A 57,671-nucleotide genomic window follows, 5' to 3' on the forward strand; every position below is an offset into this window, starting at 1 on the left:
AGGTTTTTTTTCATAATTGCTATATTCTACTTTCCAGTATCACACTTGTCAATACCCACCACCTGAATCCTTACGTTTACTTGAACCACTTATTGAGCAAGCCCTAGTTAGTTAAGTATATTTGTCCATCATACCATAAATGTGCAACGCCCAACGCCCAAGTTCTAGGATGTGCCGATTACTCCATGATTCATGGCATCATTCATCAACGCCGCATTTCTTTCTCGAAATCGCAGTGTGAAAATGCTACCCGTACCCAATTTACTTTGCACAGTCAGGCTACCGCCATGTGCTAAGGCTATAGCTTGCGCTATCGCCAATCCCAATCCCGAGCCGCCAGTAACGCGATCGCGTGAACTGTTAACTCGATAGAAACGATCAAAAATTTGCTTTTGATCTTCTGCTGCAATCCCACACCCTGTATCTTGAACATGAATCACAACTAAATGGTCATTTTTTTCTAAAATAACCGTTACTTTGCCACCAGGTGAAGTGTATTGAATGGCATTGACAATTAAATTAAAAACTAAGCGATAAAGCTGGTTAGAATCACCAATAATAGTCAATGGCTGATGCACCGGCAATTCCGATGTTAGCGCTACCTCTCTGGCGATCGCCATTGCTGCCAATTCCTCGACTAAATCGCTAACCAAGTCATTTAAACAACACAATTGAGGGCGATCGGGTATCGGTTGATTATCCATCCGCGCCAACAGCAACAAATCAGCCACTAACTGAGTCAATCTGCGGTTTTGGCGCTCTACAGTTCGCAAAATTTCCCGCGCTTCTTTTTCATCCAATTCAGACATCAACAGCCCGGATTCTACTGTCGCTTGAGAGGCGGCTAAAGGCGTTCGTAGTTCGTGAGCGGCATCCGCTGTAAACTGTTGAATTTGTCGGTAGGAAGCATAAATTGGTTTCATTGCCAATCCTGCCAGCCACCAACTAGAAAAGCCTACCAAGATTAACGCAGTAGGCAATCCCAACTTTAAAACTAATTTGACTGTACTGAGATAATCGTTGAAGTCTTGCAAGCTCCGCCCCACTTGAAAGTATCCCCAATTTTTCTGATTTTGAGTATGCAGTGATACAGAAATTTGGTGATAAATATTGCCTTTGCTGTCAGTAATGGTTTGCCAGTGTTGTGAGTTAAAAGTCCCTAGCAATTCTTTGGGATAAGCGCCTGCTGTAGCAATCAAATTTCCTGACTTATCAAATAAACGGATATAGTAATAGCTTTGGTTGATAGCGCTTAAAGTATGGCGGCTTGGCAACTGTTCTTTAATGCCGTTAACTCCAATTACGCGGAGGTTGGGCAAAAGTTCATTGACTATTGGTTCCAGGCGTCCGGGCTGCTGCAATTTGATTTCTAGGCTGTCATGTAGCGTTCCCGCTACCGATTCTAATTCCCGGTCTAGGGCTACCCAGTGAGCGTGGGCGATCGCCCTATATACACCAAATCCCAACAAGCTTAAAATCAAACCCATTACTGCTGCATAGGAAATGGCTAATTTCCAGCGAGTCCGATTAAATAGTTTATTTTGATTCATCTTTCCTAATAGGTAATTGGTAAGTGTTAAAGTGTTAATAGGTAATTGGTCAGGACATAACTCTCATTTATTGCAGTAAATTGTTTCAAAAATTGAGCAACAAAAGATAGCACTCTTCCGACTTTTTCAGCTTTTAGCCTTTAAGTAATAGCAAATTTTAAATTGCAATTTTCTCGAATTTATTCAAGTTAATTGCAATTTAAAATCCCTAACTGCCAGCTACCTTTAGTAGGTTTGAATTAAAACTGTACCGAGTGGTACTTCTGCGTTTATTCCCGCCATTTTACCAGAGATAGCGTACATCCAACTCCGACTGTAACCAGGAGTGTGAATGCCCCGCATATCAATCGATATGGTGGTATCAGGAGAAACAGGTTGGGAGAAAACCACTGTCGCTTTTCGGTTATTAACAGAAACTTGAGACTCGATTTTTTGACCAGATTGATTTGTTACGTCAATTCCGCTACGCATTTTCACATCATCCGGTAAATCAATTGTAAGTGCCGAAAGAGGTTTTCCCTGAACGTGAACTTCAAAATGATGAGTAGCACCCTGAAAGCGAGCGCTATTGGGATGGGCTCCGCTGTGAATCAGGTGAGAAATATTAGCATTTCGCATCGCTCCTCCCGCAACAGTAGCGGGGGCATTATATGACAACAAGAAGGTGAATGCAGTGGCGTAAACTAACTTTTTCATGGCGATGCTCCTCAAATAATTAACTCAATGGACTCGGCATTAATGGGTCTAAAAGCCCTGAAATAAATCCAGGTAAGATGTCAGTCGCTTAGGAAATTAACCTCCAAAAGCATTTACCACCGTGGGAGAGTTTGAATATTGGCCGTACCAACTTTACTGTCTGAACTCTGACCCACTTTCTTGGCATAAACGCGGTATATATAATTACGCGGGTAGATGGAAGCCTCAACCTCAAGCATAGAAATTGTCAGCACAGTCCCGGCAACTACAGGTTTGGAGAAAACTACCATTGCTTTTCCACCTTTAACAGAAGTTGTTGCCTCAATCTTTTCACCGGATTGCCTGCTTACTTCAATACCCTTGATTCGCAGTGAGGGCAACTGAATTGATAGTTCTGAAATGGCTTCTCCCTCAACGTGAACGTCAAAATCGTGGAAGGCTCTCCAAGTTGGGTAGTCAGGATAGGAACGGCCTCCGACAATGTGAGGTGATTGGGAATCTCCCGGTATTCCTGTTGCTTTTGCTGCGGAGATAGAAGAGGCAATAATTAGGGCAAATGCTGCACTAATGCTAATTAATTTTTTCACGACTGCACTCCTTGAAAACTAACGTTTGGCTTATTTCTTAGTTTGATACGTATGGATGAAACCAGGATGAAAGATCGGCCGTAACACCTGATTTTTTTATTGATAGCTGCGAACCCGTGCTATACCGAGGAGAATGTCTGTATTGTCGCCAACTAATGTAGCAGTAAGTTGGTACATCCAAGCGTTAGAAACTCCAGAAATTATTACTTTATTCATGGTAATTTTGATTGTGTTTTCGGGAGAAAGAGGTTGGGAGAAGGTTAGTATAACTTGATTGCTGTTGACAGAAACCTTAGTGTCAATTTTTTGACCTGAATCGTCAGATATACTGATATCATCCCTGACAGTTAACCCCGCAGGAACGCTAATTTTTAATTGAGAAATAGCCCTAGTTCCTTGAGGAATGTGTAGCCGGAAAGTATGCCTGACGATTCTTGCCTTAGTTTCCGGAAATTGTACTGAACTATCAATGTGAGGAAAATTCTCGGCGCCTGTTCTGGTGCTCGCATGGACAGCAGGAACTAAAACTGCGGCTGACAGAGCAAATACAGCACCGTAAATGAGTGTTCTCATAGTTTTGACTCTCTAGGAAATTAAGTACAGTACGCCAACCTACTTCAACATTCATATTTGAAGAGTTAGCTTCTTATTAACTAGATTGACAGCTAATTATGAAATCAAGATGAAATATGAACCAGTGAGAGGTGAATTTTAATAGCAAACAAGCGCTTTACTCTCTTACTTGGAAATGAAATGAACCCAGAAATTTCCATCTGCCATACAAACGCGACGGATTAAATCATAGGAATAGTGAAGATAAGCTCCATTGGCATTGTTGTTATACCCGCTAGCAAACCATTCTCCATAAGGATCGTGAACAATCAAGCCAGTTTCGTCATATCCAACTACGGGCAGAATATGACCGAAAGAAGTAAAATAGCCATGTATGACAGTTGGGTTTCCATCTACTAACCAATCTTTAACTTCCTCAAAGGTCGCATTCTCTTTAAAGGTATCTTGAGCACCATACTCTCTGACAATTTTTGCCAAGTCGTAGGGGTTCCAGCGACTGTAACCTTTGTTGAGTGCATATGCGTAGAGTTCGTCCTCAAATTGACCGATCGTGTCCCGGCGCGGTTTGTTGAGGAACTGCAAGCACATTGCCATTGATGTGACATTGCAAGCACCAGTCGGATTATAGTAATTATCCAGTTGGTATTTGTAAGGAAAATTAGCAAGTTGAAAGCTCTTAGGCTTAGTTTTTGGATAAATTACCTTTCCTTCTTGTAAAATTTGGACGTGCGACCTATAGACATACCAGATTTGAGAATTTTTAAAGGAATCTTTTCGCAAAGCTACTCGGATGTGATCGCGAACCATTTCATAAGAGACAAGCTCCAATACTTTCCCCGTTTCAATTTTTTGTTTCTCTGCATCTGATAAATTTAACGCATAGATAGGTCTAGCCTTGAGAACTGTCTCATTAACTATCTTGAGGACAGGAGGTGGAAATTTGAGATCCGATGGCTTGGCTTCAATAAGTTTCTCGGCTGTTTTTGCTCCGATAAATCCTGGTTCATCAGTGCACTGAATCAGCTTGTGAAATCGATTGAGAGCCGCAGTAGAGACTGGACTAAAGATGCCGTTGGCTGGAGGGTCTAGCAAACCTAAGTCGATGAGACGAATTTGGATTTGGCGAGTTAGCTCTTTATCGGCAGCGATCGCCTTTACATCCACTTTCTTATTGGTTCCTACAATGTTTTGGAGTTTCATAATTAATTTATTGAATATTGGAACTAAATGTTAAACCCATTTCCCCATTTTCGATCGCCTCGCCCCCACGGATGTTGCGTAAATCCAGATTAAATTCCCAGAATGTACTGACTGTAATTCTTGGGTAAAAGTTTTTGCAACAGGTAAATAATCCCAAAACAAACTAGCAAATCTACCGTCACTAAAACTCCGAGCTTGAGCAGTGGCTCGGCAGAATACATAAATTTATAAGACGCTAAATTAACATAGTTTACTACCATCACATCTAGCAGGTATATAGGAAAGGAGTAAGCCGCCAATATTTTGACTAATTTCGATAGTTTACTGGGAAGTATGATGCTTTGAGAAAATGCCAATATCGACAGTACGAACCAAATTGCGTATCCTTGAGTAGATAGTTTAAAAAACGATCGGGCAAACCAGGCATCCGAATTCACTTCACTGAGTAGGTAAAATTCCCAAATACTCGCTAGATAGAACAAGATAGTTGCTGCTAAAATAAGCATTCTTTGGCGCTGAAGGTATCCTTGAATGTTGTCATAGCAACTGCCAAGAACTAAACCAGTGGAAAACGGCAAAATCCAACTAAAAATCCAGCGCTCTATCAGCGGTATAGGTATGGAAGGTAAGTATTTGAAAGCAACTAAGTAAAAGACTATGGTAAAAGCTATTTGAATGGTGAAACCCAAAGCCAAAACTTTTCGGGGCTCAAAAAATTTTAATTTAACTAGAATCCACCACCACAAATAGCATTGAACAATCACAACTATAAAGTAATAGGGGGGCAGCACAGAACCTGTCAGCACATCTCTAACTAATCCAAGTAAATCAAATCGTTTGAGGTTGCCCAAATTATTTAAAATGTAGAAGGCTACTGACCAAAAAAGATAGGGCGGTATAATTCTCGACAGCCTTTTCTTTAATATCAGCGTCGGGTTATTTTGATTTTCAAGCTTGTTGGTAAGAAAAAAACCGCTGATCAGTAAAAATGCAGGTACGCAGAAAAGCTGGAGTGTATCGATCGAAATAAATAGAATTCTGCGATCGGGTAATGACAAAAAACCAGCATGAATAATCACAACACTGACGATCGCCAAAGCTCTGATTAAATCGAATTCAGCAAACCTAGTAGATGCTTTTTGCATTGTAAAAACAGGGGTAGTGATGGTAGCCACACTCGGCTGCAAACGATATTTGTCAAGGGTTTCAGTCTTAAGTTGACACCTGCGGGCAGTGACGTATCCCTACTACTTGGCGGGTGCAACACCAGAAACGTTACATTCTGATTAGACAGCGTTTAACCGCGCTCAACTTAAGGTTTACATTCCTAAATGAAATCAGGATGAAAATTTTAATATTGATGCGACTTATAGTGCAGGTAAATAGCTCATCTCTGACAGCAATCCGGTATGCTATCATAAAATTGCCGAATTACCCTACTGTGAAAATGACAGAATGAAACTTATAAAAATGAGCGAGCAAAAATTAAAAAACCCAATTCTCCTATGGATGGGTATGGGGATAGCAATGCTGGCGTGTTGCCTTGTGCCTATGGCTGCTTTCTTCTTTCTAAACGGAAGTTGGCGGGCATTAGTTGGTCACGACAACAAACAGCCCGCCAGCAACCCGTCAACCAGTCAACCGCAGATTCAACCTACTAAAAAGTCTACCGAGTGAAGGTGAATCGACCGTCTACCTTTTGACCGTTAATATCAGCAGTAATCTTCATCTGATACTGACCTACAACTTTTCCAGGCAGGAAAGCTGTATAGTGCTGGTCTTTCTGGTCATAAGTGAAGGTAACAGTCTTTTGAGTGCGATCGGGCATCTGAATTTGACCGGTTATCTTCGCATTAGGTATTGTCTGGTGGTTGTCGCCTCTTTGCAAATAGAAATCCAGGTGAGTTTGAGTGGCTTCTTTCTCGACCACCAACTCTAAATGATAAGGCCCTGATTCAACGACTTGACCGCCTTTGTTTTGAGCGGCGGCTATCTCTGTTCTTGTAATGGGTTTTGAAGACGAGACGGCAGAACTGTTGGCTGAAGTAGCAGCTTGGCTGTTGTTACTTCCAACTCCCAAAAATATTAGCCCCACAGTACCCAGAATAATTAAACCTGACTTTACTGTTTTCATGGTCTTTCCTCGTTTGATTAGGGATTTTGTACTCTTATAAATTTCCGAGCATTGACTTTCATTAATGCTAGAGCATCTAAATGATTATTCCTTCTATTCCTCGCTCAACCGGATAATCTTGGTAATTTAGACTATTCATTTTGCGAGAAAGCTGTGCTGCTTATCCTGTGTTTAAATCATTTTAGGGGATTTCCGATCAATTGTAAGAAAACTTGCATTCTATTGATTGAAGCTAAAACGACCGTCAACTTTTTCTCCGTTAATATCCGCAGTCACTTTCACGGGATAACTTCCTGCATCTTTGCCTGGAAATACAACGGCGTAATGTTTGCCATCAGCATCGTATTTGAAGTCCAGCGTTTGCTGCTCTCCATTCGGAGACTGCACTTGTGCCGTCACTTTTGCATTAGGAATCGGTTCGTGGGTATCGCCTTTTTGCAAATAAAGATCTAAGTGAGTTCCGCTATCCTCTTTCAGAGTTAAAAGTTCTAGGTGGTAAGGTCCAGACTCGACAACTTGACCTCCTTTAGATGGTTTGGGAGGTTCTGTTTTAGCAGATGCTGCAGGAGAAGCGGCCGAACTGGAAGTATTAGGTTGAGAGGCAACAGGAGCGGATGTTGGGCTGCTGTTTGGGCCGGTTCCTTGGTCGCTTTTGCTGCAAGCTCCCAAAAACAGCAATCCGACACTGCCTAGAATAACTAAGCTTGACTTGAGCGCTTTCATTCGATTTATTTTTTGGGTACAATAATTAGAATATGACACCCAAAAATGAAATCTGGATGAAATCTTCAGACTTTCATACAGGTATTCGGATCGTGACCTCGGAAATTCAATATTTTTATCATTTTTAATCTTTCCCCCCCTTGACTCTATAGCCGACTTGAGGGTTTATGCTATATATAGTTTCCCAAAGAAACTTTTCGATCCTAGATTCCCCGGTAAAAATTCATGATTAAAGCAACTCAGACTAAACGCTTCACTCTTGCAGCTTTGACGGCAGTTCTCCTGACAGCAGGTACAGCCGCGGTTGTCTTTGCCGCCGGCCCCTGTACTACTCCTACTCCTGACTGCCCTCAAGCTAATTGCGATAAATAATCCTTATTTTCCCCGGTGTGTAGATTACCTCACGGATTTTTAACAGGGATAAGCAAGAGAATATCCGACAGCAGCACGATCTCAATTTTGAGTGACTGCTGCTTTTTTTTTCAATATTATTTTGGACAAGATAGAGTATTTTATCGAAAAATTGGATGACTATAACCACTACACAAAACTGAAAGTGGCTATCACTATAATGATTGGGTTCAAACTTGCCTAAAACTGCTATGAAAAAATTTGGAACAGAATCCTTAGAACAGCAGCTACTAAAAAGTCGTTCAACAATTATACTTACTCACATCAAATCTGGTAGCTAGTTTTCTAATTGCTCTTTTACCCTGCTTCTCGAATAGTGCGATCTTGCTTGTGTGCACACTACATATAGTGTGCACACAAGTAAGTGCTGAGATAGTATAACACCCTGGCGGGGTGACAACCCCGCCAACTGTAATCGACAATTAAAGGGACGGCGATGGAGAAACTAATGATGATGCCAAGAAGTAAATACTGATTAGCGATCTCTCAAAATTTTGATGGTTTACTCCATGCGATCGAGGATGTCTTACGCCTTGCGTCCGGCGCAGCCTTGGCGGTTGCTATAATTGTTTGCGTAAATTGAACGCGAGACAGGATACTTCTATTGTTAAAGAAATAATCATCGCGCTCGCAGCCGCAATTGCACCCGATGCCCCAAGCTGAACTGCACCGAACGCAACTAAAAGCAATATAGTCGTGCCAATCCAAGTTGCATAATTCAGACCTTTGGTTTGACCTGCCCCGACCAAAAAACCTTGAGTAGCATTTTGCACCGCCACCAGAAGGGGTACAAACGCGCACAACAGCAATACGGGACGGATACTCTCAACCAGGGCTTCATCGTTGCCGATAAAACTTTGCACAACCTGCAACCCAAATGGCGTTGTACTACCTAAAAACAACAGTAGCGAACAAAATCCACCCACACTGAGAGCAAATGCAATTAATTGGCGATCGCTCACTCGATCTCGATTTTTGATAATCACCTGTTGCACCATGCGAGTCGCATTGGCAATCACCAAAACCAATCCCCAAGCCGCAGGCCAAGCCGCCAATGCAATATTAGCGTCTTGGGCGCGGGCAATAATTCCCACCAGGACAGCACGTCCACCCCAGACTACTAACATTGAAGAGCCTAAAGGCCAGTAGAAATTCCACACACTTTTGAGATTGGTGGGTAGCTTTAACTCAGAATCAATGGGTCGAGGCAGACGAGTGGCTCCTAGCCGGTGCGCCGCAATGGTTACAACCAGCGCCTCTGAGAGAACCCCCGCGATCAAAGCAGTCCCCGCCAGCACTGCGCCTGACATTTTCAACACAAATCCGCCCCATAACGTTAGGGCTACAATTAACAAACGAACCATGCTAGCTTTGGCAACCGCCTGAGAATGACCTGTGTGGATGAGCAATCCTTGAAAATAACGCCGCCACGCGATCGCCAAAGGCCAGAGAAACATTAACGTCAACACAGTCTGCACCGTCTGCCGCAATTGGGGTGGAATTCCTAACAGCGTCCCCCCCAGCGTGGCGAAAATAAACGGCAGCGTCAGCAGCAACAGTAACGCACTCAGTCCGCCGCCTGCTAAAAGCGTAAATCGCCACAAGGCGCGACGCGATCGCCCATTCGGTGCAAGGGCATTCGAGGCGTGCAGAATCATAATAATCGGACTTTCAAAAAAGACCGCGAGGGCTTTGGCAATGCCCACGGCTGCCAAATTCACCCGTGCATCGGGTAAATGAGCTAGGGCAGCCGTCATCATCGGATCGCCAAAAGCCATTGCCACATCGCTGAGGGAGAGGGGAATAAATTGCCGCCATAAATCTAGCAGACCGATTTTAGACGGACTTGGAGAAGCCTTTAAGGTCATTGTTTATACAGGTTGTTGCTGTCGCACGAGGGTAAGAGGGACGCTTTGAAGGGCGTTAATTGTAGCGGTGAGGGCTTTTTGTTCCAAGATTTCAATCCCTTGCTCGGACAGCCATTCTGGATTGTAGACTGTTTCGAGATAGCGATCGCCCCGATCCGGGTTCAACAGTACCATGCGTTGAGAATGGCGATGCTGCTGGCTGTAAGCTAGGGCAGCGGCAACGATAGCGCCTGTGGATGCTCCTAACAACAAGCCTTCTCGACGTGCCAGGGCATGACAAACAGAAAAGGCAATGCGATCGTTCACAGAATACGCTGCATCCAGTGCCATTGGATCAAAATTGGGCGGTACAAAAGATAACCCCAATCCTGTCATTTTATAGGGGTGAGACGGCGTGCCAAAAATAGCCGAACCTGCCACATCTACGCCGACAATTCGAGTTTGGGGATGACGCTGTTTAAAATATCGGCTAATTCCCGCCAATTGTCCCGCCGTACTAACGCCAATAACGATAACATCTGGTGCTACGGGAAAAGCCTGTTCGATTTCGCGAGCAGTAAATTGCTCGTGGGCAGTTGGGTTTTCGGGATTGCGGTGCTGGCAAGGATACCAGGCACCAGGAATGGTTTCGGCGAGTTCTTTGGCTTTTTTCATCCTCGCAACTTGCATCGATCCATTGGCATCTGCCGCACTCAGGGGGACATCTACCAATTCTGCTCCATAGGCAGCCAGCATTCGCCGAATCGGGGGCGGTGTTTTACCATCGATGACAATCATCACGCGATAGCCTCGCGCTGCACCAATCATTGCTAAACCAATGCCGAAATTACCCGAACTAGATTCAACAATTGTGCCGCCGGGGGCGAGTAACCTGGTACGTTCTGCGTGTTGAACCAGACATACAGCATTTTTCTCTTTAATGCTGCCACCGGGATTACAGGATTCTAATTTGAGATAAAATTCGTGATGCTGACAGAGTTCGCTCACGCGATTGAGACGAACAATGGGAACCTTTCCAATTGCCTGGGTGATATCGCCAGCTAGGGATGATTTCAGCGCTGTTTGTAGAAGTTGAATCATTGATTTAGATCCTTCAAAATACACGGTAGTTAGTCCTGGTCATCTATCTTGCTTGCCTGCGGAAAACTTTAGTATCCGAGCGCGAGATCATGCTTATCAATAAGCCAGAAGCCCTCTTTGCCTAATTACAAGCTTGCAACGCCACAATCAGGGTAAACGCATCTAATTTCTAAATTCCCATGTATAGCTTCTGAGTAGAGACAAAAGCGCTATAGGTGGAAAATTAGATCCTTCAAAATACACGGTAGTTAGTCATGGTCATCTATCTTCCTTGCCTGCGAGAAATTTCAGCATTTGAGCGCGAGATTATGCTCATCAATTAGCCAGAGGGCATCTTTGCCTAATTACAAGCTTGCAACGCCAGAATGAAATTGGGGTGAAATAAGTCAGGTTCATTGATTTAAAAAATTATAGGAAAGAGCGCAGGTATAAGTGGTTTTTATATTTCAGGGATAAGCAAGAGAATATCCGACAGCAGCAGTAACTCAAAACAGAGTTACTGCTGCTTTTTGAGTCACTAGAATTATGGACAAAATAAAATATTTTATCCGCCCAAATTGGGTAAGTATAAACAGCACAAAAAAGTGAAACTGGCTATCGCTATAATGATAGGGTTCCAATTTACCTAGAACTGCTATGACAAAATTTGAAACAGAATGCCTAGAACAGCACCTACTAAAAATAGGAAAACTAGCAAAGCAAACTGGTGTTACTGTAGGCACCCTGCGATACTATGAAAGCCTAGGGTTACTGGAACCTGCCTTACGCAACAGTAGCGGTTATCGTTACTACACAGCCGATGCTGCCAGACAAGTGCAATTTATCAAGAAAGCTCAAAGACTCAACTTTTCTCTTCAAGAAATTCAGCAAATTTTGGCCTCTCGCCGTCAAGGAATAACAGCTTGTCCGCTAGTGCAAGACTTATTAAGTCGCAAAATAGATTTCTTTGAGGAGGAAATTCAGCGCATGAGTGCGTTCAAAGCTGAGTTGGAAGCTTATAAAAAACTTTGGACAAATCGAACTTCAGACAATCCCGATAGCGAGGAACTTTGCACTTTGATTGAGGGAGTTAAGTAGGATTGATCAGTTCGCTATTTCAGCTTTAATTACCTTCCCGTCTTCAATAACTGGCTGAGGTTGTTGAGGTCGTAAAATTTTACCAAATTTAGCATACAAAGCTGGCAAAACTAACAGAGTCAAGGCAGTAGAAGTAAACAATCCTCCTAAAACTACTACTGACAAAGGTTGCAAAATTTCCTTTCCGGGGCCGCCTTCTAAGACTAAAGGTGCTAAACCTAAAGCTGAAGTTGAAGCCGTCATCAAAATAGCATTGAGCCGTTCCATCGAGCCTTTAATAATTGCTTCCTTAAAAGGCATTCCCTCGGCAAATTTAGTGTTGTAGTTGTCTACTAATAACAAGCCATTGCGGGTGGCAACGCCAAATAAAGTGACAAAACCCACTAAAGAAGCTACAGAGATGATGCCGCCAGTCAAAGCTACAGAAATTACTCCTCCCACTAATCCGAGCGGTAAATTAATCATAATCATCGCAGTTGAAGGAATTGACTTGACGGACAAGTACATCAATACTGTAATTACAAGAAAAGAGATCGCACTAAATATCATAATATTTTGGGAAGCTCTTTGTTCTGCTTCAAATTGACCGCCGTACTGGATAAAATAGCCAAAAGGCAACTGTACCTCTCGTTTGACTTTAGCTTGAATTTCATTCACAACCGATCGCAAATCTCGACCTTTAGCATTAGCCGCTGCCACAATCAACCGAGAAACATTCTCGCGGTTAATCGTATTTGGGCCAGTACCGTATTTTACAGTAGCAACTTGGGCGAGGGGAATCTTGTTGCCACTTGGAGTATCAACCAACAAATTCTGAATAGTTTCTAAGTTATTTCGGGCTTCAGGCTGCAACCAAACAACTAAGTCAAAAGTTTGCTGCACCTCCAAAACTTGAGAAACAACTTTGCCGTTTAAAGCTGTCTCAATTAATTCAGAAAGCTCTCCAATTTTTAAACCGTATCTACCCGCAGCTTGACGGTTAAAATTAATTTGAATTTGTTGCACTGGCACCTGGGGTTCGAGTTGCAAGTCTACAATTCCTTCAACAGTTTTCATTTGCTCTTCAACTTTGGCACCGATGCTGCGAAGCTGATCCAAATCCGGGCCAAAGATTTTGACAGCAATCTGACTTCTGACACCAGATAAAACCTCATCCATCCGGTGAGAAATAAAACCGCCGATATTTGGTGCAACTCCCGGCAATTTAGCAAATTCCTGCCGCAACGCCTCCAAAGTTTTCGGCCTGTGTTCCATGCCCTCCTCGCTCAAACCGATATCAATGTGAGCTAAATTGACTCCCGCAGCATCAGCATCTCCCGGAGCTCTGCCCGATCGCACTTGCACGTATTCAAACCTGGTATCATCCTTAAGTGCATCTTCGATCGCAAAAGCCGCGCTATCTGTTGTTTCCAAAGACACCCCCGGATAAAGCAGAATAGTATTTACCAAAGTTTGCTCCTGAAACTCGGGTAAAAACACCCGTCCAAAAGATGGCAAAATAATTAATGCAGCCACCATACTAGCAGCAGCTAAAGCTAAAATTATCGCCGAATAGCGCATTGACAATTCTATAAAAAAATGATAGATACGCTTGCAAAATCTCGGCAGCCAAGGTTCCTCGGAACTCATGCGTTTGGCAGGCAACAAGATAGCACAAAGGGCTGGAGATATTAACAGCGATTCCAGACTAGAAATCACCACAACTACCAAATAAGTAATCCCCATCGGCGTAAAAATTCGACCTTCTACACCGGGCAAAGTAAAAATAGGAGAAAACACAACAATCCCAATAACAGTCGCTCCAATTAACGAATCGCGCACCTCTTGACTGCCGTCAAAAATCACATCCATTACCGGACGCGGATTAAGAGAAGACCTATTTTCTCTCAAGTTGCGGTAGGTATTTTCGGCATAGACGATCGCATCGTCGATCGCAGTGCCGATCGCCACCGACAAACCCCCTAAAGTCATCGTATTCAGCCCCAGCCCCAGCCAATACATCGCCAGCAGCGCGAACAGCCAAGTCAGAAAGAAATCCAGCAAAACAACCGCGAGAGTGCGCCAATTCATCAAAAACGGGATCAGGATGATGGTAACAATGATGCTGCCTTCAACTAAAGCCGATCGCACATTCTCCACCGAGGAATTAATATATTCTTCCTGGCGAAAAGTCACAGTAACTTTAATATCTTTTGGCAGAGCTTGCTGCACCTCAGCCATTGCTGCCTCAACCGCTTTAGTTACCGTCGGAGTATCAGCAACGGGCTGTCTGTTTACCATCACAATCACAGCTTTTTTGCCGTTAAAACTGCCATCTCCCCGCTTGATTGCAGCACCAATCTTGACATCAGCGACATCAGCAATTCTGACGGGTGTTCCGTTGCGAGAGGCGATCGCAGATTGCTGCAAATCTTCCACAGACGCAATCCGCCCCACCCCCCGGATTAAAGTTTCTCGATCCGGCGTAATTAAATACCCCCCCGGCGCGTTAACATTCGCAGCCGCTGTCGCTTCGGCAACTTCCTGCAACGACACATTAAAAGCTTTCAACTTTGCAGGTTCTACTAATACTTGATACTGCCTCTGATCGCCGCCGTAAGCCACCACTTGAGCAACGCCAGTCACAGCTAGAAGGCGATTTGTGACTTGCCAATCCACCAGACGGCGCACTTCCATCAAAGGAGTAGTTTCCGAGGTAAAAGCATAGGTAATAACAAGGCCTACCGGTGAAGTTGTCGGAGAAATTTGTGGTGCTTCTACTCCTGCGGGAAGCTTGCTTTGAGCTTGCTGCAACCTTTCTGTTATCAACTGGCGGGCTTGGTAAATTTCAGTTCCCCAATCAAAGATTACCTTAACGGCAGAAAGACCTACAGCGGAAGACGATCGCACTGCTGTCACCCCAGGAGTTCCGTTAATTGCACTTTCGATCGGCAGTGTTACTAAAGACTCGATTTCTTCCGGCGCCAGCCCCGGTGCTTCCGTCTGAATTTCGACTTGCGGGGGTGCAAAAGGAGGAAAGACATCAAGGGACATTTGGGGGATGATATACAATGTCCAAAGACTAACAATAATGGTAGCGATAACAACTAGCCAGCGGCGGTTAATTACCCATCTGAGAATAGTGCTGAACATTTTATTATTTTGGAGTTAATATAGCGGTTCTCAAGCGTGGTGAGGTATGGGGGCGAGTCTTATGCCTATGCCCTATGCCCTATGAGCACCTCATTTTACTGAGAAAGGCTATAGATAGATACTTCTGCAAACTAAATTGCTATATTCACGCAATTGTTTACTTCAAACTCTTGACTTCTTTCTCTTGAGCTTTAACGTGATGGTTGTTATTGTGTAACAGCAGTTCATTGTGCAACGGCGATGCAGAGTCGGAAAAACTATTGTTTCCGGCATTGTTTCCAGAATCCGCTGCTAATGCTGGCAATTTGCGCCGATTTCCCAACAACACGCCGGCTGTGAAAGTCAGGGATGTGATCGCAACTGCTCCCCCTATTCCCGTCCACCAGAAAGAGACGGGTAAATTATTAAAATTAACCTCTGCTACCTTTGGAATTGCCTCTTTCTTTTCCTCGTCTTTTGAGGGCTTGCTGCCGCCCCGCAAAGATTGTGCGTAAAGTTGAGGTGCTCGCTGCGTTACTATCAAATCTCCCTCAAATAAACCACTCTTAACTTCAACTAAATCTCCGGCCGTTTGACCCAGTTCAATTTCAACAGCTTGATAAGCATTGCCATTTTGGACGTAAACAGTTTTTTTACCGCTAACATCCACTACCGCAGCACTCGGAATTGCTAAAATATTTGTGGCAGTTTTGTCTGTTAAAATCTCCAACTCAGCAAACAGTCCTGGCTTTAATTCGCCGTTAATATTATCTATTTCTGCTTTCACCGGCACAACCCGCGTTTCTCCTTCGACGGATGACCCAATGAAGGCGATTTTTCCATTGAAAATGCGATCGGGTAAATTAGCGACTTTTACCCTGACTACCTGACCCTGTTTTACTTTATTCAGGTCTTTTTCGTAAATATTGGCTGTGGCAAAAACGCGGCTGTCATTTAACAGACTCATCAACGGTTTTTCAGCGTTTACTGACTCTCCTAGAGTGATTTCGCGATCGGCTACCGTCCCGGAAATCGGAGCAACTACGGTAACGAGTCCTCGATCGTTGGCAGCAGTTCCTAATTGTTGCAGCCGCGCTTGATAGGGTGCGTCAGCCAAACGAATGCGCGACTGAGCAACTTGGACGGCAGTTTTGCCGCGTTTAACTTGGTTCTCGGCTTCTAGGACTTCCCGGCGGCTCTGAGCTCTGGTAAGTTGAGCTTTTGCTTCTGCAACCATGCCTTGAGATTCCCGCAATTCCCGCATTGGGAGGTCTACTTCGGCTTGTTTAATTTCGGTTTGAGCTTGGATAACTTCAGGACGGCTTTTTGCCTTAGCAACAGTGGCTTGTGCTTCGGCGAAGTGCGCTTGCGATTCCAGCATTGTGCGCCGCGCGATCGCCCCTGATGCCGCTAATTCTTTGTCGCGCTCAAACTGTTCTTTAGCAACAGTTAATTCTGTTTCTGCCCGCGCTATTTCGGCTTGCGCTATTTCAACTTGGCGCTGATAGTTTTCTTTAGCGGCTTGCACAACTGAACGCTTGTTTACTAATTCTTGTTCTTGCTGGTACTGCTTAGTTGCCGCCGTCAATTGGGTTTTGGCTTGGGCGATTTCTGCTGCGGATATTTGAAGTTGGCGATCGTAATTTTCTCGTGCTAGTTTTAAATCTCCTTGTGCTTGCTGCAAATCTGCCTCAGCTTCGGCACGTTTCGAGAGAGATTCAACCCGCAATTGTCCTAATTCTGAACTCGATAAAACCGCAACCAGTTGACCTTTTGATACTTTGTCCCCAGGCTTAACCAGCAACTCTACTACTTTGCCAGCAACCGGAGCCGTAACTTCTACTTTTTCGTTGGGTAAAGTTTCAATTTGTCCTGTGGTTTTGATGCCGATATCTAGTCGCTGGCGAGCGGCAGGGGAGACTTTAATTCCTAATCGTTTTGCTGTTTCGGCATCGACAGAAATAGCAGTAGGAGTTTCAGTTGTTTCGCCACTGTGCTTAAATTCATCTCCGTGTCCCGCGTGGGCAAAAACGGGGGTGGACTCGATGAATAACAAAAGAGTCAGGAGTATTCCCGAAAAGTGAACTATGGGTGCTGAGGAGCGGACACGGCGGTAGTATTGCATGATTGAGTAGGGGAGAATCTGAACTCAAAGATCAGTTTTGCAGATCAAAATGAAATCCGGGTGAAATATGGTGTTACTGTTTGTACCAAGCTTGTCGCCACTCTTTCATTTGCTCTATTTCTTGCTTTTGCGAAGTTACAATCTCTTGGGACAATTTGTTTATTTCCGGCCGCTTCGACTTCTTCAAAGCATCTTGGGCCATCACTAAAGCTCCTTCGTGGTGGGGAATCATCGCATTGAGAAATCGCAAGTCAAATTGGTCATCAGCGGCCCCTAAATCCATGCTCATCATCATGCTTTGCATTTGTTCGGGAGTCATTGCCATCGTGTGACTCATTGCAGCGTGATAAGCCATTGGCGTACTGCTGGCTTTGGCATACCAAGCTTTTCGCCACTCTTTCATTTGATTGATTTCGCGGTTCTGAGCGGCAATCATCTCATTTGCTATTTTTTTCATTTCCGGGCGTTTGGATTTATTGAGTACCTCTTTTGCCATGTTTACTGCACCTTGATGGTGCAGTGTCATGCCATCAATAAATCGCAAATCGTACTCGGCATCAGCCGGGCCTAAATCCATTGACATATTGTGATCCATGCCATGATTCATGCCACCCATGCCACCTTGTGCCGCGTCTGGCTTGTTGTTCACTTCGGTTGCAGCCGTAACGTTTGGGGCTTGAGTTTGGCTTGTAGGAGCTTTTGAACAAGCTGCGAGCACTCCGCTGGTTAGGGCGGCTGTGGCGATCAATGTCAGCCCTGCAAAGCCGGTTTTTAATGAAATTGGTTTCATACATTTTATATGCTTAAAACGACTATTTATCTTCAGCTTTCCACATATAAATGAAATTAGGATGAAATTTTCGACTGGGAATTGTAAAAAATTATTGCTGTGCTGTCGATCGAACTCAAATTTAAGATTTACAGGACTCATAACCTAATTATGTAGGGTGCACAGTGCGCGCCTTACCCTATGGGTAGGGTGTCAAACCACTTTTTCCATAATTCCTGATTAATTTCGCAATCCCCCTTGACACTCCAGTGGACTAGAGAAGTCCAAGCAGTTGACTCAGCCGCCGTTGTTTAAGCCGATCTCAAGACGAAGTTGGTGACAATTCAAACTGTGAAACCGGAAAATGAAGTTAGGGAAGCGATCGCATCTGTTGGCTATCCAGGCGCTTGAAGACAGAAGTCAGAATATTACCCATCCCAATTTCACAGTGCATATATGGATCATCTGACAGTCAAACTCCAAGGCATGAGTTGAGTCGATCGCCCTTCTGCTGGTATCCAGCGCGTTTTTGCTGAAGTTGGACTAGACCCAAAAGCAGCTCAAATCTAAACACTGCAAGCACCAGGGAAAATTGTAGCGATACTGGGAGATGGGATTAACGATGCTCCGGCTTGGGCAATAGCGGATGTGGGAACTGCGACGCTGCTCATATAAGGGTATAAATAAGCTTTCAGGTGTTGACATATCATTAGTTGCTGATATGATGATACAAAAGAGCTTTGTATTGGAACTAAGCATATGATTGTCTCTGCTCAATCCCAGTCCACTCGCTTGAAAGCAAAACTCTTTCGTGGGTTTTCCGATCCATCACGATTGGCGATTTTGGACGTGCTGCGATCGCGTGCAATGACCGTGAGTGAAATTGTTGAAGCAACCGGGCTATCGCAATCTAACACCTCAAACCACTTGAGCTGTCTCCGTGATTGCGGTCTGGTAAACACCGTACAGCAAGGACGGTACACGAGCTATCAACTCGCCGATGCACGAGTTGCTGAGATTTTGGAAATGGTTGAAGAGTTACTGGCTGATGTAGCAAAAGGAGTTTATGAGTGTACCCGCTACAACTGCTCAAAGAACGAATAAAAACAAGCTAATTAGGAGGCACGATGTCAGACTGTGGATGTCACATGGAAGCCAAGAACGCAGCCGAGCGTAAAACGCTGCGAATTCTGTTACTTATCAATGGCACAATGTTTGTCGTCGGAATTGTGGCAGGAGTTTTAGCGGATTCAACTGCCTTAGTTGCAGACTCATTAGATATGTTTGCAGATGCTTCGGTTTACACGATGTCGCTGTATGCAGTTGGCAAATCGGCGCATCATAAGAATCGTGCAGCGACTCTAAGTGGTATTTTTCAGATCACGTTAGCCGTGATGGTTGTCGTCGATGTGATTCGACGGTTTGTTTGGGGGAGTTCACCGGAATCGGGTTGGATGATGGCAATGGCTTTTTTGGCCCTAATTGCTAACAGTTATGGTTTGTACCTTCTCTCAAAGCATCGTAAGGGTGAGGTACATATGCGGGCAAGTTGGATATTTACGCAGAATGATGTAATTGCAAATTTCAGTGTGATCGTCGCAGGTTTCCTAGTGACTCTATTTAATTCTCGATTTCCCGATTTAATTGTTGGATTTGGAATCGCAAGCCTAGTCGTTTGGGGTGGAATCAGTATTATTCGAGATGCACAACGCGACAGAATGAAGCAACAGGGGCTGTAGCAATATCGCTTAACAAGTTTGGCACCAACGATTTGAAGGTTTCTCGCTTCGTTCAATTGAGACATACATTCATTTTGAGGTCAAAAATACTATGCGTCGTCAACGTTCTCAGCCTTGGATTCACCGCTATTCTCGTCCCATCACGGCAGGAATTGCCTCGATAGGGGCTGCGACTACTGCTTATCTAACAGTGGTCAAGTTATCCAACGGAACGGCAGTTTGTCCGATCGAAGGCTGCGATATCGTGCTTTCGAGTCCCTATGCCTATGTCTTTGGTTTGCCTCTTTCTTTGTTCGGTTTTTTGGGCTACTTGAGCATGATAGTTTTTGCCGTAGCTCCCCTACTTGTTAATCCAGCAGAACAGAAGAGTCTCCGCTCTAAGTTAGAGTCTTGGACGGGCTTATTTCTGTTTGCTGGTAGCACAGCTATGACGATTTTCAGCGGCTATCTGATGTATGTACTGGCTGTTGATATTAAAGCAGCTTGTATTTACTGTATTGCTTCTGCTTTGTTTGCAACTAGCTTGTTTGTCTTAGCATTAATCGGTCGCGAATGGGATGATATCGGGCAACTATTTTTTATAGGGATTCTGGTGTCTATGTTAGTGCTGATTTCCTCTCTGGCTCTTTATGCCGATGTCAATAATCTCGGTACGGCTAAAGAAACAAGTATGAACACTACAACATCTTCTGGTACTTCAGAAATTGCTTTAGCGCAACATTTAAAAAGAGTGGGAGCTAAAATGTACGGCTCTTTTACCTGCGATCACTGTCAGATGCAGAAGGAAAGTTTTGGCAAAGAAGCGGCTCGCATTATCAATTATATCGAGTGCAATCCGCAAGGGAAGAATGCTCGCCGCGATCTTTGTGAAGCTGCCAAGATTCAGGGTACTCCTACTTGGGAAATTAATGGTAAGTTTTACTCAGGGCAAAAATCTTTGCAGGAGTTAGCTGATTTATCAGGTTATCAGGGAACTCGCGAATTTAGAAACCTCTCAAATCAGCAACGTTGACAAGAGTGATTTTTGGCGATCGACCTCATCATAGTCGATCGCACGCATCTCGGTTTAAGGTATGAAAAAATACCCAATTTTATATTTATGGTAATCGTGCGGTTGTAGCTAATGGGCGATCGATTATAGTTTGTTACTTTCTCAGGAACAGAAACTGTTGATTGTTTCTGTTCCTGAGAGAAACTAAAGTCGGATGAGACGAATACGATTTTCGGGCATTCGTTGGAGATTGGCAGCAACTCTGAGGCTTTTATCGTCGCAAACTGTCGATGTTGGCACAAAAGACGGGGCGCAAGAAAGTGAACCAGAGTGCGGATGCTGTTGGAGGATGGGTTAAAAGAAGAGGTATAGGGCTAAGGATTCTCTTGATATTGTGCGATCGCTGTACTTGGAGCGTGGCGATCGCTTTTTCATGCTAGCGGGACTTAAACAACAAGTTTTAAAACTAAACATCGTCGCCCCAATCTAGGATACACCGACTTTGAAAACACGCCCTAGGGATTCAAGAGACAGCGGAGCGTGGTGTCCAGGGTGTTGGTTTCTCCTTTTTAGAGCTTCTCAAAAATTTCTTTTCATTCCCCCTTGACACTCCAGTAGGCTGGATAGTTTAAGTTAGGATTAACCCCTCAAAGGAAAGGAGAAATACAACCATGACACTACAGCTAAAAGTCCCTAACATGGCGTGTTCAGCTTGTGGCGAAACCATTACCAAAGCCATCAAGACAGTAGATGCCGCCGCAAATGTCCAGGCAGATCCCAAAACCAAACTGGTCAATATCCAAACTCAAGCATCTGAAGCCGCTATTACAGATGCCATTACAGCGGCAGGTTATCCCGTTACGTGTCACTAAAGATTTCTCAGACCCATATTAAGGATGAAAATAAGGAGGTTTTGTATGGAAAACGCCACTATGAAACTGCGAGGCATGAGTTGTGCCTCTTGTGCAAGTAACATCGAAGAGGCAATCCGCTCAGTTCCGGGAGTTGAGACGTGCAATGTTAATTTTGGAGCTGAACAAGCCAGCGTTACATATAATCCCAGCCAAACTGATGTAGCAGCGATTCAGGATGCCGTGGATGCGGCTGGATATTCTGCTCTGCCGATGCAAGATGATGTACTTGCTCCAGAAGATGATGCAGAACGGCAGGCGCGGCAAAGTGAAAATCAGGACTTGACCCGTAAGGTGTGGGTTAGCGGTATTATCAGCGCCGTTATCGTGATTGGCTCGCTGCCTGCGATGACGGGATTGCCTATTCCCTTGATTCCCATGTGGCTGCACCATCCCTTGCTACAACTTGTACTCACTACTCCAGTCTTGTTTTGGGCGGGTAGGTCTTTCTACATCAATGCCTGGAAAGCCTTGAAGCGTCATACGGCGACAATGGATACGCTAGTAGCGATCGGGACAGGGGCAGCTTACCTCTATTCTCTATTTCCCACCTTCTCTCCCCAGTGGTTTATCAGTCAGGGTCTTAAACCAGATGTGTACTTTGAAGCGGCATCTGTAATTATTGCATTGCTCTTGCTAGGACGACTGTTGGAAAACCGCGCTAAGGGACAAACCTCAGAAGCAATTCGTTCTCTTATGGGTTTGCAGGCAAAAACGGCGCGGGTAATTCGTAATGGACGAGAGGTGGACATTCCCATCGCTGAGGTAGTGTTGGGAGATGTCATTCTAGTTCGTCCGGGTGAAAAGATTCCCGTGGATGGCGAGATTATTGATGGCTCCTCAACGATTGATGAGGCAATGGTGACGGGTGAAAGTGTACCCGTGAAAAAGCAGCCTGGTGATGAAGTGATTGGAGCGACTATCAACAAGACTGGAAGCTTCAAATTTCGAGCCACACGAGTGGGTAAAGATACGTTTTTGGCGCAAATCGTTAAACTGGTGCAGCAAGCGCAAGGCTCCAAGGCACCGATTCAGCGATTAGCCGATCGCGTTACGGGATGGTTTGTCCCTGTTGTGATTGCCATTGCGATCGCTACCTTCATCATCTGGTACAACATCATGGGCAACGTCACAATGGCATTGATTACCACCGTGGGCGTGCTGATTATTGCTTGTCCCTGTGCGCTTGGCTTAGCCACGCCAACCTCGATCATGGTGGGTACAGGTAAAGGGGCAGAAAACGGAATTTTGATTAAAGGTGCAGATAGTTTAGAACTGGCGCACAAACTGCAAACTGTTGTTTTAGACAAAACAGGCACGATTACCCAAGGTAAACCCACTGTAACGGACTTTATAACGGTTAATGGTACCGCCAATGGTAACGAGCTAAAACTTCTGCGCCTCGCTGCATCCGTCGAACGGAATTCAGAACATCCTCTGGCAGAAGCGGTGGTGCAATATGCCCAATCTCAAGGAGTGGAGCTGACGGATTCACGGGAGTTCGAGGCTCACGCAGGCAGTGGTGTGCAAGGGTATGTATCCAATCAGTGGGTGCAAATTGGAACTCATCGTTGGATGAATGAATTGGGAATTGATACCAGTAGTTTGCAGCAACCGTGGGATCAATTGGAATATCTCGGAAAGACGGTTATCTGGATTGCCGTAAATGGCAAAGTAGAAGGAATTATGGGCATTGCCGATGCCGTGAAACCATCTTCTGTTGTCGCAATTCGCACTTTACAAAAGATGGGATTAGAAGTGGTAATGCTAACAGGTGATAACCGTCGCACGGCGGAAGTCATAGCGCGGGAAGTCGGCATCACACGAGTTATTGCAGAAGTTCGTCCCGATCAAAAAGTCGCTCAAATCGAAAATCTTCAGGCAGAGGGAAAAATTGTCGCAATGGTGGGGGATGGAATCAATGATGCACCTGCACTTGCTCAAGCTGACGTAGGCATGGCAATTGGCACAGGAACAGATGTCGCGATCGCAGCTAGCGATATCACTCTAATTTCTGGTGACTTACAAGGCATTGTTACTGCCATCCAACTGTCTCGCGCTACGATCCAAAACATCAAACAAAATCTGTTTTTTGCCTTTGTCTACAATGTGGCAGGCATTCCGATCGCCGCCGGAATTCTTTTCCCGATTTTTGGATGGCTCCTCAATCCAATTATTGCCGGGGCAGCAATGGCATTTAGTTCCGTTTCTGTAGTAACAAATGCGTTGCGTCTCCGTAACTTTCGACCCAAAAATGTTGGCTAATTTGATTCGTGCTTAAGAGGGACTAATGATGAACAAGCAACTTACATTTCTAGGAACATTAGCAGGATTTGGCTTTCTGCTTGGGGTAATTTCCGGTTCAATTTTTGGAGTGTTAACGTAGCCTATTTTTGCACTCTGATGAATGAAACATCGAACGATAGCACGGGTTTTGTCAATCACGAAGGAAATTTACTAAATACCTTTGTTCAAAACCCGCTCTTACTCCCATAATCTTGTTTATTTTTTAGGAGGTTTTCAAATGAGCGGCAAAACAACAATTATCGGTACTATTGCTAGTCTCGGGGTTGTACTAGGAATGTTATCTGGTGAAGGAATAGCGCAAAATACCCATGAAACACACCCAACTCAAACACAGCAAAGAAGTCAGTTTCATCGCATTGAACAACCCTTAAGTAACAAGATTTTAGTTACTCTGGCTGGAATGGGATTAATTAGTTTAGAACTTTGGTGGTTTCTCCTTAGCAAACCCAAATCTCAGAAAGCAGTTACAGCCAGTGGAGGAATTCAAGAAGTAACCGTCACCGTTGATGGTGGCTATGAACCCAGCCGCATTGTTGTGCAAGCTGGACAACCAGTGCGTCTTAACTTTCACCGCCAAGATCCTAGCAGTTGTTTGGAACAAGTCTTAATTCCAGATTTTCATATTGCAGCAGATTTGCATCTGAATCAAGTAACCTCTGTTGAATTCACACCTAAAAAAGCTGGCAGTTATGTCTTTAGCTGTGGCATGAATATGTTTCGAGGCGAAATTATCGCCACCGAAGACCAACAACTTGAATCAACGGGGTTCGAGGAACCTCAAACACTAACAGAATCCCAGTTCAATTCATCCATGTCAACACATCAGCCTGAAACAATAATTGACGCTGAAGCTATGCAAATCAATCCAACTGTTGACCAGGGCATCCAGAAAGTGACTATCATGGTTAACAAAGGCTACACGCCTAATCATCTGGTAGTTAAAGCAGGTAAACCCGTTCAACTCAACTTTTTACGCGAAAATCCCAGTGGTTGTTTAGCGAAAGTGCTGATTCCAGATTTTGGCATTGCTACCGATTTGTCTTTGAATCAAGTAACAACCATTGAATTCACTCCCGAAGACGTAGGAAACCACACTTTTAGTTGTGGCATGAATATGTTTCGCGGTACCATAGAAGTGCAAGCCGCTAACGTCTCTGACCCAGATGAAATGGCTGCTCAGGCCTTAAATAACTGACCGTCAACCAAGTGCGATCGCTCGAATGGTTTGTCCAGACGCCTACTGCTACCCAAAGTTGCGACATTCAGGCGATCGCCACTCTGTCATTCAAAAAAATGTCTAGCCCCTCTTGACTCTCCACTCGACTGGATAGTTTATCATAAGCTTAGAGTTGGATTCAGTAGAGGAAATGAGTATGTTAGTTCAAGAAAAGCAAAAACTCATTGGTTTAGTTGCGAAAGAAAGCGGTGTACCGATCAAAACCATTCGCTACTATGAGGAACTCGGTTTAATCAAGGCATCAGGCAGAACCGAGGGGAAATATAGATTATTTAATTCTGATATTTTGAATCGGCTAAGGTTTATTAAACGCGCCCAAACTTTGGGATTAAGTTTAGCCGAGATTCAAGAATTATTGACGGTTCACGATGGGGGAGAGTTGCCTTGTGAACACATCAAAGTCCAGTTGCAAGATAAACTGCTCGCTATCGATCTACAAATTCAGCAACTATTTATCCTCAAACTAGAGTTGGAAGGATTACTTTCAGGTTCGCCCACCTTACTAGAAAAGGTTGATTCCATCATTTGTCCTCTGATTCAAAAAAAGTAAATTTTTCTATAACTTAATTGTTTCGATCGGTATGTCAACGGAGGTTATAGAAGTTAACACACTGGTTTCTTATCAAAAAATAATATCGCTCAACACAACTGCCCCATACACTGATTAAGGCAAGTTCAACACTTATGGTCAAAGTCGGAAAATCAGGGTTTATATATCTTCTTGGTGCCTAAATATTAGAGTTGCAACACATTAAAAAAGATCAATTAGCAGGTCAAATACTTGACAATGAGCTAGAGCTTGCCTACACCGTAATTCAGGGAGTAAGTAGTCGGACATAAATAAACAATGCTATGTTAAGAAAGATTAAATAGGCAAGAAGAAAACACTTCCTAATAGTTCAAAAACCTAACTATTCGGAATGGAAACGATATCTTTGTACTTCATAACCAGATTGCGTCGCTCTGGCTTCAACTGCTTCCATGACGGCAATTGCTAATTCATATTCATCCGCAAACATTCGTCCCGCCAATTCATCTTCCTTTAGTCTTTGCCATTCATTTTCAATCCGATTCATTTCCGAACAATAGGAGGGTAGGTTAAACAAATATAAACCTTGACTCTCCCAATAGGCATGACGTTCTTTAACAACTTTGCTAGTATGAATAGAACCCCTATCTTGAACAATAACAGTAATAACTCCTGATTTTACCAGCTTTACTTGTGCTTTCTGTGCCTGCCAATCCATCAATTTAATATAGGACTTGCTGTTGAAGTTTTTAACAGCTAAACCGTATTCAAAACTGTTGTCTATTTCTAATAAACCACAGATATTAAGTCGTCTTCCTTTCTTTTTTGTTTGCTCAATTCGTTTTTGTTCCCCTTTTTTTGCCCAGGTATAACACACTTGCGCCCACAGACTAAAGCCGGATTCATCTAAGTATTTTAAGTGAATATCCCCCGCTGCTGCTGCCCATTCCAGCATATCTAGGTCCGCTTGACCAGTTTTTCTTTGGGTGGGATTTTGTTTGGATTTATGAGAAGTCCGTGTTCTTTTCCACAATAAGTTTTTTTTTGAGGATTCTTCTCAGTTGGCGTTCACTTAAACTCACTTGACGTTCCGTTGCTAAGAACTGACACAATTGCTTACTATTGTAAGTCCTTTGTTCTATTTCTAATTTTTCTTCTACGGCGGCGATGTCTGATGGGAGCCATTTTTTGTTCCTACCTGGACGCGGGGCATCCCACAATCCTTCTAATCCTTTTTCTTTCCATCTGTGTAAGGTTGAACGTACTGTGTTTGGCGAACATTTCAAATAGTGGCTAATTTTTTCAACTCGCCAGCCTTGCGCTGATAATCGGACAGTTTCGGCTCGCTCTTTGGTTCTAGCAGGAATATTTTTGACTTTTCTTAATTCCCAAAGTGTCTGCTCTTCTTCACAATTGAGAAAAACTCTTAATGGTGGTGATGACATCGCTTGATACTGATATAATTTAAGCATTATAACTGAATTTTTACGGCAATTTCTGAGAAGCTGTTTGTTTAGCATTTGCTTTCATCACAGTCGATCGCTCATCGCAGTCGATCGCTCATCACAGTCGATCGCTCATCACAGTCGATCGCTCATCACAGTCGATCGCTTAATATTTCTTTATACCACACTGTTTATTTATGTCCTACTACTTAGAAGTTAGATAGAGGAGAAAGAAAAAACTACCGTACCCCAACGTGTTAAATTTAAATCCAATCACCACACTTAATCTTTTGTTACATAAAGATAATTTTTCCTGCCTACCTACTTATGTCGGTTTATTCTGAAAAAATTTGTTAAGTTTTTTTCGCTACCCCTTGACTCTCCAGTCGAATAGAGAATTTAAGCTGTTATTAGGTTGAGTAAATTCACGATTGATTTACTCAACCAACTTCACCCATTAATCACCATCGATTAGAAATTGAAGGCTATGGTACTGCAACTAACTGTTCCTAAACTGGCTTGTTCTGCTTGCGTGAATGCTATCACCAAAGTTATTCAAACGCTTGATTCTACTGCCTCGGTTCAAGCCAATCCAAAAACCAAACTTGTCAGCATAGAAACTCAAGCCTCCGAAACAGCAATCAAAGAAGCAATAGCTGCGGCTGGCTATCCATCCGTGTAAACCTTTTAGTTTTTTTTCCTGCCAGCGGTTAGCTTTTGGCTAGCCGCCAATCCTAAATATTCATCTTAACTGTGGAGTTTATCAGTAGTTTTTAGGATTCATTTACAAGAATGCCCTTAACTAAAAACTCCAAACGAGAATAGCAAAATCTGAACCCCTGATAAATCGACAACCTCAAGTTTACTAACTGGAGAAAACAATGAACCCATTTTTAACTGCAATTGCTATTACTTCAACTCTCATCCTAACTCAAGGTTGCTTCTCACCCTCAAGCACAAAATTTGGCAAAACATCAAGTTCTTCTGCCTCACAAGTGGCAAATACAAGTTCTCATGAGGGTCATGTAATGGATAATGTCCAAAAATCAGGAGCTAATAAAAATCCTCATGAGGGTCATAATATGGAGGATTCCAAAACCCATGACGCGGGAGAACAACATCATGATGGTGGTCATTCAGGGCATTCCGATGCCGAACCTGCAAATGCTATTGCTAAGCTGACAGTTCCCTCCTATATCGCGCCCACAACTCCCGTACCTTTGGTAATTGAAGTCCAAAACAAAGAGGGAAAGTCTATTGCTGATTTTGATAAATTTCAAGAACAATTAATGCACCTGATTGTCGTTAGCGATAATCTCCAATATTTCAATCATATTCACCCCACCTATAAAGGAAATGGACACTTTGAAGTTCAAACTGATTTTCCCGGCTCTGGTGGTTACACGCTGTTCAGTGATTACAAACCAGCAAAAAATGCAGAACAAGTTTCTGTCTTAAAAATGCAAGTTCCTGGTCAAGCTTTAGCTCGGTCAAAAGTTGACATGGCTACCACAAAAACTTTGGGAAATACTAAGGCTAACCTCACGTTTTCTCAACCTCAAATAAAAGCAGGACAAGGAGTTAACTTAATTTTCAATTTGCAAGATGCTAGTAGCAACCAACCGCTGAAGGATTTACAGCCCTATTTAGGGGAAAGAGGACACTTAGTTATCCTCAAGCAGTCATTACCGTTGACAAAAGCCGACTATATTCATGCTCATGCCTTGAAAGATACTCCAGCAGGAGAGGTTCACTTTATGACCAGTTTCCCCCAACCAGGAAAATATAAGCTTTGGGGGCAGTTCAATCGTAATGGTCAAATTGTCACGGCTGATTTTTGGGTAAACGTGGAATAGTTATACTCGCATTTTTCGTTTCTGAAGCAGAGAAACAGATTTTTGTTTCAAATGCTTGATTTCTCAACATTTTGCTATCAGCTAACTACTGGTGGCTGATAGCAAAACTCCTTGGCGATAAATCATGAGTAAACTATGGAATCATCGGAATTACAACCTTCTTCAAACACCAATCTACAAATCCATTCAGAGTCCGCTTCTTGTCGGCGATCGTCCCCTTCGTTATTGCTCGTGTTGCTCCTTGTGGGCGGTGGAGGGATTGGACTGTGGCGCGTTTTTGCTCCGACTCAGGAAAAGTGGCATGGTGGGGGTGAACTTGGACGTACACTTTTTTAGACTGCACTACTAAAAATCCCGTGTTTGTTACTTTTAGCAACGGCGGTGATTCTCCATACCGACTTGGGCGATCGCCGGCTATCTTGGATTTTAAACATTCAAGAGCGAGGAAAACTGCCACTCCCCGCGTTCCTCAGCACAAAAAGCCAGGTTTCACTGCAATCACAATTGGGCTTCAGGTGAGATTATGTGTAACGCCCCAGGTTTTACTGCTGTGCCTCATGCAGCAGCCCGTGTAGAAACTTCTTTAAGAATAGAAAATAATTCATCTAGCAGTTTAAAAGGATGCAGGGGTGCGATGGCGTTCCGCCCCGCAAGCTACGGCATCAGTTACGCTTGCTGTCAGAATGTCCTAACTGTGAGGCTAGGTTTAAAGTTCCGGCGCAGTGGGTAGATGGGTGGTGTCAGGGGTGTTTTCTGAGTTTTGTGGATATGGAAAAATATCAGAAGCCGATTAACTTACTAAATAGAAGGCAAAAAAGGTAAAGTTTCAATTCGCAAACAAAATGTAGAACTTTTTGTAGAGCAAAATAAGCTATATAGTTTAGTTTGTAGTTAGTAGTAGCTTCCCTTGTATTACCCCTATACTGGGAAAATAATCCGAAATACTTTAGCTTTTTAGACTGATTGCTGAATTTGTATTTTCTCCTGCAATTTAACTTCAGTACCTGCTTTCACCTCAGCTTCAACAAACGAGCCATATACATCGATACTTGAATTTACTGCTTCAAAACTAACAGCCAGAGCAAAAGGTACGTCAGCATTGCTATTTTGGTTCCATCCTGTATGTCCAACTACAGCAATACAGAAGCTTTTGGGTAGCTCATAAGACTTTACAGTCGCCCAATCTTTCTGAACAGTTCCTCTCCTTCGAGACAGTTCCTTTACTATGCCATCAATGCCATTTGCTCGTGTTTGGCCTTTGCCTAACTGTCTTTTTCCCAATGTCCATTGGAATAGCTCGTTATCTTTCTCGGTTTCTTCTGGTGCATCATAGTCTTCGAGAACTTGAGCTAGAAAACGCTTGGGATCTTCTTCCCGTTTGCTACAAGTCCAATCTAACCAAGTTGATAGATATTTCCTACAGTTACGTCGGGTACGACGAGGTTCAGCCACATAAGAAAGGGTAATTTCAATCAGAATGTCAAATCCTTCCCCTTGAGGTAGGAAATTTTCTGGCACTTTTACTTGATAAACCTTGGCTTGTCGAGCTTTAATGCGTTCTGTCCCTCTAGTTGTCAGCGTTACACGATTTAGGGAATTGCCAAGGGCGCGATAGATATCTGGAATTCCATAACCCATAGTCCGAATGGCATGATATAAATTAGTCTCCGAATTATTCGTCCAAGCTGGTAACCGTGCTGATTGAACGATGAGTGCGCGGTAAAGCAGTGTGCTTTCTTGAGGTAATGCTGCTGCTAATGCGGCAGCGATATGTGTAACTTTAGGAGCAGCAAATGATGTCCCTACGGCATCGGCACTAACAGCTTTACCACTATCACGGGTTGAACGAATTAATTCTGGACTAACTGATTCTGGTGTAGTGAAATTTGGTGAAGTTGGTGAGTCAATCACATAGTCCCCACCATATTCAACCACTTCTGGTTTAATAGTATCCCAAATGCCTGGGCCAGAACAGGAGAAAGAAGAAGGATAATTCTCTTCTGCTATCGACCTTAGAGGCGGCTTATTGTAGGTACAATGAGCAACAGAGCCAACAGTTAGAGCTTGAAAACTCTGTGCTGGGTTAGCGACCCGTGCAGAGGGTTGCAGCAGATATTGTGGATAGTTACGACCAGCTTGTATGTGAGCGTAAATTGAAGGGCGCGTCACATAGTTGGACTTTGCTTCAATATTGCCCGCCGCAACAATGAAGAGAACATCATTTTCCCAACTTAGTTTATCGATAGCTGCTGCCCAAGGAGTCATTGATTGGGTGCGACATGGGGAAATTGCAGCTACTGAGTGGTTATAAATTCGTGTTCTAGTTTGGCGATAATAAATCTCCACAATTTCTTCTAAAACGTTAGGCGGGAAAAACCCTTTAGGTAGTTCGTTTTCCGCATTGAGAATTCTAGCATTTTGAAGCCAACACACTGCCTGCTGACGACCTGTTTGAGGAATGCCTCGTGGATATAAAACTGCTCCTGCAACTCTAGTGCCATGTCCACCATATTTACAATAATCAGCAGTCATATTCGTTTCTCCAGGTACCCAAGATGTAGAGAGATTAGAGTCAATCGCAACTTTCAGTTTAGGGTGAATTTCTTGAATACCACTGTCTATAATACAAACTTTGGGTGCGTTTGGATCAGGTGCTTGTAATTCAAACTGTTCCCGATCTGATTCAGAGTTATTAGGTGTAACGGATGGAGCGATAAATTCATCGATTTCACTGACATCGAATATATATGGAAAGTTGAGGACAAGATCCTTCAGACCTTTACCAAGTATGCGAATTCGGCAGGAAAAGCTATCGGGTAGGCGTGAAATACCCATTTCATTACCTGGACTGGACTTCAAAATTTTTCCACGATATAGTGGATCTTGAATAAATTTTTGAAATTGCTGTTCTCTTACCCAATAAAGATCATCCCATTCTTCAGATGTGAGATTATGTTTATCTAACCATTTATTAATGCTTTTCAGATACTTGTCATCGTTATGAAAACGTTCCCGCTTGGGGCATCTCGAATATTGTTCTTGAATGTTGATGCAAGAAATACCTACATCTACAATATATTCTTGATGATCTAAAATCTGACCCCACTGTTCTTTAAGGCTAGGGGAAAGGATATATTCTGGTCGTTGAGTCCCCTCCAAAATTTCCCATATTTCTGGAACTTTGCCGCCCCCATGCTCAGACTCAATAAATTGCTGAATCTTTTTTCTGAGTTCCGAGAGTTTTATATCTGCTGAAGCTCCAATAATGTAGCCCTCCTCTAGATCAGCAACTATTTCAATCCCGAAACTTTTCAGGGCATCTGCATCAAATAAATTAGGATCTACTTGTAAAATGAATGAAATTGCATCTGGCAGATTAGGCTTACAATCTTCCTCGCGTTTTTCGCGTTCTTTCTCCCAATTTGAGACAATAGATGAAATAGAAGAATTTAACTTGCTACTATGTCCACCTACATCACCTTTATTAGCCAGCGTTGTTGTAGAGGTTTTTTTCGCACCTCCGGGAGATGGCGTAGCAGTTCCTTCATTAGTCAAACGTAGAGGTAAATGAGAAAATTGATTTAATTGTTCAGACATGGGAAATTATAACGTCTTGAATAGATGCCTCTAAGTGTTCTTGGATGACAAGCTCTTCTCGATCAAGGATGGCGCGTTTAGCCGCATCTTGAGCAACTCGAACAATTTGTGCTGCTGAAAGCTTGTCTAATTTCAGCACAATATTTCTCCAGTCGATTATACCCAACTCTACAGAAGAAAGTGTCTGTTTCAAAATAGCCTCAATTTCTGCGGGTGTTGGTTTTGGCACTTCGATGACATCATCAAATCGTCGCCATACAGCTTCATCCAGAAATTTAGTTAAATTTGTGGCTGCAACAAGTAATCCATTTGAGGCTTCATATTCATCAAGTAGTTGTAAAAAAGTATTAACCACTCGCTTGATTTCTCCTACTTCCTGAACGTCTTCTCGTGATTTAGCGATCGCATCACATTCATCAATAAATAACAAACAAGGAGTTTGAGAGGCTGTTTCAAATACTTCGCGCAAATTGGTTGCAGTTTCCCCTAAAAAGGAAGAAACCATTGCATCAAAACGTACTTTTACGAGAGTAAGTCCTGTATTCCAAGCTAGACGTTCGGCTCCCATAGTTTTACCGCACCCCGGAGTACCATAGAGTAGTATTTTTTGGCGGTAGCGTAAACCATGATGAGCTAGTCGGTCACGTGCAACATATTCTTTTTCTATACGACGAAAACGATCTTCCACAGCATCTGAAAGAATCATATGGTGTCGTAAACGCTCTCTAGGAACCGTAACAATAAAGGGATGGTTAAAACGTTGCTTGCTCGATAGCAAGGTTAGGGAGTGAGTATCATGTGTCTTTGAAAGAACACCGCTAGAAGGTGCAGAAGAAATTGCATCACGAGAGAGCTTAGGTGAAAGTGCTGGAATCTCAGGAGGGATACGAGAAGATTGAGAATTACTTTTGTGGGTAATATTTTGGAGTTGTTCAGCTAGGAGGGTGTGTCCTTTTTTACGTTCTTCCTCAACGACTACAGATAGCATACTTTGGATCGCCGTTTTATCTTCACTGGCGATCGCTCTAAATAGCCGTTTAAGCACGTCTCCTTTCATTTTGCTGATTTGCTACTATATAGTACCATTGTACTATTTCAACCAATCAAAGTCCACCAGTTCGAGCGATCGCACTTTACCCCTCCACTCTCTCACGCAACCGCCCATAAATCACATCTCACATCTAACCACACCGGTACTACAAACTTACCCTCAGCCCAAGCTGCTACTACTTTTCCCACATCGAACTCTACCAGCTTAGAATCTCCTGCCTGCGACTCCTTGACAAAAATTAACCGGTTTGGCTCCCGATCGCTCAAAAGCCCCGGATACTTCTCCTGGAGAGTTTTTAGAACTTCTCTAGCCACCTCAAACGTAAAACCACTGACAGCCAATACTCTATCGTCGCCAATGCCGCAAAATCTAGGACTTGCTCGCAGGCAAAAACAAGCTCTAATCAACGAATTACTGATCCAAGCCAGTAAAAACATTCAAAACATAGAGGCAAGCATTTAGGTAACGGCTTGTTGGTCGCAGCCGCCGTTGTTTCGTCTCAAAGCATTACCCCACAGCAGCCGAAGCAAAGCATAATCGTGCTTACCAGACCAAGTAGTGCGATCGCGCTGTATGACGGTCAGCGAAGGAACGGGCTAATTTTGTCCAGTCCCGTCTTGAACCAAGTAGCGGATTAGAGCATGAATTGCCCGCTGTGCCGTTAGCGAGAGAGCAACTCTCACAATACCTATCAGCCTCGGACTGAAGAAATTCCCGATTGGTGACGAGCAATTTTAGATTAGACCTCTTGCAAAATAATTTTGTGCTATTATGGAAAGTTTAGCCAATTTTATAATCTAGCAGGCTGGGCAAGTTTAAGGAGAGGCCAATCAACCCAATAATTCAAAGTTTGACCTAAACTTGAGCAAACTTTTAAGTATAACACATATTTTTTTTGCAAGAGGTCTATTTTAGATTTTAGATTTTAGATTTTGGTGGATGCAAGGATTAAAGTCACGCATCAACAGCATCGAGTGCTGATCGCTTTACTCACGCCCGCCAGAAGTTCTCACCCCTGGATTTGTTACAATTCTCGATCGTGTGGAGCAGGTGCATCTACGAAAACCTGCTTTTAGGAGAACTTTTGACTATGTGGCTTAAATTTGGTGTTGCTCCCAGCGGAGAACTGGCGAGCATTGATGAGGTTGTGCGCGGAAAAACTAACCTCGCTTGCCTCTACTGCGGAGGCTCCCTCACAGCGAAAAAGGGTTCCGTGAAAGAACATCACTTCGCGCACACCGGGGAAACTTGCAAGCCCGTTTCGCAGCGGATTAAAACCAAAGCGTTTCCATCGCTTCCCCTCTACGATAACTTCAACGTGCGATTCGTTTAACCTAAAAGGGTAGTAAAACCCTGGGGACGGTTAGCTTAAGTCTTACCCAGTAAGGCTTCTGACAACTGATTATACAAGTAGGTGCGAAACCTACCCCGCAGATGCAGCGGTGAAAGCATATTCCCTAGTTTATTGGGTAGCAACTAATCGATTAAAGCGGGAATAAAAGGCAGAACTACTAGGAGCCGAACCCGGTAACTGTCGAGTAAGAATCCATGCGTAGCATAAGCAAAGATATGTTTGAACCATCGTTATGTCGAATGGTGTAACGGCTTTCATCAAGTATAAACCCGTTGAGAAACACGGTAAAGACTGATTAACACCAAGCCAAAAGGTAAGGATAGGGTATAGGCGATTGTTGAATCGACCTATAAGCATTACCCAGAAACCCGGTGGATAGTATCACGCTAAAGATTCAAGAGTGTGTAATCGGAACGAAGTAATCCTTTTAAATCTCTGGAGAGGTCGAAATCCAGTAAGTAGCTAATGAATGATTTAAAGGGGCGGGATTGTATCAGAAGCGAAGGCTTTACCGTAATGGTAGAGATATGCTGACAGATACACGGTAATTCCAAAGATGGAGATTTTAGTAGCAATGAATATGTCTAAAACGCTGAATAATCAGACGGTGGAATGGAAAGACCTTAACTGGCGCCAGCTAGAAAGGGTAACTTTTAAGTTGCAAAAGAGAATCTATCAAGCGAGTGAACGTGGCGATGCTAAAGCAGTTCGCAAACTTCAAAAGACTTTGATTAGGTCCTGGTCAGCAAAGTGTCTCGCGGTACGTCGGGTAACACAAGACAATCAAGGTAAAAATACGGCTGGTGTGGATGGTGTGAAAACATTGACCTCAAAACAACGTACAACCTTAGTTAGTAGTTTGAAACTTACTGAAAAGGCAAAACCCACTAGAAGGGTAATGATACCTAAACCTGGAAGTAATGAAAAACGACCATTAGGAATACCCACAATAGACGACCGTGCATTGCAAGCGCTTGTAAAAATAGCGTTAGAGCCTGAATGGGAGGCAAAATTTGAGCCTAACTCATACGGCTTTAGACCAGGGCGTTCTTGTCACGATGCGATAGGAGCAATATACAACAGTATCAGACAGAAAACCAAATATGTGCTTGACGCTGATATTGCCAAATGCTTCGACCGCATAGACCATAAAGCACTTTTAGACAAGGTAAAAACATACCCCACCCTGAGACGGCAACTGAAAGCATGGCTCAAGGCAGGAGTGATGATAAACGGCAATTTCTCCAATACTAATGAGGGTACACCACAGGGAGGCATCATATCGCCACTGTTGGCTAATATTGCCTTACATGGTATGGAGGAACGGGTTAAGCAATATGCGGAAACGCTAAAAGCAAAAAGAGGGGATAAGGTGAAAAACCGTAAATCCCTTAATTTAATCCGATACGCCGACGATTTCGTGATAATGCACGAAGATTTAGAAGTAGTACAAACCTGTCAAAAGATAATTGCACATTGGTTAAGTGACATAGGACTGGAGTTAAAACCAAGTAAGACAAGACTAACTCACACCCTCAACGAAATAAATGGAAATGTTGGGTTTGAGTTTCTAGGGTTCCATGTTCAACAGTACAAAGTAGGTAGCTACAGATGTGCCAAAAACGGACACGGAACCAAGCTAGGATTTAACACACTAATCACCCCCTCCAAACCGAAAGTCAAAGCCCACCTAACCAAGATAGCCGAGGTAATAGATTCCCATAAAACCGCCCCACAAGCTGCTTTAATTAGCAAGCTGAACCCAATCATTAGGGGTTGGTCAAACTATTATTCCGCACAAGTTAGCAAGGCAACCTTCTCAAAGGTAGATATGCTAACCTATCAGAAATTAAGAGCCTGGGCAAGAAGCAGGGGGAAAGGTAACATCAACAAGGACAAATACTGGCGAACAGTAGGCAACCGAAATTGGTGTTTCAGAACCGAAGATGGACTAGAATTAAACCGACACTCAGACACGCCAATTGTAAGGCACGTCAAAGTCAAGGGTAATTTTACTCCGTACAATGGAGACTGGATTTATTGGAGTAAGCGAAGAGGAGAATACCCAGAAACACCTACCAGGGTGTCAAAACTAATCAAGCAGCAAAAGGGTATTTGTCCTCACTGTGATTTGTACTTTACGAGTATAGATATTGTAGAACTCGACCACATTAAACCAACATCATTAGGTGGAAAAGATACCTATGATAACCTTCAAATTCTACACAAGCATTGTCACGACACAAAGACGGCATCAGATGGTTCCCTCCACAAGAACCATGACGATAAACCGTTTTAAATCGTATCCATAACAAGGATGGAATTATTGAGGAGCGGAATGAAGCGAAAGTTTCACGTTCCGTTCTGAAGGAGAGATAGGGGTAGCAATGCCCTTATCGACTCTAACGTGCGACTTAAAGGTGAGGAATTAGAGCAATTGAAAGTGCTGTGGAAAGAGTACGGCGCACAAAATTACGCCATTCCCAAAGACTTGGTAAACTTTCGGTGGGAACTCAAAGGATTGGTGGAGTCGTCGGGCGATCGCACTTATCACTTTACCGACTTGGGTAAAATCCCCGTTGGCGCGCTTCCCCTGGCGCTGTTCAACAAAGTCCAGGAACCTTTGCTGCTGTCGGAGCTGGCTTCGTTGGAAGGCTCTGTAGAGATTGCTGAAGCTGCGGGTTTATCTTGTTTGGATGAACGGCGGGCTGATTTGCTGATTTATCGAGCACAGCTTCGTCGGATTCTGGTGAACTCGCTCTACTTCCTTGAGGTAAAAGCTGACGAAAGCTGCTTCTATAAAATTGGGGTAACAACTCGATCGATCGAGGAACGCATCGCCGAAGTGCAGCGGGATGTGAAAGCGCATTACTCGGATGTGACCGTCAATTTGCTGGGACTGTGGGAACACCGGGGGAATGTGGAGCTGTACTTCAAGCACCGGTACAAAGCTTTTAATTATCGCATTGGCAAGCTGACAGAGTATTTTGCGTTTCCGAACGTCAAGGCGGTGCTGAATGATTTGTACGGGATGGAAGCAAAAGTGTTGAGTGATGTTGAGTCGGATGCGATCGGTCTGAACTGGAGCCACACGCCTCGAATTGGCCTGAAGTCCTGACTCAACTTCAACTTTCTGGAAAAAAGAAACTTTTTAATCCGGCGTTGCTGATTTACGGTATGAAAGGCTAAATATGCAAATCATAGAAACCAGTATCACAAAGCTTCTCGATTTTAAAGTTATTTTTTCATACCCTGATTAAGCAAGGCCATCTCTCGATATGCCCAATCGAGCGAGCCATAAAGATCAACATTTAGATCGAGCGCATTTTGAGCCGCCGCAAGGTAACTCGTTAGGCGACAATAATGCGCGATCGCGTCTAGCTCTGCCTGATGAGCCGCCCGGACTTGTGCGATCGAAAGTTCAGAATTGGCAGGAGTCGGCAGAATTGAGAAACGCATAGTTACTCACTTCAATAAAAATTTAGTTCCTTGTTTTGGGTCAAGGAGCTGACTCAAGGCTTGACCCAATCAGTTGAGCGACTCGAAAGGCAGAAGCGATCGCTCCTTCATGCAAGCCATCGCCAAGGTAGGCTCCCGCATGGTAGGTATTGTTCTCGCCATTGGTGGCAACTACTTCATCCCGATAGCGGAACGACTCAGTGGTGTAGAGTGGGGTGTGATGTTCCTGAGTGTGAATGATGCGATCGGGTGCAATCAACTCCTCTAGTTGGAACGATAAAAAATTATGCTGTGGCGACGAGATACCGCAAAGCTGATTTAGGCAGGCCTTATAGCCCCAGCGACTGTCTGGCTTTTGGAAGAAATCAAATTCTGAGGGTTGTGTAACGCCATGTCGGGCGTACATGGAAATATCTCTATGAACTAAGGTCGTTGCATAGTGGGCTTTCCAGCCGGAAAACTGTTTAGTTTCAGCGTCGGTCGGGTCAGCTAACAGCGCCATCACCTGGTCAGGGGGCGTAGCAAACACGACTTTATCAAACTCCTGAATTTCACCCGTCGAGCGCACAATTTTCACAGCATCCGAGCTTCTGGAAATACGGTCAATCTCTACATTCAGCAAAATCTCACCCTTAAAGCGTTCCAGGATTTTTTCAATGTAAGCATACACGCCGCCCTTAACCCTGACCCAGTTGACTGCGAGATAGTCGCGTAACATCGGAATCGCCAACTCTGCTGGAAAATCATCAATCAGTTCAAATGGGATTGAATAGCTATACATAACCAACAACTTTAGCCAGGTATCGCGGCTACCGGAGCCTGGCAAATATTCCGACAGCGGACGATTGGACAAATTTTGCAAGTTAGCAAATTTCGTTCTCAGCCATAATCCCGCAGAACGGGCATAGATGGTATCGAGGCGTAACTGTTCGATCAGCCCGTGGACACCTACAAAGTTCTTCTCGATCGTGACTGCCGATAGAAAGTGGCTGCCATCTTTAAGAAACATGGCTGAACCAATATCGACGGGTTCTAGTTCTACCCCTAGTTCTTGCATCAGCGCGATGAAGTTGTAAAAGACAGTCGGGAATTCGAGCACTCCACTTTCCAAAATTTCATCGCAATCGGACTGGTTCGGCTGCACGTTCTTGTTCAATGTCCGAATGTGCCCTCCTAACATGGGCTGCCGCTCAAACACGGTGACATGATGCCCTTCTTTATCAAGCAGGTAGGCTGTAGCCATGCCGCTAGCTCCGCCACCAATAACAGCGATTCTCATAATTGACCTCTAAGTTTATGAAATGGATAATGCGCGTAGGCGTAGTTCGTCGTAGACATCATCTGTTTAGTCGTCTAAAAGCACGTCGCCCGATAATCGTTGATAGAGCAATGCTCCCGTCCAAACTGTGCCAGCAAAGCCTGGATAGCCAGATGAGGCATTACAGAAATAGAACTGCTTGAGTGAGGTTTCATGATTCAGTCGCCCTAGACCCACATTGCGCGGTGTCAGAATGGAGCCGTAAGAATTCCCACTGGGACACCAGCAAAAGCGTTCATTGGTGGTCGGGCTGCCCGTAATATGGAAGACCATGTGCTTTCTAAAGTTCGGCACATAGTGTTTTTCCACAACATCCAGGATGGAATCCAAGATTTCTTGCTTCTTCTGGTTGTAAGCTTTGCGATCGCTCTCCCGCAATTGCTTGAAATAGCCGTAATTGGCAACTGTGAGAAATTCCACAATTTGGCAATCTTCTGGGCAATCTCGACTCGCTTCCGTCAGTAAAGTAGGCGTTGTGATCGCAAAACTAGGATTAGAAAAGTCATGGCGATCGTACATCTGTGCGAAGGATTCATTCAGGTCTTGATGCCCGCTATGGGCGAGGTTCCACTTGCCAAATCCATAGTCTCGCAGGTCGATATCCTTGACGACGCAATACGCCATGTAGTTAGATGCCGAATATTCATAGTTAAGTTTTCGACGCACAGTTTTGGAGAACTTTTCCTCACCGATCATCTTGGCGGCTCTTTGAGGGTCAATATTGCAAATCACCGTATCACCCGTAAATTCGGAGGTTTGATTATTGGTGAGATCCATTGCCTGAACTCCCGTAACCGTTCTGTCTGTGACTCTAAAATTCGTGATTTCATGGTTTAGCAACACCTCTCCCCCATGTGATTCAATCACCTTGACTAAGGAATTAATCACATCCTCAAAATGCTGGGTTGGGTAAAATGCACCTGCTTGATAGCCTCGGAACAATGCCACCCAAGCATAAAACGAGAGTTGATTTGGAGGTAATAAAAAATCAAGCCATTGCAGAGCCAATAGGGTTTGAGCGGCTTGGGGTAGCTGAAACTTGTCAAATACATCTTGAAGTGTGCTGTTGAGATGCTGGAAAGCACATAATGCTTCACTTGGGTGTTTGAGTAATTTAATCGGCTTAATTGGAGGAGCAATTATTTTCAAGCCTACGCCAGTCTTTTCTACTTCGTTAACGAATTGGCGAATGCGATCGCCATGTGCCGGAAATAGAGCCGATAATCGCTGGATCAGTTCTTCTGGCTCTGACGGAATATCAATCGCATACCCTGGCATTCGCATATGGTCAAAGCCGTCCGGGTCATAACGTTCAAAAGTTACTTCCTTATCCAAGCCCAGTTTTTTGAGCACTTGATTGACAGTTTGCCCTTCACCACAGTTCCAGACGTAGTGAAATTGAGCATTGAATGTATACTTTTTAGCCATTGTAAACGTATGCCCAAATCCCCCTGGATGCTCGTGAGCTTCGAGGATTTGCACAGTCTTGCCGGAGTTTGCCATCAAAGCACCAAAGGTCAATGCTGATAAACCACTGCCGATAATCAGGTAATCCGGTTTCATAAGAGAGTCCCTCGAACAATAAACATCTTTACAAGATCGCTGTAGCGCCTGTAGCCTCAGAATTAGACATCCAGTGAAAGGCTTTGAAATTGAAGTTAGAACCAATTACAGCGGGTTAACTAGCCTGATAGATGCCTGATTATTCCTTGACTCGATAATTTCTCATCATGCCAGCGTCTTCGTGCTCTAAGGTATGACAGTGGTATGTATATAAGCCGCTGTATTTCTCAAATTTCATGAGCAGCTTCACTCGCTCACCCGGCATTACCATTACAGTATCCTTCAAGCCCTCGTCTACATAGCCATCCTTGACAGTTTGCCATCCTGCGGCAAGTTCTGGCAGCACTTCCCGACTAATAACTTGAAACTGCACGCCGTGTAGATGGATAGGGTGCGCCATCCCCTTCGCATCCATCATGGCTCCGGGGTTGAGTTTATTGATAATCTCCCACTGTTCGATCGAATTTAGCTTTACGGTTTCTTGCGGTAATGCAGTATTCATTTCAAAGGGCTGCCCATTAATCACCCATTTCATACCTTTGAGAGAAAGCTCAATAGGTCGTGGCTGGGTGGCATTAACGGCATCTTCTGGACGCAATAGTGGTAGGGCTGCTAGTTGAGTGGGGAGTCGCAGAGTTTCTTTTTCTTTGCGCTCAATCTTGACGTTGAATAGCATCATCGCTGAACCAAGTTCCGGGGCATTGTCAGAACTCATCATGCCGCTCATGCTGCTACCTCCTACATTTTCTGCTCCTGAAAAAGCCAGACTATTTAGAGATACTTCTGTACCAACTTTCAACTTACTGAAATCTGCCCAAACATCAATCCGCTCACCTGGCGCTAACATGACATACTTTCGTTCGGTAGGTCGAGGCAGTAAGCTACCATCAGTGCCAATGATGGTCAGTGGATCGCCACTGCTCCACGCAAGCTTGTAGATACGTGAATTAGATCCATTTAAGAGGCGAAGGCGGTAGACTCGTGTCGCCGCAGAAAGTGTGAAGTTGGGCTTACCATTCACGAATATCTTTTGACCCAAAAAGCCCATCATGCTGCTCATGTCATTGCTGGATTGACCTGAGTTATCCTGTTGCATCCCACCCATGTTGCTATTACGGGGGGTACCTATTTTGCTGCCGAGATAGAGGAGTTGATTATTGGCATCTAAGGTACGATCTTGCAGCACAATCGGTATCTCATAAGCCCCGGTGGGTAGATTAAGGGTCGCTTCTTCTTGATCCGTCACTATAAATAGCCCCGCCAAGCCAGCATAGGCTTGCTGCCCTGTAAGCCCGTCTGGATGAGGATGAAACCAGTTCATACCTGCCCGATTAATCACCTCAAACTCGTAGATATAGGTCTGTCCTGGCTGAATCGCAAAGCGAGGATGTCCATCCATCTCCTCTGGTAAAATCAATCCATGCCAATGCACAATGCTGGCTTGCCCTTGAGGAAGGTTATTTTGGAAGTTGACCCGCACGCGCTGACCTTTGCGAACGCGAATAATGGGGCCTAAATAACTATCGGGAATGGTTTGTAAGCTGTTTGGGTCGCCCTTGACCAGTTGTGCTGCGTAAGACCAAACTTGGGTCATTTGTCCCGGCAAGATTGGAACCGTTGTCGGTGCAGCCTTCAGGTTGATTTCAATATCGGGAATAAATTTTGCATTCGGCCCACGGGCTACGGTGTTCCCCTGAGCCATTTCTGTGGTGGAAGATTGAGGCGAACAACTCGATAGCAGGCTGTGAATTCCGCTTCCGATGACAAGTCCGCCTGCAAATCCAGTCCCTCGAAGAAAGTTTCGGCGGGTTAGGGGATGTTGGTAAGTGGTTTTAATGGGCATATCGCTCTCATTTCTGAATACGTCAATAAGCTTGTCTTGTCCCTTCAGAACTTTGTTAAGCCACTTGGTAGCCAGCCGCCGTAATTACATCCTTGATTGCAGCTTCTGAGGCTTGAGTTTCCACTGATACAATCTTGGTTTTTGGATCGCCCTGAACGGTAGCTTTAGCATCGACTGTTCTAATCGCTTTAGTAATGGTGTTTACACAACCACCACAGGTCATATTGGGAACTTTTAATTGGAGTTTCATAATGTCAAATCCTTATTTTTGTGTGGTTCAGTCAAGAAAAACGTTTTGGACAATCAGCAATGCTTTTCTCCACTTTTCAACCAGTTCAGCTTCACTGTGCGGGCAGTAATCTGTACACTTATGCTTGTTGGGTGAGTACGAGTACCACAAAGCTAATAATAATTAGGAAGCCTGCATCCAGTTCAAGGATAGTTTCACTGACAGATTTGAGCCGCATAAAATAGATCAGGGGAAAGGCGATCGCCAAACACCAGATTTTTAGAAATATCATGATTTCTTAAAGCCGATACAAGCCATACTGGTGAAGCGAGCTAATCCTATTGGGAACGAGAAAAACTGAACGCGATTTAACCCGGCTTCACGTATCAGCGCTGAGAGTTTTTCCTGGGTGAAACATCGAGTGCCCCAATGCCACTGAATGAGTGAGCCGAGTAGTCCCGATCGAGTCACCACAAGAACTAATGGTGCGCCCGGACGCAAAACTCTGACCATTTCTTGTAATCCCTGTGCTGGATTCAGTAAATGTTCAAGCATATAGGCACTCATGACACCATCAAAAGAATGGTCTGCAAATGGCAACGTATTCACATCACTTTGACAGATTTGATGACGAATATTTGCCTGACTGAGTTGTTGATCGGCTATTTTGAGCATCTCCGATGAGACATCGACTCCAGTAATCTGTATTGTTGGATTAATAGTTTGAGCAAATGCCAGACTGAAGTCCGCTGTGCCAATACCACAATCACAAATGTTCAGGTTATCTTGCCAGTCAAGCAAAATATCAGCGTTTTTTAGCGATCGCCATAGCTCTCGATAAGCATGACGATAACCCAGAAGACGAACAAGTTGATGCCACCAGATGGCAGCTTTGTTATAGGTTTGAGACAGTTGTGTAGTTGTTGGATAAACTCGTTGAACTGAAACCTGCCACCATCCAACCGTCCATTCCATTGTGAAACCTCATTGATATGGAGTAATAATGCTAGTAGCTGCTGCTAATGTCTGGACACCCTTCTCACCGGGTGACATAATATGCACCAACATGAGGTTGGCTTGATTCGATTTTTCTTCCATTTGCTGTAAGTCTCTGACCTATGTGTGAGCGAGAGTAGGTTCAGTTTTTTCAGTTTTTATCGTGATGGGATGTTGCACACTCAAAACAGAACAGGGTGCATGGTGAAACACATAGTTACTGACGCTCCCCTGAATTAACTCTTTGACACCGGACAGTCCCCGATGCCCGATGACGATCAGATCCGCTTCCCAGTCTTGGGCGATCGCACAGATGGTTTCACCGGGGTTATCCACAAAGTCGCCAGTTTTTTGCATAGATTCTGCACCTACACCCGCTGCGATCGCCCGTTCACTAGAGGCTTGCAGTAACTTCAAGCCCATCTGTTTGTAGGTTTTCCAATGCTGTTCGTAGAACTGTACTTCTGTATTAAAATACTCAGGATTGTAACTTCCGCTGATAAGTCCTTCGATCTGGGGAAACCCTTTCTCCTGCATATGGATAATATGGAGCAGGAGCAAACTGCCTCCGGTCGTTTTTGCCTGAGCGATCGCGATTTCAACAACATGATCGGTCAGATCGGATTGATCGATCGCCACTAGAATTTTGTGAAACATAGAATCTCCTTTCAGAATGATAAGTGGTAACTTCGAGATTTCTTGGAGCTACGACTTACCCTGCTTCGGTTTTCGTAAGAACTGCCTGAAGTTGTGCCTCATCTTCGTGAGATAACGAAGTTCGTAGGACTTTTCCCTCAAATTTGCTCAAGTCGTCCAAAACCTTGTCAGGTGTAGACTTTCTCACCAAAACAAAAATGGCAGAGGTTCCAGGTTCGATCGTGTTGCCTAGTTCTTGAATGAAATTATCATCAATGCCGATATCCGTTAAGGCACCGGAAAGCGCACCCACTGCTGCACCCAAAATTCCCAGTATGGGTTCAAAAAACATCAAGCCGATTAACAGTCCCCAGAAGCCGCCACTTAACGCGCCACCGGTGACGAGTTCTTGAGTTTGTTTAATCTTGACTTTGCCATCTTTCTTTTTGACCACGATCGCTGCATCTTCTAGATCGATCAGATATTCCCGCTCCATTTTTCTGAGATCGAGCAACACTTCATCTGCCTTAAATTCATCAGGAAAGCCAATCACAATTAGATCACTCATATTTTTCTACCTGTTAAAATGAACACTCAGCTTTGAAAAGGAAAAAATTGCACGAAGATAATCACAGTTCCTAGTCCCCAAAAAAAGGTAGGAACACCATTGTTTTCTATCTCACCGGAAGCTTATTGTAGAGGCGAGCAACGAAAGCAGCGTACAGACCAGTACCCACAGACCAAACCACAAGACCTACAATAAAGCTTCCCCAGGTAATGCTTCGGGTAATACCAGATAAATTAGCGTGAAGAACATAGCTAAAGAATCCCATCGTTATCTCAGGTGCCACTGTTAGAAACAGAATGCAAATCAAATAAGCAATTCCTGTAATAATCGCTGTGGCAAGAAATAGCGATCGCACACTTAGCTTCAGCGCTGAATGACTACGTATACGGGTTTCTTCGTTCGGGTGAATACTATGGATCATGGTGAGACTCCTGTGAATGAGCTAGTTTTTTCTGAGTGTTGCGATGACCCCAGGGGACAAATGCAGGTGTCAGTGCGGCATAACGGGCATACTCCTCACCAAATTCTGCTAAGGCATCCCGTTCTTCTTGGTGAGCTAATCGGATATACATCGCGACCAAAATGGGGAACATGAGCAACGTCACGAGAGTAGGCCATTCCAGCAAAAAGCCCAACATGATGACAATGAAGCCGACATACTGCGGATGGCGAATGGTTGAATATGGCCCTGAAACCGCCAATGTATGACTTCGTTGAGCTTTGTAGAGAACTTCCCAAGCATTTCCTAAATAAATCAGTCCACCAAAAATTAGTACATTACTCAGAAGGTGAATCGGATTCCAATGAGGATCGCCTTTCCACCCCAGGAATGTCCACCACAGATGCCCAGCATCATGGGAAAAAATGTTCAATCCTGGATAGCGGGTTTGCAGCCAGCCTGAGAATAAGTAAAGCGTTAAGGGGAACCCATACATTTCTGTGAACAATGCCACAATGAATGCTGAGAACGCCCCGAACGATCGCCAATCTCTTGGGTTACGCGGCTTGGTGAAACTAAAGGCAAAGATAATAAATATCAGGGAATTAATAATCACTAATCCCCACAGTCCGTAAGCAGGAACGTTACTCATATCTCTCATGGTTCGATCTCCTTGAAATAGATTTATTTACAGAGTCCGAATAATTTCCTTCAGCGAGATTGGCTATTGCCACTGTTACCGCCTCCATGTCCCCCATGTGCTCCGTGCATAAATAGGTGCATGAATATACAGATGAACAGTAAAGAGAACGGTAAAAAGCCCGCTAAATGCGCCCAATGTTCTGTAATCAAAAAGTACGCAATAATCCCGATCGAGACATACAGCACAACCTTAATTGGCAAGCTGAGACGAGTTGGCTGACGATCGGGCTGGGACTGATTTGATGAACCATGTTGGTGCATAAAGACCTCCTTGTGAATAGAACAACTCGCGATTCCAGGCTTGTTACCATCCTTGCATCTGTGCGATTTCAGCGCTCTGAGATGTGATGATTGACTGAGCCAAAGTACGGATTTCTGGATGAGAAGCACGCTCAGATGCCATCTTCGCCATCTTCACCGCCATTTGATGATGGGGAATCATTTGTCGCACAAATTCTTTGTCAAAGTCCGGGGCTTTCTTGAGCGCGTCGAGGTCAGTTTTCATGCTCATCATGCCCTCACCCATCATGCCTGAGCCTGTGCCCTGCCCTTGGTTGTGGTGCTCTCCCATCATGCCCATGTCATTCATTGAAGGTGCAGGGACTTCTTTGCCGAACCACTGTTTGTACCAGCTACGCATCTCTTGAATTTCACGAGTTTGGTCTTTTTTAATCGCTTGGGCTAATTTTTTAACTTCTGGGCGTTTGGCGCGACTAAAAGCAAGATCAGCCATTGCGATCGCGTCTTGGTGATGAGGGATCATCATTTCGATAAAATGCTGATCGACTCGGACTGATCTGGGTTGTTGAGGATTTCTTGGTGCAGGTAATGACTGAACTTGTTCGCTGTTGATAAGGACAAATCCAGTAATAGCACCACTACTAAGTAACCCGACTAAGCTGTACACCAAAAACTTCTTATTCATAAACTTACCTTGGCTAAGGGATGATCACGTTCTTATACTTTTTAAACTACGCTTAGATTGTGAGAAACTTATGAGCGATGTAAAGCTAGAGAGAGAACTTTTTGCTTGTCCAGCTTTTGATGTAGGAACGGGCATTTTTTGCCAGCAACTTCGACAAAACCAGTGGATAGATCCACCTTGGATGTGTCGGAGAAGTTTATCGGAGCAATAAAAACAATTTTGCATGGCTCCATTTGATAAAACTCAGCTAAAGCGGGTACTGATTCTGCACTGATGGCTGTTGCGTAGGATAATGGTTGAGCGCGATCGCTCATGCAACAGCCAACGCGGTAAATAAATAGGTTTTATGCTGTTGCTTTAGCCATCTGACGGCAAGATTCAGCACAACGACGGCAGGCTTGAGCGCACTTTTTACACTGATCGTGGTCGTGCTTCTCACACTCAGTCGCACAGCGATCGCACGCTTCTGCACAAACCGCACACATTTGAGCGTGCAGGTCAGAATTACGAGCCATGAACCGAGCGCAGAGAGCACAGGTATCAGCGCAATCGCGGCATAGCTGAATACATTGAGCCATCATCTGCACCATGTCACTGGTTAAGCAAGCGGTTCCGCATTGCTCACACTCACGAAGACAGTCGAGGCAATTCTGAATGCAGGTTTCTAGCAGAGATTGATGAGATTTAGTAGTAGTAGTAGTCATGGTTTTAAGCTCCTAAAGAATCAACACAACGAAGAACGGATTGTTATGCCCTTCACCTTGGTTAGGGGATGACTAAGTTCTTATATCTCTCAAGCTACGCTCAGACTATGAGAAACCTATGAGCGATTCAAGGTTTACGTCTTTAGGAAGATTTTTCCAGCTTTTTGGCGATGAGCAATTCATTTCATCCTGATTTCATTCTTTCCCATCATTATTGGAGGATTCCGCTCACCTGACACCGCAACCAGCCTGTAAAGGAGTTAGACTGATGAAAATTTTGGTGGTAGAAGATGATGAGGCAATTGCCGACCTACTTACTTGCATTCTCTCCAACCAAAATTACGTGGTTGAAGTTGCTAACGATGGTGAGGCAGCTTGGGAACTGATTGTTGTTTATAACTATGATTTACTGCTGATAGATATTACGCTCCCTCGTTTAGACGGAATAAGTCTCTGTCGTAGAGTCAGAGCGCACGACTATAAAATGCCAATTCTGGTGGTAACAGGGCGAGGCAGTGGTCACGATCAAGCGATCGGGCTAGATGCAGGTGCCGATGGGTACATGGTGAAACCGCTCGATCAGGAGTTATTGATTGCTCGAATTCGAGCCTTGCTGCGTCGCACAGGCACGACTTTTCAATCTGTGCTGGAGAAGGGTAATTTGCGGCTCGACCCAACAAGTCGTGAAGTTACTTACGCAGGGCAACTTCTATCCTTGAGTCCCAAGGAGTTTTCGATCCTAGAGTTCTTTTTGCGGAATGGTCGTCAAGTATTTACCTACAGCGTAATTTTGGATCAAATCTGGGCTTATGGAGACACTCCTAGCGAAGATGCCGTGAGAACTCATATTAAAGGGCTACGACAGAAACTTAGAGGGGTCGGCGCTCCCACAGATTTGATTGAAACGGTTTATGGACTGGGTTATCGGCTTAAACCCTTGGAAGCGATCGCTGATTCAACCAAGACGGCTCAACTCACGTCTCATGAAGCGACTCAACCGATTCAACCACAAACCCTCAGCGCCTTATCCAAACGTCCAGAAATTGACCGCGCATCAAACGACTTAACCACAAAAGGGAGCGAGCCGGAAGAGTCTTTGTTTGCGGATGAGCGTCCTTTGTTATTGATCGTCGATCCCGATCGCCAACTGGCCCAACAGTTGATGAATGAAGCGGTGGACTGGGGATTTCGGAGCGCGATCGCCACAACACTTTCCGAAGCCGAAACGAAAATTGAGCAGGATGCGCCTACCGTTGTGCTACTCGATCCCGATATTACTCATCCCACAACAGAGAGTTTAAGGCTGCTGGCAAAGCTCAGTCATCAAACTCCTTCTGTGCCAGTTCTAGTTTTTACCAGTCACGATCAATTAACCGATCGCCTAGAAGTTGCCCAACTCGGCGGACATAGTTTTTTACACAAACCCTTGCCCCCGGCTCAAGTGCTGAAAGCGATCGCACAAGCGGCACAACAAGCAGAGACAGCAAAGCAACGGGTGATGGTCGTCGATGCTGATCCCCAGATTCTTGTAACTCTGAAGGAGTTCCTAGAACCCTGGGGATTGAGCGTAACAACGCTGAACGATCCTCAACGATTTTGGGAAACGTTGAAATCATGCTCACCGGATCTGCTAATTTTAGATGTGAAAATGCCTGCTGTGAGTGGCGTTGAGCTTTGCAAAATTATCCGCAACAATTCGCGCTGGGGGCGCTTGCCGATCATTTTTTTGACGGCGCATACCGATGCTGCGATCGTCAATCAAATGTTTTCAGTGGGTGCAGATGACTTTGTGAGCAAGCCGATCGTAGGGCCAGAATTGGTCAGTCGCATCATCAATCGCCTAGAACGGATCAAACTCCTTCAGAATGCTGCTGAGACAGATTATTTGACCAAACTCTCTAACCGCAATAAGTCAACCCAAGACTTAAACAAATACCTTCAACTTGCAAATCAACAGGAGCAGCCGCTCTGTCTAGCAGTTCTGGACTTAGACAATCTCAAACAGATCAACGATCGTCACGGGTACAATACTGGCGACATGGTGATGCGTCAGTGGGGACAATTGCTCCGGCAAACTTTTAGGCAAAATGCAGTCGTTGCTCGCTGGGAGAGCGATGAATTTGTGGTTGCCTTATCTAGCATGATTAAGGCAGATGGTATTCAAAGACTCACTCAATTATTAGCAACGCTCCACCACAGAAAATTTGTTGCTCCCGAGCAAACTCAATTTCGGATCACATTTAGCGCTGGAATTGCTCAATATCCAGATAATGGAACGGATTTGCCTTCTCTTTATCAAGCCGCATCCGAAGCCTTGCATCAGTCTAAAGTTGCTGGGTGTGCTTGTATTTTTTCGGCGGGAGACTCTAGGGCTATTCTCCAATAAACGAAGTCTTAATTCATTATTAACATTCTCAACCTCAAACTTTTCTTAACTCCTCATAAGTTCCTCAGATTGTTTTCTTACAGTCAAAGTGGGTATGCAAGGACTGTTGCATACAATTACCTCCGATCGCGCGCATTCTGGCATTGGGGAAGGTTTTGTATATCAGAGAGTTTTAGTAGCGATCGATGATTTTGAAATTAGCAGTGGAGAACAGTAATGTTAGATATCGATGAAATGGGACAAAAAGAAATACACGAACTGCTACATAAAGTAGGATATGGACACCTCGGCTGCATAGGCGAAGGGTATCCATATATTGTGCCTATGCACTATTACCTCAAAGACTCAGAAATATATATCTTCACAACGGTGGGAATGAAGACTGAGTATATGGATGCAAATCCAAAAGTTTGCTTACAGATCGAAGAAGTTCACGATCTGGTGCACTGGCGCAGCGTTGTTGTGAATGGTCGCGCTGAACGCCTCACTGAGCAGCAAGACATCGATCGGGTGATGCAATTTGTCAAAACGCAGAATCCAACACTTTCGCCTGCGATCAATCGAACCTGGATCGATGCTTGGGGACGAGCAGAGGTGATTGCAATCTACCGCATTCACGAGAATGAAATGAGCGGACGCACGACTGATGGAGTTAGCAGTCAGTGAAATCGAAAAATTTGGACAAACTTATTTTAGAAGGCTGATTTTAATTCGGCGATCGCCTCTCTAAAATTTCGCCCTAGCTTCCTTCTCTGTAAATCTGCCAACCAGGGCATCACATTAAATTAGGAGGATTAATTTATGAACCACGATCGCCATCAACATGGACAAACCCAACCCAAGCCGGGACACGCTGGGCACCACGAACACAAACAGCAAGTTGAAAGGAATCTGCCTGACCCACACAGCAATCATAGTGCTCACGGTAAACAGCCTAATCACGCTCAACACGCAGGTCACGACAAACACGCTGGACACAGCCCAGAGATTTTCAAACGACGCTTCTTTATTTGCCTCTTGCTAACGCTGCCCGTCCTCTATTTTGCGCCCATGTTTCAGGATTGGTTTAGTTATCAAGCCATCCAGTTTTCAGGTGCGAATTGGGTGATTCCCATTTTCTCAACGATTATTTATTTCTATGGTGGCTGGGTTTTTCTGAAGGGAGCTTACTACGAACTCCGCAGTAAAATTGGCATGATGACTCTGGTTGCTCTAGCAATCACCGTGGCGTTTGTCTACAGTGTGGCAGTGACTCTTGGATTGGCGGGAGATTCTTTCTATTGGGAACTGGCAACCTTAGTCGATATCATGCTGCTCGGTCACTGGATGGAAATGGCTTCTGTGCTGGGAGCCAGCAATGCTCTACAAGAACTTGCCAAGTTAGTGCCTTCTGTCGCTCACAAGAAGCAGGCGAATGGGCAGATAGAAGATGTCCAAGTAAGCGCATTAGTTGAGGGCGATCTAATTCTGATTCGTCCCGGTGAACAAGTCCCAATTGATGGTGAGGTCATCGAGGGTACTTCCAACGTCAACGAAGCTTTTCTCACTGGGGAGTCGCGCCCGGTGGTCAAAAAAGCCAATGATGAGGCGATCGCCGGAGCGGTCAATGGAGAAGGCGCTTTGACAATCAAAGTCACTCGCACCGGAGATCAAACAACCTTGAGCCAAATTATGCGCTTAGTTGAGGAAGCGCAGGCATCTAAAAGTAAATTTCAAACACTAGCCGATCGACTGGCCTATTGGCTAACTTATACAGCGATCGCGATCGCTACGCTAGCGTTCATCATTTGGCTATCTGTTAAACCAGATGGTTTAACATTTGCAATTAATCGCGCCGTTACTGTATTGGTGATTGCTTGTCCTCATGCGTTAGGTTTAGCGATCCCCTTAGTGCTGGTCAACGCAACTGCAATGTCCGCTAAAAACGGCATTCTGGTACGAAATCGAGAAGCGTTTGAACGAGCAAAAGACATTAAAACAATCGCATTTGATAAGACGGGGACATTGACAACCGGACATTTTGGCGTGCAACGAATTTATACAGATAGTATAGATGAGTTAAAAGCTTTGGGCATTTCTGCTTCTCTCGAATCTTTATCAGAACACCCGCTTGGACAATCGATCGTAGAAGAAGCCAGCCATCGCAAAATCGAGCTTTCAAAAGCCAGTGACTTCAAAGCAGTTCCCGGTCAGGGCGTTGAAGGCGTGGTAAACGGTCAGCGCTATCGGGTTGGCAGACCCGAATGGGTTCAAGAGTTGAAATTGCAGTTTCCGCCAGCATTGCAAAAAGGACTACAAGAACGTGAATCTCGTGGTGAAAGTGCGATCGTGCTGATGGACGACAAGCAAGTTCTCGCCCTATTCGGGTTAGCCGATCAAGTGCGCGAATCTGCACGAGAAGCGGTTGTAAAATTACAGGAAATGGACGTGCAGGTGGTCATGATTACAGGCGATGCCGAAGCCGTTGCCAAGGCGGTTGCTGGGGATTTGAAGATCGATCGCTACTATGCTCGTGTCCTACCACAGGATAAAGCTGCATTGATTCGTAAGCTCAAAGCTGAGAAGCCAACCGCCTTTGTGGGCGATGGAATCAATGATGCACCGGCTTTAACCGAGTCGGATTTAGGACTGGCGATCGGCGCTGGAACCAATGTGGCGATCGAGTCGGCTGATTTAATCTTGGTTAAAAGCGATCCGCTTGATGCAACCTACGCGCTTAAACTTGCGAAAGCGACCTACAACAAAATGACTCAGAACTTGCTTTGGGCAACTGGGTACAACGTCGTTGCAATTCCTTTAGCGGCAGGAATTGGGGCTCCCTTCGGCATTCTATTAACGCCAGCATTGGGAGCAATATTGATGAGCGTTTCGACGGTCGTTGTTTCAGTTAATGCAATGTTGTTACGTCGCGTTCGTTTGAATGATTAATTGCATATATTGGAGGAGTAAGGGTTTGTGTCCAAGAAAATCGTCCAAATTCTAGCGGCACCAGAAACCAACCTGTTTCTCTTTGCCTTTTTGCTCAATTTTGTTTACGAAGTTTGGCAGGCTCCCTATTACGAGTTCTACCGAAGTCCCTCTTTAGCCGACAAAATCAAAGATTTGACTCACTGCTCCTTCGGCGATGGGGTCATCATTCTATTTAGTAGTTGGGCGGTGAGTGTGTTAGTTCGTTCGCGGAATTGGGTGCTTTATCCCACCTCGAAGCTGGCGTTCCTGTTTACCAGTATTGGGTTGGTGATTACTCTGGTAATAGAAACCTATCGAGTTAATGTTTCTAAAGTCTATGGGGTTCCGGTGCTGGCAGTACCCATTCTAGGGATGAGTTTACTGGCCGTAATTCAGTGGATCGTTTTACCACCATTCATCCTTTATCTGGCTCGCCGTCATATGTTGGGTTATCTCGAAAAGCGGAGCTAATTAATCGACATGGACAAGGAATTTAATGCCTATCTGTTGGGTGGTGGTATCGGCTCTTTAGCAGCCGCAGCCTTCATAATTCGCGACGGCGGACTCCCTGGCAGAAATATTTTTATCCTAGAAGTAAAGCCCATCTTGGGCGGGAGTTTGGATGGAGCCGGGAACCCTGTAGACGGTTATTCGATGCGGGGGGGACGGATGTTGACGACTGACAATTATGAATGCACTTGGGATCTTTACAAGTCCATCCCCTCCCTAAGTTCGCCCGGTAAAACAGTGTTTGACGAAACTATGGAGTTTAATGAACGGCATAAGTCAAATTCTATGGCGCGTCTCGTTGACAGCCGCCGAGCAAAAGTCCCTGTGAGTTCAATGGGCTTTTCCATGCAAGATCGTCAAGAGTTGCTGAAGCTTAGCCAAGCTGATGAAGACGAATTGGCTGCTAGTCGTATCACTGATTGGCTTTCTCCAGAATTCTTCAAGACTGAATTCTGGTTTATGTGGGCAACTACATTCGCCTTCCAGCCGTGGCACAGTGCCGTTGAATTCAACCGTTACTTGCATCGCTTCATGCTCGAATTCTCTCGGATTGAAACCCTTGCTGGGGTGAAGCGAACCATTTACAATCAGTACGATTCATTGGTTCGTCCACTTCAGAGTTGGCTCGCAGATCAAGGTGTCAATTTCATCGTCGATTGCAAGGTCACAGATCTCGATCGCAACACCGAAGAAGGCAAGTTTGTGGTGACAGGCATTCATTATCAGCAGAAGGGTGAAAGTAAAGCGATCGCGCTTAAAGACGGCGACCTGGTTTTTCTGCAAAACGGATCGATGACTGATGCCTCAAGTTTGGGTTCTATGACAAGTGCGCCCAAGAAGCTGACCAAACAGGACAGCGACAGTTGGAATTTGTGGGAAAAGCTGGCGGCAGAACGCCCAGATTTCGGTAATCCTTCTGCTTTTAACAACAGCATTGCCGAGTCACTGTGGGAGTCTTTTACAGTCACACTAAAAACCCCTGCATTCTTCAACAAAATGCTTGAATTTAGCAGCAATCAACCGGGAACTGGTGGGCTTGTCACGTTTAAAGACTCCAACTGGCTGATGTCCATCGTGCTCGCCTATCAACCCCACTTTATAAATCAACCTGTTGATATACAGGTCTTCTGGGGATACGCTCTTTTCCCCGATCGCGTGGGTGATTTTGTGCCCAAGCCGATGAGCGAGTGTAACGGTGAAGAAATTCTGCGAGAACTCTGCGGTCATCTACGATTCGATCTGGATACTGTGGAATCGGCAAACTGCATTCCTTGCAGGATGCCGTACATCACAAGTATGTTTATGCCTCGTTTAGGCACGGATCGACCGTTGCCGATTCCTCGCAGCTCGAAGAACCTTGCTTTCATCAGCCAGTTTGTCGAAATTCCTGATGATGTTGTCTTCACGGTTGAGTATTCGGTGCGAGTTGCTCAAATGGCAGTTTATGAATTTTTAGGTATTAACCGCCAAATCCCGCCCGTTTCGCCTCATGATAAGTCACTGCGAGTGCAGTTTGAGGCTTTAATCAAAGCGTTTAAATGAGTTTTGTAACTTCCCAGAAAAGTTGATTCATACCGTCAATCAGCAACGCCGTTTTTTCATTATCTTTACCAAAATTTCTGTTCTATTATCTTAAACTCTTTAGTCGAGTAGAGAGTCAAGTAGAGAAGTCAACATCATTCTTCAGGCATATTTACTCGAATTTCTGAATTTAGGCCTTGACTCTCTAGTCTGGTGGAGAGTTTAGTATGGACTTAGTTCTAAGAAATTAATCACTCAATTGAGGATAAAGATGAGTATGCTCACACTTGCTAAAACAGTAATCGGTGGAACTATAGCTGGCTTAACGTTGTTAGCTTTGACAGCTAATCCCTCGTTTGCAGACACTCACAACCCGACTGCTAGCCCAACTACAGCTTCTAGCTCTACCAATGAAGCACCCGTAGCTCAAGAGCGTCTTACTCCAACAATAGCGCAAACCAATCAGGCTCCGCAGCAGCCTACTGAAGGCGGATGTAGCTGTTGCAAGAATATGATGAACAATATGCCTGGTATGAACAATATGCCTGGGATGAGAGGAAATCAAAGCAACCCCTCCAGATAGACAGTTATTGCGATCGCCATGCGATCGCCTTTTGGGAAATATTTAGGATGCTGTGAAAAGAACTAACAGACAAGGCGTTCTTTGGAATCAGAAAAACGGTGTCGCCCTAACAGTTTTACTGCTCTGTTTACTGCTTTGTTGGTGGTTGCAGCATCCTAATATAAATCTATTCACCCCAGAAGGCTTCAAACAAGCAGTCAAGAATCTAAGAATTTTTGTCGCGGTTCAGGTGTTAGCCACCGTCGCGGCAATTTCTTTGTTCCGCTCTGAGGTTCCAAAGCGGGAGTTTAGTCAGTAACCCTGAACCTGAATTTTTCTCACTAACTCAAGCTTGATGCCAGACGTGAGGTAGTGTTGTGCCTGAATCATCAATGCTGATGTTTCTGCATCCAACCCAGCATTAAGCCAGTTCCCATTAGTAAAACACCAGCAAAGCTATAAGGGGCGCTTACCTGCCATGCAAACAGAACGCCCCCTAACATCGATCCCCCAACTTGTCCGAGGCTATTAGCGGCATTTTGAATTCCTAACACCGTTCCCGTGTGTTGACCGCCCCGTTTTGAAATCAAAGCAGCTACATTTGGGGTAATCAATGCCATACCGAATGCCAATATAGCGACAACTCCCAGCACAATGGGAAGCGATCGCGCCATTAGTAGCAGGAAAATGCCGCTTCCCATGAGTGCAAATCCCAGAGCAACTTGGGCGATCTCATTCATATATCGAGACAAAAAGCTCACTGCAATGATTTGAAAGACTGCCATCACTGAGCCACACATCATAAATACAAAGCCTGTTTGGACGGGCCCGTATCCCAATATTTCTTGAGCATATAATGCAAAAACGGCTTCAAACATCGTGAGTCCAAACTGGGCGATCGTGGCTAAACCCAACAGCAGTAATAGTGGTTTACCCAGCCTTTTCCAATCTAGTGCTGGCTGACGAGGGACTACAGTTGCGGATCTCGATGGTAACGATTCTGGCAACCAGCGGAGAGCGACTAGCAGCGTTAAGAACATCAAACCCGCAGCTAGAAAAAAGGGAGGAGCATAATTTTCAATTTTGAGATCGAAAAAACCGAGGGTAAAATGTAAGTCTTCACGAGTTGTCAAACCACCAAAAGCTGGTCCAGCAATTGCTCCAAGACTCACTGCTGTACCGAGCCAAGCCATTCCTTGGGTGCGATCGCGCTCAGTCGTTACATCCGAAACATAAGCGGCAGCAGCAGGCAGCATCGCAGCGGCTAGAACCCCACCGACTGCTCGAGCAACATAAAGCATTGCGAGGGAAGAGGCAAACCCAAATAGTAGTTGAGCGATCGCGGAACCGGCAATTCCGATCAAAATTAAGGGTCGCCTGCCGACTCGATCTGACAATTGCCCCCAAAACGGTGCTGTAATTAACTGAGCGAAGGCGTAA

At 44.5% G+C, this 57,671-nt stretch carries 57 protein-coding genes and 1 pseudogene (1 of these 58 running past the window's edge); 26 read left to right on the plus strand and 32 right to left on the minus strand.

Annotated elements, in window-relative coordinates:
- Positions 1 to 164: 164 nt before the first annotated feature.
- From rppB to QUA43_RS16585, 6 genes are all read right to left on the minus strand, one after another.
- A complete protein-coding gene (rppB, locus tag QUA43_RS16560; protein WP_333142750.1) occupies positions 165 to 1,550 on the minus strand; it encodes a two-component system sensor histidine kinase RppB in 1,386 nt (461 codons plus the stop codon).
- A gap of 225 nt (positions 1,551 to 1,775) precedes the next feature.
- A complete protein-coding gene (locus QUA43_RS16565) occupies positions 1,776 to 2,246 on the minus strand; it encodes a DUF2808 domain-containing protein (protein ID WP_333142751.1) in 471 nt (156 codons plus the stop codon).
- A gap of 113 nt (positions 2,247 to 2,359) precedes the next feature.
- Complete coding sequence (locus QUA43_RS16570) at positions 2,360 to 2,833, minus strand: hypothetical protein (protein ID WP_333142752.1); 474 nt, start codon at positions 2,831 to 2,833, stop codon at positions 2,360 to 2,362.
- A 96-nt stretch (positions 2,834 to 2,929) separates the two neighbouring features.
- Entirely contained in the window at positions 2,930 to 3,406 is a 477-nt protein-coding gene (locus QUA43_RS16575; RefSeq protein WP_333142753.1) for a DUF2808 domain-containing protein, read from the minus strand.
- 165 nt (positions 3,407 to 3,571) lie between these two features.
- A complete protein-coding gene (locus tag QUA43_RS16580; protein WP_333142754.1) occupies positions 3,572 to 4,606 on the minus strand; it encodes a C39 family peptidase in 1,035 nt (344 codons plus the stop codon).
- A gap of 89 nt (positions 4,607 to 4,695) precedes the next feature.
- Entirely contained in the window at positions 4,696 to 5,781 is a 1,086-nt protein-coding gene (locus tag QUA43_RS16585; protein ID WP_333292688.1) for an acyltransferase, read from the minus strand.
- A gap of 280 nt (positions 5,782 to 6,061) precedes the next feature.
- Between QUA43_RS16585 and QUA43_RS16590 the strand changes: the two genes are divergently transcribed.
- Positions 6,062 to 6,283 carry a hypothetical protein gene (locus tag QUA43_RS16590; RefSeq protein WP_333142756.1) on the plus strand — a complete coding sequence of 74 codons (222 nt, stop codon included), beginning with the start codon at positions 6,062 to 6,064 and terminating at the stop codon, positions 6,281 to 6,283.
- On the opposite strand, the gene QUA43_RS16595 is transcribed toward QUA43_RS16590, so the two are convergent.
- Positions 6,273 to 6,740 carry a hypothetical protein gene (locus QUA43_RS16595; protein ID WP_333142757.1) on the minus strand — a complete coding sequence of 156 codons (468 nt, stop codon included), beginning with the start codon at positions 6,738 to 6,740 and terminating at the stop codon, positions 6,273 to 6,275. The two genes, QUA43_RS16590 and QUA43_RS16595, sit on opposite strands and share 11 nt — an antisense overlap.
- Positions 6,741 to 6,959: 219 nt before the next feature.
- On the minus strand, positions 6,960 to 7,463 hold the full coding sequence (locus tag QUA43_RS16600; protein WP_333142758.1) for a hypothetical protein: 504 nt from the start codon (positions 7,461 to 7,463) through the stop codon (positions 6,960 to 6,962).
- 225 nt (positions 7,464 to 7,688) lie between these two features.
- On the opposite strand from QUA43_RS16600, the gene QUA43_RS16605 reads away from it, so the two are divergent.
- A complete protein-coding gene (locus tag QUA43_RS16605; RefSeq protein WP_015211800.1) occupies positions 7,689 to 7,835 on the plus strand; it encodes a hypothetical protein in 147 nt (48 codons plus the stop codon).
- 599 nt (positions 7,836 to 8,434) lie between these two features.
- On the opposite strand, the gene QUA43_RS16610 is transcribed toward QUA43_RS16605, so the two are convergent.
- Both QUA43_RS16610 and QUA43_RS16615 read right to left on the minus strand, forming a co-directional pair.
- Positions 8,435 to 9,742, minus strand: a complete 1,308-nt coding sequence (locus tag QUA43_RS16610; protein ID WP_333142759.1) for a hypothetical protein — start codon at positions 9,740 to 9,742, stop codon at positions 8,435 to 8,437.
- Between the two features lie 3 nt (positions 9,743 to 9,745).
- The gene (locus QUA43_RS16615) at positions 9,746 to 10,822 is read right to left on the minus strand and encodes a cysteine synthase family protein (protein ID WP_333142760.1); all 1,077 of its coding nucleotides are present in this window, start codon (positions 10,820 to 10,822) and stop codon (positions 9,746 to 9,748) included.
- A gap of 636 nt (positions 10,823 to 11,458) precedes the next feature.
- Here QUA43_RS16615 and QUA43_RS16620 point away from each other — a divergent pair.
- The gene (locus QUA43_RS16620; protein ID WP_333142761.1) at positions 11,459 to 11,899 is read left to right on the plus strand and encodes a heavy metal-responsive transcriptional regulator; all 441 of its coding nucleotides are present in this window, start codon (positions 11,459 to 11,461) and stop codon (positions 11,897 to 11,899) included.
- Between the two features lie 6 nt (positions 11,900 to 11,905).
- On the opposite strand, the gene QUA43_RS16625 is transcribed toward QUA43_RS16620, so the two are convergent.
- The 3 genes from QUA43_RS16625 to QUA43_RS16635 all read right to left on the minus strand — a co-directional run bounded on the left by QUA43_RS16625 (position 11,906) and on the right by QUA43_RS16635 (position 17,925).
- Positions 11,906 to 15,031: an efflux RND transporter permease subunit gene (locus tag QUA43_RS16625; protein ID WP_333142762.1), complete on the minus strand. Its 3,126-nt coding sequence runs from the start codon at positions 15,029 to 15,031 to the stop codon at positions 11,906 to 11,908.
- A gap of 157 nt (positions 15,032 to 15,188) precedes the next feature.
- Entirely contained in the window at positions 15,189 to 17,135 is a 1,947-nt protein-coding gene (locus QUA43_RS16630; RefSeq protein WP_333142763.1) for an efflux RND transporter periplasmic adaptor subunit, read from the minus strand.
- A gap of 73 nt (positions 17,136 to 17,208) precedes the next feature.
- Complete coding sequence (locus tag QUA43_RS16635; RefSeq protein WP_333142764.1) at positions 17,209 to 17,925, minus strand: DUF305 domain-containing protein; 717 nt, start codon at positions 17,923 to 17,925, stop codon at positions 17,209 to 17,211.
- A 738-nt stretch (positions 17,926 to 18,663) separates the two neighbouring features.
- On the opposite strand from QUA43_RS16635, the gene QUA43_RS16640 reads away from it, so the two are divergent.
- The 7 genes from QUA43_RS16640 (at position 18,664) to QUA43_RS16670 (ending at position 25,639) form a co-directional block, all read left to right on the plus strand.
- Positions 18,664 to 19,008: a metalloregulator ArsR/SmtB family transcription factor gene (locus tag QUA43_RS16640; protein WP_333142765.1), complete on the plus strand. Its 345-nt coding sequence runs from the start codon at positions 18,664 to 18,666 to the stop codon at positions 19,006 to 19,008.
- A 44-nt stretch (positions 19,009 to 19,052) separates the two neighbouring features.
- Positions 19,053 to 19,643: a cation transporter gene (locus QUA43_RS16645; RefSeq protein ID WP_333375366.1), complete on the plus strand. Its 591-nt coding sequence runs from the start codon at positions 19,053 to 19,055 to the stop codon at positions 19,641 to 19,643.
- A gap of 91 nt (positions 19,644 to 19,734) precedes the next feature.
- Positions 19,735 to 20,655, plus strand: coding sequence for a vitamin K epoxide reductase family protein (locus QUA43_RS16650; RefSeq protein ID WP_333142767.1), 921 nt, complete (start codon positions 19,735 to 19,737; stop codon positions 20,653 to 20,655).
- A 650-nt stretch (positions 20,656 to 21,305) separates the two neighbouring features.
- Complete coding sequence (locus QUA43_RS16655; protein WP_333142768.1) at positions 21,306 to 21,506, plus strand: heavy-metal-associated domain-containing protein; 201 nt, start codon at positions 21,306 to 21,308, stop codon at positions 21,504 to 21,506.
- Between the two features lie 45 nt (positions 21,507 to 21,551).
- Positions 21,552 to 23,810 (plus strand): heavy metal translocating P-type ATPase, encoded by a 2,259-nt coding sequence (locus tag QUA43_RS16660; protein WP_333142769.1) that lies wholly within the window; start codon positions 21,552 to 21,554, stop codon positions 23,808 to 23,810.
- A 259-nt stretch (positions 23,811 to 24,069) separates the two neighbouring features.
- Positions 24,070 to 25,047, plus strand: coding sequence for a cupredoxin domain-containing protein (locus QUA43_RS16665; RefSeq protein ID WP_333142770.1), 978 nt, complete (start codon positions 24,070 to 24,072; stop codon positions 25,045 to 25,047).
- 178 nt (positions 25,048 to 25,225) lie between these two features.
- Positions 25,226 to 25,639 carry a heavy metal-responsive transcriptional regulator gene (locus tag QUA43_RS16670; RefSeq protein ID WP_333142771.1) on the plus strand — a complete coding sequence of 138 codons (414 nt, stop codon included), beginning with the start codon at positions 25,226 to 25,228 and terminating at the stop codon, positions 25,637 to 25,639.
- A 361-nt stretch (positions 25,640 to 26,000) separates the two neighbouring features.
- Here QUA43_RS16670 and QUA43_RS16675 read toward each other — a convergent pair.
- Positions 26,001 to 27,063: pseudogene (locus QUA43_RS16675) on the minus strand (IS630 family transposase).
- 487 nt (positions 27,064 to 27,550) lie between these two features.
- Between QUA43_RS16675 and QUA43_RS16680 the strand changes: the two are divergent.
- Both QUA43_RS16680 and QUA43_RS16685 read left to right on the plus strand, forming a co-directional pair.
- Positions 27,551 to 27,745 (plus strand): heavy-metal-associated domain-containing protein, encoded by a 195-nt coding sequence (locus tag QUA43_RS16680; protein WP_015211780.1) that lies wholly within the window; start codon positions 27,551 to 27,553, stop codon positions 27,743 to 27,745.
- Positions 27,746 to 27,944: 199 nt separating this feature from the next.
- The gene (locus QUA43_RS16685; RefSeq protein WP_333142773.1) at positions 27,945 to 28,919 is read left to right on the plus strand and encodes a hypothetical protein; all 975 of its coding nucleotides are present in this window, start codon (positions 27,945 to 27,947) and stop codon (positions 28,917 to 28,919) included.
- Between the two features lie 133 nt (positions 28,920 to 29,052).
- Here the strand turns inward: QUA43_RS16685 and QUA43_RS16690 are convergent, their stop codons facing one another.
- Positions 29,053 to 29,376, minus strand: a complete 324-nt coding sequence (locus tag QUA43_RS16690) for a hypothetical protein (protein ID WP_333142774.1) — start codon at positions 29,374 to 29,376, stop codon at positions 29,053 to 29,055.
- Between the two features lie 66 nt (positions 29,377 to 29,442).
- Between QUA43_RS16690 and QUA43_RS16695 the strand changes: the two genes are divergently transcribed.
- Complete coding sequence (locus QUA43_RS16695; protein ID WP_333142775.1) at positions 29,443 to 29,649, plus strand: hypothetical protein; 207 nt, start codon at positions 29,443 to 29,445, stop codon at positions 29,647 to 29,649.
- A 224-nt stretch (positions 29,650 to 29,873) separates the two neighbouring features.
- Here QUA43_RS16695 and QUA43_RS16700 read toward each other — a convergent pair whose 3' ends face one another.
- From QUA43_RS16700 to QUA43_RS16710, 3 genes are all read right to left on the minus strand, one after another.
- A complete protein-coding gene (locus QUA43_RS16700) occupies positions 29,874 to 32,516 on the minus strand; it encodes a S8 family peptidase (RefSeq protein ID WP_333142776.1) in 2,643 nt (880 codons plus the stop codon).
- Positions 32,509 to 33,573, minus strand: a complete 1,065-nt coding sequence (locus QUA43_RS16705) for an ATP-binding protein (RefSeq protein ID WP_333142777.1) — start codon at positions 33,571 to 33,573, stop codon at positions 32,509 to 32,511. The genes QUA43_RS16700 and QUA43_RS16705 overlap by 8 nt, the downstream gene beginning before the upstream one ends.
- 92 nt (positions 33,574 to 33,665) lie before the next feature.
- Positions 33,666 to 33,908: a hypothetical protein gene (locus QUA43_RS16710; protein ID WP_333233857.1), complete on the minus strand. Its 243-nt coding sequence runs from the start codon at positions 33,906 to 33,908 to the stop codon at positions 33,666 to 33,668.
- A 749-nt stretch (positions 33,909 to 34,657) separates the two neighbouring features.
- On the opposite strand from QUA43_RS16710, the gene QUA43_RS16715 reads away from it, so the two are divergent.
- From QUA43_RS16715 to QUA43_RS16730, 4 genes are all read left to right on the plus strand, one after another.
- Positions 34,658 to 34,900 carry a competence protein CoiA family protein gene (locus QUA43_RS16715; protein ID WP_333375370.1) on the plus strand — a complete coding sequence of 81 codons (243 nt, stop codon included), beginning with the start codon at positions 34,658 to 34,660 and terminating at the stop codon, positions 34,898 to 34,900.
- A 577-nt stretch (positions 34,901 to 35,477) separates the two neighbouring features.
- Positions 35,478 to 37,220: a group II intron reverse transcriptase/maturase gene (gene ltrA, locus QUA43_RS16720; protein ID WP_333375373.1), complete on the plus strand. Its 1,743-nt coding sequence runs from the start codon at positions 35,478 to 35,480 to the stop codon at positions 37,218 to 37,220.
- A 108-nt stretch (positions 37,221 to 37,328) separates the two neighbouring features.
- Positions 37,329 to 38,039, plus strand: a complete 711-nt coding sequence (locus QUA43_RS16725) for a GIY-YIG nuclease family protein (protein ID WP_333375375.1) — start codon at positions 37,329 to 37,331, stop codon at positions 38,037 to 38,039.
- 160 nt (positions 38,040 to 38,199) lie between these two features.
- The gene (locus QUA43_RS16730) at positions 38,200 to 38,382 is read left to right on the plus strand and encodes a hypothetical protein (protein WP_333233858.1); all 183 of its coding nucleotides are present in this window, start codon (positions 38,200 to 38,202) and stop codon (positions 38,380 to 38,382) included.
- A gap of 38 nt (positions 38,383 to 38,420) precedes the next feature.
- Here QUA43_RS16730 and QUA43_RS16735 read toward each other — a convergent pair whose 3' ends face one another.
- The 12 genes from QUA43_RS16735 to QUA43_RS16785 all read right to left on the minus strand — a co-directional run bounded on the left by QUA43_RS16735 (position 38,421) and on the right by QUA43_RS16785 (position 47,599).
- The gene (locus tag QUA43_RS16735) at positions 38,421 to 39,659 is read right to left on the minus strand and encodes an FAD-dependent oxidoreductase (protein ID WP_333375377.1); all 1,239 of its coding nucleotides are present in this window, start codon (positions 39,657 to 39,659) and stop codon (positions 38,421 to 38,423) included.
- 66 nt (positions 39,660 to 39,725) lie between these two features.
- On the minus strand, positions 39,726 to 41,261 hold the full coding sequence (locus QUA43_RS16740) for an NAD(P)/FAD-dependent oxidoreductase (RefSeq protein WP_333142782.1): 1,536 nt from the start codon (positions 41,259 to 41,261) through the stop codon (positions 39,726 to 39,728).
- Between the two features lie 139 nt (positions 41,262 to 41,400).
- Positions 41,401 to 43,104, minus strand: coding sequence for a multicopper oxidase domain-containing protein (locus QUA43_RS16745; RefSeq protein ID WP_333142783.1), 1,704 nt, complete (start codon positions 43,102 to 43,104; stop codon positions 41,401 to 41,403).
- A 55-nt stretch (positions 43,105 to 43,159) separates the two neighbouring features.
- The gene (locus QUA43_RS16750) at positions 43,160 to 43,354 is read right to left on the minus strand and encodes a heavy-metal-associated domain-containing protein (protein ID WP_333142784.1); all 195 of its coding nucleotides are present in this window, start codon (positions 43,352 to 43,354) and stop codon (positions 43,160 to 43,162) included.
- 118 nt (positions 43,355 to 43,472) lie between these two features.
- Positions 43,473 to 43,625, minus strand: a complete 153-nt coding sequence (locus QUA43_RS16755) for a hypothetical protein (RefSeq protein ID WP_333142785.1) — start codon at positions 43,623 to 43,625, stop codon at positions 43,473 to 43,475.
- Positions 43,622 to 44,308 carry a methyltransferase domain-containing protein gene (locus QUA43_RS16760; RefSeq protein WP_333142786.1) on the minus strand — a complete coding sequence of 229 codons (687 nt, stop codon included), beginning with the start codon at positions 44,306 to 44,308 and terminating at the stop codon, positions 43,622 to 43,624. Before QUA43_RS16760 ends, QUA43_RS16755 begins: the two co-directional genes overlap by 4 nt.
- A gap of 141 nt (positions 44,309 to 44,449) precedes the next feature.
- Complete coding sequence (locus QUA43_RS16765) at positions 44,450 to 44,986, minus strand: universal stress protein (RefSeq protein WP_333142787.1); 537 nt, start codon at positions 44,984 to 44,986, stop codon at positions 44,450 to 44,452.
- A gap of 55 nt (positions 44,987 to 45,041) precedes the next feature.
- Positions 45,042 to 45,533, minus strand: a complete 492-nt coding sequence (locus tag QUA43_RS16770; protein WP_333142788.1) for a DUF1269 domain-containing protein — start codon at positions 45,531 to 45,533, stop codon at positions 45,042 to 45,044.
- Between the two features lie 106 nt (positions 45,534 to 45,639).
- Complete coding sequence (locus QUA43_RS30875) at positions 45,640 to 45,954, minus strand: DUF5676 family membrane protein (protein ID WP_445251356.1); 315 nt, start codon at positions 45,952 to 45,954, stop codon at positions 45,640 to 45,642.
- The gene (locus QUA43_RS16775) at positions 45,944 to 46,624 is read right to left on the minus strand and encodes an isoprenylcysteine carboxylmethyltransferase family protein (RefSeq protein WP_333233860.1); all 681 of its coding nucleotides are present in this window, start codon (positions 46,622 to 46,624) and stop codon (positions 45,944 to 45,946) included. Before QUA43_RS16775 ends, QUA43_RS30875 begins: the two co-directional genes overlap by 11 nt.
- A 59-nt stretch (positions 46,625 to 46,683) precedes the next feature.
- Complete coding sequence (locus QUA43_RS16780) at positions 46,684 to 46,860, minus strand: DUF2933 domain-containing protein (protein ID WP_333233862.1); 177 nt, start codon at positions 46,858 to 46,860, stop codon at positions 46,684 to 46,686.
- Positions 46,861 to 46,978: 118 nt separating this feature from the next.
- Positions 46,979 to 47,599 (minus strand): DUF305 domain-containing protein, encoded by a 621-nt coding sequence (locus tag QUA43_RS16785; RefSeq protein WP_333142791.1) that lies wholly within the window; start codon positions 47,597 to 47,599, stop codon positions 46,979 to 46,981.
- 70 nt (positions 47,600 to 47,669) lie between these two features.
- On the opposite strand from QUA43_RS16785, the gene QUA43_RS16790 reads away from it, so the two are divergent.
- Positions 47,670 to 47,810, plus strand: coding sequence for a hypothetical protein (locus QUA43_RS16790; RefSeq protein WP_333151717.1), 141 nt, complete (start codon positions 47,670 to 47,672; stop codon positions 47,808 to 47,810).
- Positions 47,811 to 47,943: 133 nt separating this feature from the next.
- Here QUA43_RS16790 and QUA43_RS16795 read toward each other — a convergent pair whose 3' ends face one another.
- Entirely contained in the window at positions 47,944 to 48,303 is a 360-nt protein-coding gene (locus QUA43_RS16795) for a four-helix bundle copper-binding protein (RefSeq protein ID WP_333142793.1), read from the minus strand.
- Between the two features lie 268 nt (positions 48,304 to 48,571).
- Here QUA43_RS16795 and QUA43_RS16800 point away from each other — a divergent pair, with 268 nt between their 5' ends.
- The 8 genes from QUA43_RS16800 (at position 48,572) to QUA43_RS16835 (ending at position 56,550) form a co-directional block, all read left to right on the plus strand.
- Positions 48,572 to 50,689, plus strand: a complete 2,118-nt coding sequence (locus QUA43_RS16800) for a response regulator (RefSeq protein WP_333142794.1) — start codon at positions 48,572 to 48,574, stop codon at positions 50,687 to 50,689.
- Positions 50,690 to 50,783: 94 nt separating this feature from the next.
- The gene (locus QUA43_RS16805; protein WP_333151715.1) at positions 50,784 to 50,906 is read left to right on the plus strand and encodes a hypothetical protein; all 123 of its coding nucleotides are present in this window, start codon (positions 50,784 to 50,786) and stop codon (positions 50,904 to 50,906) included.
- On the plus strand, positions 50,906 to 51,355 hold the full coding sequence (locus QUA43_RS16810; protein WP_333142796.1) for a pyridoxamine 5'-phosphate oxidase family protein: 450 nt from the start codon (positions 50,906 to 50,908) through the stop codon (positions 51,353 to 51,355). The genes QUA43_RS16805 and QUA43_RS16810 overlap by 1 nt, the downstream gene beginning before the upstream one ends.
- A gap of 135 nt (positions 51,356 to 51,490) precedes the next feature.
- The gene (locus tag QUA43_RS16815; RefSeq protein WP_333142797.1) at positions 51,491 to 53,617 is read left to right on the plus strand and encodes a heavy metal translocating P-type ATPase; all 2,127 of its coding nucleotides are present in this window, start codon (positions 51,491 to 51,493) and stop codon (positions 53,615 to 53,617) included.
- 27 nt (positions 53,618 to 53,644) lie between these two features.
- Positions 53,645 to 54,109 (plus strand): hypothetical protein, encoded by a 465-nt coding sequence (locus QUA43_RS16820; RefSeq protein ID WP_333142798.1) that lies wholly within the window; start codon positions 53,645 to 53,647, stop codon positions 54,107 to 54,109.
- A gap of 9 nt (positions 54,110 to 54,118) precedes the next feature.
- Positions 54,119 to 55,690, plus strand: coding sequence for an oleate hydratase (locus QUA43_RS16825; RefSeq protein ID WP_333142799.1), 1,572 nt, complete (start codon positions 54,119 to 54,121; stop codon positions 55,688 to 55,690).
- Between the two features lie 250 nt (positions 55,691 to 55,940).
- Positions 55,941 to 56,252, plus strand: a complete 312-nt coding sequence (locus QUA43_RS16830) for a hypothetical protein (protein WP_333142800.1) — start codon at positions 55,941 to 55,943, stop codon at positions 56,250 to 56,252.
- A 52-nt stretch (positions 56,253 to 56,304) separates the two neighbouring features.
- Positions 56,305 to 56,550, plus strand: a complete 246-nt coding sequence (locus tag QUA43_RS16835; protein ID WP_333142801.1) for a hypothetical protein — start codon at positions 56,305 to 56,307, stop codon at positions 56,548 to 56,550.
- A 70-nt stretch (positions 56,551 to 56,620) separates the two neighbouring features.
- On the opposite strand, the gene QUA43_RS16840 is transcribed toward QUA43_RS16835, so the two are convergent.
- Positions 56,621 to 57,671, minus strand: partial view of an MFS transporter gene (locus tag QUA43_RS16840; RefSeq protein WP_333142802.1) — the 3' portion only. It continues 158 nt past the right edge of the window; the window shows 1,051 of its 1,209 coding nt (coding positions 159-1,209); its start codon lies off the right edge, out of view — the gene reads right to left on this strand; its stop codon occupies positions 56,621 to 56,623.

Origin of the sequence: Microcoleus sp. N9_B4, assembly GCF_036701635.1 — a bacterium.
Taxonomy (GTDB): domain Bacteria; phylum Cyanobacteriota; class Cyanobacteriia; order Cyanobacteriales; family Microcoleaceae; genus Microcoleus.

Bases quoted from the DNA above. Each gene is read 5' to 3' on its own strand.
- rppB (WP_333142750.1), bottom strand. From the start codon at position 1,550: ATGAATCAAAATAAACTATTTAATCGGACTCGCTGGAAATTAGCCATT.
- QUA43_RS16565 (WP_333142751.1), bottom strand. From the start codon at position 2,246: ATGAAAAAGTTAGTTTACGCCACTGCATTCACCTTCTTGTTGTCATAT.
- QUA43_RS16575 (WP_333142753.1), bottom strand. From the start codon at position 3,406: ATGAGAACACTCATTTACGGTGCTGTATTTGCTCTGTCAGCCGCAGTT.
- QUA43_RS16580 (WP_333142754.1), bottom strand. From the start codon at position 4,606: ATGAAACTCCAAAACATTGTAGGAACCAATAAGAAAGTGGATGTAAAG.
- QUA43_RS16590 (WP_333142756.1), top strand. From the start codon at position 6,062: ATGAAACTTATAAAAATGAGCGAGCAAAAATTAAAAAACCCAATTCTC.
- QUA43_RS16595 (WP_333142757.1), bottom strand. From the start codon at position 6,740: ATGAAAACAGTAAAGTCAGGTTTAATTATTCTGGGTACTGTGGGGCTA.
- QUA43_RS16600 (WP_333142758.1), bottom strand. From the start codon at position 7,463: ATGAAAGCGCTCAAGTCAAGCTTAGTTATTCTAGGCAGTGTCGGATTG.
- QUA43_RS16605 (WP_015211800.1), top strand. From the start codon at position 7,689: ATGATTAAAGCAACTCAGACTAAACGCTTCACTCTTGCAGCTTTGACG.
- QUA43_RS16610 (WP_333142759.1), bottom strand. From the start codon at position 9,742: ATGACCTTAAAGGCTTCTCCAAGTCCGTCTAAAATCGGTCTGCTAGAT.
- QUA43_RS16615 (WP_333142760.1), bottom strand. From the start codon at position 10,822: ATGATTCAACTTCTACAAACAGCGCTGAAATCATCCCTAGCTGGCGAT.
- QUA43_RS16620 (WP_333142761.1), top strand. From the start codon at position 11,459: ATGACAAAATTTGAAACAGAATGCCTAGAACAGCACCTACTAAAAATA.
- QUA43_RS16625 (WP_333142762.1), bottom strand. From the start codon at position 15,031: ATGTTCAGCACTATTCTCAGATGGGTAATTAACCGCCGCTGGCTAGTT.
- QUA43_RS16630 (WP_333142763.1), bottom strand. From the start codon at position 17,135: ATGCAATACTACCGCCGTGTCCGCTCCTCAGCACCCATAGTTCACTTT.
- QUA43_RS16635 (WP_333142764.1), bottom strand. From the start codon at position 17,925: ATGAAACCAATTTCATTAAAAACCGGCTTTGCAGGGCTGACATTGATC.
- QUA43_RS16640 (WP_333142765.1), top strand. From the start codon at position 18,664: ATGATTGTCTCTGCTCAATCCCAGTCCACTCGCTTGAAAGCAAAACTC.
- QUA43_RS16645 (WP_333375366.1), top strand. From the start codon at position 19,053: ATGGAAGCCAAGAACGCAGCCGAGCGTAAAACGCTGCGAATTCTGTTA.
- QUA43_RS16650 (WP_333142767.1), top strand. From the start codon at position 19,735: ATGCGTCGTCAACGTTCTCAGCCTTGGATTCACCGCTATTCTCGTCCC.
- QUA43_RS16655 (WP_333142768.1), top strand. From the start codon at position 21,306: ATGACACTACAGCTAAAAGTCCCTAACATGGCGTGTTCAGCTTGTGGC.
- QUA43_RS16660 (WP_333142769.1), top strand. From the start codon at position 21,552: ATGGAAAACGCCACTATGAAACTGCGAGGCATGAGTTGTGCCTCTTGT.
- QUA43_RS16665 (WP_333142770.1), top strand. From the start codon at position 24,070: ATGAGCGGCAAAACAACAATTATCGGTACTATTGCTAGTCTCGGGGTT.
- QUA43_RS16670 (WP_333142771.1), top strand. From the start codon at position 25,226: ATGTTAGTTCAAGAAAAGCAAAAACTCATTGGTTTAGTTGCGAAAGAA.
- QUA43_RS16680 (WP_015211780.1), top strand. From the start codon at position 27,551: ATGGTACTGCAACTAACTGTTCCTAAACTGGCTTGTTCTGCTTGCGTG.
- QUA43_RS16685 (WP_333142773.1), top strand. From the start codon at position 27,945: ATGAACCCATTTTTAACTGCAATTGCTATTACTTCAACTCTCATCCTA.
- QUA43_RS16695 (WP_333142775.1), top strand. From the start codon at position 29,443: ATGTGTAACGCCCCAGGTTTTACTGCTGTGCCTCATGCAGCAGCCCGT.
- QUA43_RS16700 (WP_333142776.1), bottom strand. From the start codon at position 32,516: ATGTCTGAACAATTAAATCAATTTTCTCATTTACCTCTACGTTTGACT.
- QUA43_RS16705 (WP_333142777.1), bottom strand. From the start codon at position 33,573: ATGAAAGGAGACGTGCTTAAACGGCTATTTAGAGCGATCGCCAGTGAA.
- QUA43_RS16715 (WP_333375370.1), top strand. From the start codon at position 34,658: ATGTGGCTTAAATTTGGTGTTGCTCCCAGCGGAGAACTGGCGAGCATT.
- ltrA (WP_333375373.1), top strand. From the start codon at position 35,478: ATGGAGATTTTAGTAGCAATGAATATGTCTAAAACGCTGAATAATCAG.
- QUA43_RS16730 (WP_333233858.1), top strand. From the start codon at position 38,200: ATGCCCAATCGAGCGAGCCATAAAGATCAACATTTAGATCGAGCGCAT.
- QUA43_RS16735 (WP_333375377.1), bottom strand. From the start codon at position 39,659: ATGAGAATCGCTGTTATTGGTGGCGGAGCTAGCGGCATGGCTACAGCC.
- QUA43_RS16740 (WP_333142782.1), bottom strand. From the start codon at position 41,261: ATGAAACCGGATTACCTGATTATCGGCAGTGGTTTATCAGCATTGACC.
- QUA43_RS16745 (WP_333142783.1), bottom strand. From the start codon at position 43,104: ATGCCCATTAAAACCACTTACCAACATCCCCTAACCCGCCGAAACTTT.
- QUA43_RS16750 (WP_333142784.1), bottom strand. From the start codon at position 43,354: ATGAAACTCCAATTAAAAGTTCCCAATATGACCTGTGGTGGTTGTGTA.
- QUA43_RS16755 (WP_333142785.1), bottom strand. From the start codon at position 43,625: ATGATATTTCTAAAAATCTGGTGTTTGGCGATCGCCTTTCCCCTGATC.
- QUA43_RS16760 (WP_333142786.1), bottom strand. From the start codon at position 44,308: ATGGAATGGACGGTTGGATGGTGGCAGGTTTCAGTTCAACGAGTTTAT.
- QUA43_RS16765 (WP_333142787.1), bottom strand. From the start codon at position 44,986: ATGTTTCACAAAATTCTAGTGGCGATCGATCAATCCGATCTGACCGAT.
- QUA43_RS16770 (WP_333142788.1), bottom strand. From the start codon at position 45,533: ATGAGTGATCTAATTGTGATTGGCTTTCCTGATGAATTTAAGGCAGAT.
- QUA43_RS30875 (WP_445251356.1), bottom strand. From the start codon at position 45,954: ATGATCCATAGTATTCACCCGAACGAAGAAACCCGTATACGTAGTCAT.
- QUA43_RS16775 (WP_333233860.1), bottom strand. From the start codon at position 46,624: ATGAGTAACGTTCCTGCTTACGGACTGTGGGGATTAGTGATTATTAAT.
- QUA43_RS16785 (WP_333142791.1), bottom strand. From the start codon at position 47,599: ATGAATAAGAAGTTTTTGGTGTACAGCTTAGTCGGGTTACTTAGTAGT.
- QUA43_RS16790 (WP_333151717.1), top strand. From the start codon at position 47,670: ATGAGCGATGTAAAGCTAGAGAGAGAACTTTTTGCTTGTCCAGCTTTT.
- QUA43_RS16795 (WP_333142793.1), bottom strand. From the start codon at position 48,303: ATGACTACTACTACTACTAAATCTCATCAATCTCTGCTAGAAACCTGC.
- QUA43_RS16800 (WP_333142794.1), top strand. From the start codon at position 48,572: ATGAAAATTTTGGTGGTAGAAGATGATGAGGCAATTGCCGACCTACTT.
- QUA43_RS16805 (WP_333151715.1), top strand. From the start codon at position 50,784: ATGCAAGGACTGTTGCATACAATTACCTCCGATCGCGCGCATTCTGGC.
- QUA43_RS16810 (WP_333142796.1), top strand. From the start codon at position 50,906: ATGTTAGATATCGATGAAATGGGACAAAAAGAAATACACGAACTGCTA.
- QUA43_RS16815 (WP_333142797.1), top strand. From the start codon at position 51,491: ATGAACCACGATCGCCATCAACATGGACAAACCCAACCCAAGCCGGGA.
- QUA43_RS16825 (WP_333142799.1), top strand. From the start codon at position 54,119: ATGGACAAGGAATTTAATGCCTATCTGTTGGGTGGTGGTATCGGCTCT.
- QUA43_RS16830 (WP_333142800.1), top strand. From the start codon at position 55,941: ATGAGTATGCTCACACTTGCTAAAACAGTAATCGGTGGAACTATAGCT.